This window comes from Paenibacillus pabuli NBRC 13638, assembly GCF_001514495.1.
GTDB lineage: Bacteria > Bacillota > Bacilli > Paenibacillales > Paenibacillaceae > Paenibacillus > Paenibacillus pabuli.
In genome coordinates, this window is record NZ_BCNM01000013.1 from 1 (window position 1) to 57,671 (window position 57,671).

Consider the following 57,671-nt stretch of genomic DNA (forward strand, 5'->3'; position numbering starts at 1 on the left):
GCTTCCCTGCTTTTGTGAATTTCTAAGAGCTTTTACAAGGGGAAGTGTCTCTCAATCTGCTCAATATCATCTTTTTCTAATTCCCATCCTAAGGCATTTAGATTATCAACGATGTGTTCCTGGCTCGCAGCTTTCGGGATGGTGACTAGTCCTTGCTGTCTTAAAATCCAGTTTAATGCAACTTGATATGCTGTTTTACCGTACTTGCCTCCAATAATGTTAAGTATATTTCTTTCTATTGATCCGACTTCAGGAAAACCTTTCATACCCAATGCATGGATATGAGGAGCAAATCCAAATGGTGAATATCCCATAATTGTGATCCCATTCTCTTCTGCAAAGGGTAAAATCTGATGCTCTATGCTTCTATCGTTTAAATGATACGGTACTTGATTACATACCAAAGGTACATTTCCTAAATGGAACTGAGCTTGTTTCATTAATTGAAGGCTAAAGTTGCTCACCCCAATATATTTGACTAATCCCTTATTGACTAATTCAACCATAGCCCCCATCGTCTCTGAAACATCATGTTGTTGACTAGGCCAATGCTGTAAATACATATCAATATGGCTTGTTTTTAAGCGTTCTAAACTTGCCTCTGCCGCTCTAAGGACACCTTTGTAAGAACAATTTTTTGCAGAGACTTTAGTCACTAGAAAAACATCATCTCTAATGCCATGGATGGCTTGACCAACAATTTTCTCTGCGCCACCATTCCCATATTCTTCAGCAGTGTCAATCAGAGTAAGTCCATTCCTAATACCAAAACGCAGCGCCTCTACTTCCTCTTTTTCTTTCTGCTTATCTTCACCATATTTCCAAGTCCCTTGACCTATAACAGGAATGCTTACTTCCGTGTTACCTAACTTACGATATAGCATCTACAAAACCTCCTAGCAATAATGAAAACCTATTCATATCCTAACACTTAGATCAGAGAGAAAGCATAGATCAAGGACTTCATTTTACAACATATTTTTTCGATATATTATGTACAGACTTTTATCTTGAATTTTAACTATTAAAGTTATGGGAGCTGTAAATTGATGTGTTGAGGGGGAAATGCAGTGAAAACAAAGATGTTATCCATACTAAAAATGAGATCTTTGAGAACAAAGTTAGTCACTCTATGCTTGGCTATACTAATTGTGCCCATGATCGTGATAGGGTTCACTTCGTATACGGTTTCGAAAAATGAAATGAATGAATCAGGCAAGGCAGCACTTGAAAATAGTGTGAATATGGTTATTGGTATGATTAACCTCCTTAATGAGCAAGTAGAGAGCGGAGATTTAACATTGGAGCAAGCACAGGAAAAACTCCGCGTCGAACTGCTCGGTGAAAAAAATGCAGATAATAAGCGGCCTGTAAAAAGTGAATATACTGTAGGGGAAACAGGATATCCTTGGGCAGTTGATAAGGGCGCTCATTCCGTGATGAATCCTTCAAATGAAGGTCAGGATTTGACAGATGTCGTAACGGAAGATGGCGTGTACTTGGGAAAAGAGCTTGTTAACATTGGTTCAGCCGGAGGGGGATTTATCACTTACAAGTGGACTCTACCCAATACAGGTGAAGTAGAAACGAAAGTTTCATATGCTAAAATGGATCCACATTGGGGCTGGATCATCGGTTCAGGTGCATACTTAAGTGAGTTCAACAGCGGTGCAACGCAAGTTCTTTATCTTGTAATATTGGTTACGGCAGTTGCAGTAGTTCTCGGATCCGTTATCGTTAGCATCGTCTCAGGGCGTCTAACGAAACCTATCCTTAAGATTGCAAAGCGACTGAAGTCAGTTGCGGACGGTGATCTGACTGTTGAAGAAGTCAACATGAAGTCCAAAGATGAAATAGGTGAGCTGTCTAAAGACTTTAATGAAATGATTAAGAACATGAGATATCTTATTAGACAAGTCGATCTCTCCACAAAGCAGGTGGCTTCATCCTCCAAAGAATTGAACCTTGGAGCAGAGCACACCAGTCAAGCAACTGAGAATATTACCATTTCGATCCAAGAATCCGCTGTCGGCGCACAAGAGCAACAAATGATGCTTCAAAGCACAACCAACTCACTCGAGGAAATATCAATTGGTATCCAGCGAATAGCGGAAAGCTCATCAACTATTGCTGATTCTTCTGTTGATGCGATGGAATTGGCGAATATAGGTAGTACTGCCATAGAGCACACGGCGAAGCAAATGAACCTGATTAACCATTCCGTTAATGAAACCGATGTAGTCATGAGGATGCTTGATGAACGAAGCCAGCAGATCGGTACGATGCTACATGCCATTACGGATATCGCAGAACAGACTAACCTTCTGGCTTTAAATGCTTCGATTGAGGCTGCCCGTGCAGGAGAAGAAGGCCGCGGTTTCTCCGTAGTTGCTGCTGAAGTGAGAAAACTTGCTGAACAATCGAATCAGTCATCCGGACAGATTTCCACGTTGATTCAAGATATGCGTACAGATATAGAGCAATCTCTTAAAACGTTGGAACGAGTTAAACAGGACGTCGACTCAGGTATACAGATTGCTAGTGAGACAGAACAACAGTTCAACAAAATTGTGGAGTCCACGAACTTTATCGCGCAACAAACGGAAGAACTCGCCAGTGTTACACAGCAGATAACGGCAAGTATCCAGGAAATAACTGCGGGTCAAGAGCAAGTCTCCAATCTTGCGCTTCAAGCTGCAGACAACTCCCAAAATATAGCTGCATCTTCAGAAGAACAACTGGCTTCAATGGAGCAAATTACGAGCCTAGCCACAACCTTGTCGGACATGTCACAGCAGTTAGAGCGTTTGACTATCCAATTTAAGTATTAATCTCTAAAATGCAACTGCACTTGTAGTTATGAACTAACCTAAGTTAATCGAACAAAGGCAGCCGATCACGTCGGCTGCCTCCTTGTTTTTATTGAGTTATCGTTTCCTGTTCGCTTAAAGAAATATCGCTTTCTGTTTTAATATTAATAAATGATAACTAAATCAGTTCCTGCTTCCGCTTCAAATACCCGTACAACACAATTCCAGATGCCGCACAGATCACAGCACATAAACCGATGAATCCATACCCCGCCTGAAGCCCCCGCAGTAGCCCCAGATGAGTGGTCGGACCATACGCATTCTTCACACCCTCAATCACCCAACCAATCACATAGTTACCGATGACACTACCAATCCCCATCAGGGTAACCGTGAACGTAATGGCGGTGTCACTGCCATTCGGATATCTGCGTGCGATAAATGCCATGACCGTTGGATAGATCATCGCAATACCCGCTCCTGATACGGCAAAGAAGAATGCCAGCCCCTCTCCGCCTGCAATGGCGACAAACGTACATACCGCTGAAAAAGCAGAGAACAGAATCAGCGACAATACGAATCCGATCCGGTCCGTAAGCGGCCCTAGCAGCAGCCGTCCCAACGAGAAACTGAGGAAGAACGCAGATAGCAGCCCAGATGCTTTGACCGTGTCCCAGGTATAGGCTTTCTCCAGAAAGTTAACGAGCCAACCCCCAACCGCCAGTTCCGATACCACGCCAAAAGAAAGAATGAGCACCATCAGCCAGAGGGCTGGATCACGTGTTAACGTCTTCATTGAAGTCCGATCTTCATGAGGAAGATCATCCCCCGGAAACTTGCTGCGCAGCGCCGCAATGATCGGCAGCAGACTGAGCGACAGCATCACCAGATACATTCCGCGCCAGTCCAGTTCGTGACCAAACACGTGTAACGACATCACACCTGTCGCCAGCAAAGGCGCTACCGTTGAACTCAACCCATAGAAGAAATGGGAGAGGTTCATCATCGTGCCTGTGTTCTTCACAAAGATCCGTGCACCCAGAATCGCCAAGGCAATCTCCAGCATGCCGTTTCCGATGTACATGAAGAAGTATGATGAAGCAAAAAGTGGATAGGTATGCGACACATAAATGAACACACCCGAGAGAATCATCGATGCAAACGATATGATGCTAACCGCCTTGATTCCCCATTTCCGGACCAGGATGGCGGTGAAGGAGCAGGCAATCAGGTAACCCAGTGCGTTCAGGGACAATAGCGTTCCAAGCTGTTTCTCATCCAGATTGAAGTCGAATTGAATGCGTGGGATGGCCGGTCCTTTAATATTTTCCGATAGGCCAAACACAATAAAACCAATAAAGATCGTCGCCAGTTGCATGGCATACAGTTTGTTGAACTTTTTCTTGTTTCCTTCTGTACCTGCTTGCTGATTCAAATTAAGTTCCTCCATTGTGTTCAGAAAAATGATTACACTTGCCACTCCGATGACAGAACAACCTTCCGATCACTGTTATCCCCAGATTTTTTTGATCATTTGTAAAGGTTAAATTCCGGGGATAAAGGTGCACGCTTCGCTTCTTCAGGTTATTTCTGTCCTCTCCGTTATCGTGTAAATTTTTTTGCTTAACTTCATCAAAGTTGCTACCACTGCTTCTCAATAACCTGAATGCGGTAGGTCAGGCTCTCCAGCGTAACCGCGACTAGCCCAGTCACATATTCGCGCCGAGTGTCTCGCTGGATGATTAACTCAGGCATATGCTCCTGCGGAATCATTCGATCCAGACAACCTTGTGTTAAGCCATCCCGCATCGCCGGGTCCATCGTATCCCCTGTTACCACAATCGTCGCCGGGTTAATGATCGCGATAATGGATACCAGCGTCTGTACCACCAGTTCCTGCAACCCTTCGGTCGTTTTCAACATCCGCAGCTGCTCTTCCCGTGACACGCCAAAAGGTAGAAAAGATACCTCGCCCCCAAATTCCGTGTTCCCGGTCAGGGGACGACCATCAATAATAAAGCCCGCACCCGGAAAATGGTTCTCAGGAAACGTAACCACCGCGAAGTTCTTCTCTTCTTCAAATTGCTGTTGGTTATACAGCCCGTAGACGGTCAGGTTCATATCGTTGCCAATGACTACTTCCACGTCGTCATACTGCTCTTTAAGCCTTGGCCCAACCGGTTGACCCGCCAGCTCTGATACATCACAGATGCCAATTACACCGTTGTGTGCCACCCCTGGTATCCCAATGCCAATGGCCTGCACATTGTGGTGTTGTTCGATCAGGTTTGCGATCAGATCCTCTACCACCGTTACATTGATCTCATCCAAAAAGAGTGTCTGTTCGTCCTCCATCTCTCCGTTCAGATTGGCATATGTATGTGTGATCGAGTGAATGCCGCCCTCCGTACGAATAATCAGACACAGCACACTCGCGTAGTCCGCATTGAATTGATACCGACTCGCCGGTCTCCCCCCACTCGATTCATCCGGGCCCAGATCGATAATCTCACCAGTTTGGAGTAATTCGTTAAGGATCGTGCCGCAAGTGGCAACGCTGAGTTTCGTCAGGTTTGCAATGGATGCCTTCGTGCCCACGCCCATTGATCGGAGTGTGTTCTTCACCAATTCAATGTTGATCCGCTTCACCTGTTGGGTGTTGTGTGATGTAGGTAACATGGTTAGTTGTATGCCTCCTTTCTTGCTTTTCGAACCATTCAATGAATGTTTTTAAAAGTATTTTAATAATTGAAGTTTAGGGGGATTTGTGGGGAAAGTCAATGCTTAATTCAGAGCGAAAAACGTTTGGATGGAAAGGCAAAAAGACAGTTCAAGATCATCTTGTGTGATCCTGCACTGTCCTTTAGTTGAGGTGGTTTTATGTAGACTGACTCATTTGATGGGCCAAGATGCTCTTCTCCAGTCGGACTTTAAATAGCTTTCGGTTCAGATCCTGTTCCACGGAATGAAGGTGATATGCTGCTTGTTTCACGGTATCCATCTCTAGCACACCTGCCTGCTTCGCGATGATGTCCATGGCGTCCAGGATGAGTTTGTTGCATGTGACCAGTTGGTTGACGCAATCGTCTTCCTGTTGGACAAGTTGTGCGTACTGCAAAGCGAGGTCTTCACTGTTGGTACTTGTCATGTCACCACTCCTTTCAAAGAGAGGATAACATAAAAAGAATAGGTAGTTGGTACGTGATCACGTACCAATTGTCAGTACAAAAAATCATATCCTTAGATATATTAGAAACCAGGATTTCAAAATAAAAATAATAAATCCCCTTGAAATAACCTTGATTAATATAAGTCTATGTAATCTTTGTATTTAAGCAATCATGTTTGGGCCTGTGAGATTAGGATTATCCATTTCAATATAGTTCTCTGTTCTTCTATCTAATTTTAAGTGCGAGCAGAGATATTCTAATTCCACCTCAAAAAAAGAACTCTCCAAGCTCTGAAAAAAATCATGCTTGATCTTGGTCAAGTCAAAATAGCCTTTCTTAGATAAATTTCTATCTAAAGTAGTATTTATTTCTTCCGCTAGAATGTTTCGAAGCACACCTACCTTATCATCAGAGGGATCATAAGCTAAATAAAGTCTCTTTACAGTTTCTCGAAGTTTTCTCCTATCCTCTCTAACTTTGTATAAAACATTTGCATACATTTCATTTAGATTAAACAAATTAAAATAATTGTTAACTCTCCTAACTGAATCTTCATGGTTAGCAAGTAATTTAATCTGCATAATAGTATTACACTCATTATCGATTTCGAATTCGAAATAATCGGCAGCTTGGTGAAAATAAGGATGAAACAACGGCAATAACAAATTCGCTTTCTTGATCCTGTCATTACAACCTGTACATGAAACGACGAGGTTAGAAACAAATATTGAAAGTAGGGGGAACCTCGATTTAGGAAAAAAATGATCAATGGAAGAATGAGCAGCATGTCCTATCCATTGTATATCACAGTATGGACATATTTTCCTAATAGTTCCCATCTTATCTCTCAGATAAACTTTTAGTTCTAAATTACTTTTATAATCTGGAATATATTCTTGTCTAAAAATCTTAGAATCCAATAAACTTTCATAAAAGTAATCAAAAATCTCTCGAATCAGTGTTGAGTTTTCAGGTAATAATTCAGGTGGTGTAGGAACATCACCATCTATTAGACATGAATACCTAGTTGTTAAACTATCATAATACATCTTAATAATATTTTTTTGTGAACATTTAGCAAGCGATACGATTGACTCTTTTAGATTAGTTACTGCTGCCACTCGACCAATCTTACTTTCTCTATTAGATACTTGCCTTTTCAAATTCTCACTGCTCTTGTTAGAATCAGAATTCAATACTATCTCAAAAAAATCGGTTAAGAATTCCTGAATTCCACGCTCTACCTCTATAACTTCATCAGGTATAGTCAGTCTCCACATGTTACTTCTCCTTTTCAAGTTGTTGCTTAATACGCAAAAACAAAGAAAATTTTTCGTCTGAATCCCCAAGATCATCATATAAGCTTTTCGCAAGATCGATTCTCCCATTATCAATCAGTTTATTTATTTTAGAAATTGTATTGTTTGTGAAGTCTCCAAGGTGATTATCTAATTTGAATACTTCTCTTAGTATTTCTTGTGGACTCGTACCTAGCGTTTGTTCATTAACACTAAATTGTTCCACCTTTCCTTCTTCATTTTTTCGCAACCCAATTATTGATTCATTTGGGACATCAGCGGCTATTAAGGGGGAATGTGTGGCAATAATAAAATGTGAATCATATTTACCAAAAATTGATTTTATCATGTTTAAATATTTTTGAATCCATCTAGGATGTAAGTGAGTCTCTGGCTCATCTAATAACACTATTGAGTTGTCACCTATCGCTGAAATTAATTTAAAAAATCTAAAAAACATGCTCAGTTCACCTGAACTCAACTCGTTAAGGGGTACTATATCTTCACCTTTTATAAAACTCAATGATTTTACTAAGTTTATCCCTCCATCTAAACTCGCTAGTCTTTTAACATCCGATAACCATGCACTAGGACCACCTTCATAATCCTCTAACATCTCCGGATGGAGAAAGTGTCTACCATTAGTTCTCTTGATTCCCAAAAATTCGCGATGAAAATATTGCAATTTGTCCAACAAGTAATTTATTTCCATAAGGTTCTCATCGCTTTTCATTCTTTCATAATTCTTTTTTATATAGTTTTCCGCTTGTATAAAACTAATTTGTATTAGAGGGAATTCTACATAACCAATTTCATTTAGCAATTCATTTATTCCTGATAATTTTCTGCCATCTTTATGAAAAAAAGTTTCAAGTATCGGAATACAAACTGAGGATAAGGATGCTACAGGACCAAATTGACCTTTTCCTAAAGTGCCAAGATAAATATACTCAGGTCCTAAATTATTATCGCTAGGCAAGTTATGTTTGTAAGGCTCAAATGCAGCATATGAAGAAACTATAATTTTTGAAGGTTTTTTCACACTATTAATACCTAAATGAGATATAAATTCTTCAAATTCATCAATTTCATATCGTAGATAGAAGGGGGTCTTTATATGTCTGATATATTTCTGATCTACGAAAATACGTGATAAAAATTTCATTATAGATGTCTTACCTGTTCCATTTTCTCCAACAAGAATGGACACTGTCATTTTTCCAAAATAATATTCAGAATTCGTCGGGAATTTTAATTCAAAATTTTTTAATCCACCTAATTTTTCTATCCATATTTCTTTTATCTGCATGTATAGTCAACTTCCTTCCCGCTAAATAACACTACCAACACTGGAAAATAAAACATAATTTAATTTGGAAATGATTCTACACTAACAAAATGAATGGTTATGACACATCTAAGATAATTCTCTCCTTAATCTAATTAAAATTAACTTTCCTCAAAAATCAGTTTTAAAATGTGCTCATTTTCTTCATAATCTTTACTGTTTAAAACGTGATATTTATCATTGTTCAAATTAATTATATTGTCTATCTTTACGTCTTCATACTCTCTTTCATCAAAGCCTAATGTAGATAATACCAATTGGGTATCTTTGGTTATGTCATTAAATATAAATTCAAATAGGGCTTTTTCCTTAATCTCGTCTGACTCTACATTATTAGGGCTATCTAAGATTAAAGGAAATTTTATAAAATTTTGATTTATGGAATTTTTAATTTTTAATAGATTAAAATACCAAATAATAGTTGCAATAGCTCTGTTACTACCTCTTGCCTCATAATTTTGCGTTATGTTTTTTATTTTTTCATCACCGATTTCCTCTAATCCAAATTTAATCTTTGAATCTGTCATATATTCCTGATAAAATACATTCGCCTTCTTTTTTTGATCATTGAACTCTTTAATTTTTTTATCATATATACTTTTTTCTGTCTCGTTCAATTCTATCTTACCCAGTAGAACTCCCATTTCTCGAATCATGTTTTCTTGAGTTTCGATATATCCCATATGTTTTATTGAATTAGAAATGACTGATTCGTTCATGTTTAAACTCTTCTCATATGTTTCTAATATATTTAATAAATTTCTATATTCCTCTTCTTTAATATGAAGCTTTCGATTGACTTCAATCATTAAACTGTCAAGTTCATCTTTCAAAATAAAATAATCTTCAATCTTATTACTACTTCTGATTCGAACATCAAGTTCATCAACTTCTTGTGTACATACCGGACATCTGTTGCTATGAGTTTTACTATAAATTTTAGTTTCTTCTGATTGTTTTGTAGAGAGATCAGCAATACTTCTTTCTAAGTCAAATTGATCGTTCCTCAATTTCACAATACTATTCTTAATTTTCTTTAATTTTAATACTATATCTGAATATTCTTCTTTTTTTCTTTCAAGCTCTATTTTTAGTGAATCCAATTCAATAGGAGCATCCAACCCTTCTAGATATTTTTTCACTCGAATAAGCATGTTTTCGATAATTAACTTTTCATCTTTATACTTCTTGTCCTGTTGTTTTAACTCCTCGATCTTTCTTAATAGACTATAATACTGATCATTAAAGATACCGAAATGATTATAAATTACATTTTCCTTATAATCTGCGTATTGCCCTAAATTCTTAAATGAAGAGAACTTAGTCCCGTTCATTTGATCTTGATCTACATAATTTAATAAATAACTATATACAGGAGGTGTTATCTCAAGAGTTTCTTGTTTTCTATTTGGTAGTTTCACAGAAAATCCGTATATTTCGGCTAGATATTCTGACAATTCTCGACGGTTAACTGTATTAAATAATTTTATGAGTTTTTCATTATATATTCTAAAAAGTTCTCCACTTCTATAAACCAAAAATCTCACATCATCCACATTAATATCTAAAAGATATGTTTTTTCAATAGCAGACCATTTACTATCGAATATACTGTCTGCACCTAATGTGTGATATACGCTTTTCAATATCACAGATTTACCCACATCATTTCCATTTGTCTTATCAGATGTTATGACGTTGATTCCTTTCTTAAAATCCACCCTTTTTGCTAATCTATTTCTATATTCAAATATGTATAAAGTGTTAAGATACAAACTCTTCATAAACTCCCTCCTCAAACCTTTTTAGTGTAAACAGTACCAACATTTTAAATTCTACATATTTCATTTCGAGCAATTTATAACTTTCCAACGATTCGCAAATAAACTCAACTATTTCCCAATCTTTTTTAGGTAACACAGAAATGTTCTCCTCTATGAAACAAACAATTTTCTGTTCTAAATTCCTCATACTTTGGTTAGATGATAAATCAATTACAATTTGGTTTAGAGCTTGCTTAGACTCAAACCTATCTTTGAAATTCCCACTATAGCGGGCATCAATGAATTCTTTAATCTTTAAGATTGATACATCCGTATTATCTTTGTACTTATTGAAGATCTTAGATAGTTCTGCCTTTCCAATTCCTTTCTTTTTCAAAATTTCATCGTACGTTGATAATTCAAGTTCGAATGATGCTTTTGTTGAAATTTCGGAATAGAGGATTCTATATAGAGAGTTGATTTTCTTAGGTTCAGTATTAAAAACTGATTCAAAGAAAAGAGACAACTCACCTATTAAAGTTTTTTCAGGATTAATTAAATCCATATTCGTCCTGATATAGTAAGCATTCTCAAGTCTCAATTCCTCTTCCTTTGATAATTCGTTTTTCAATGCTTCCCTAATTTTTGTTATTGCTTTTTCATCCATATTTACAAACGAAGTAGATTCACATGTGTTATGGACTTTTTTACCATCATTAATAGGTGCATTCGATACTATTGCAACAACTACATTATCAAATTCTGTTTGATCATCGGCATATTTTAAAGTGTATAATTTACCTAAAATGGAGCGTCCAACCTTATCCTTTTTGATAAGTTTATTAACAGTATTAGCTGTATGATCATTACGAGTTTTCAATTGATAAAATTCATAGTTCTCATCTAAATGAATTTCAATATCGCACTTATAATCAAAAACTACTGTAAAATCAATATGAGTTTTATACAATTCAAGTATTTTTTTCAAACCCCATAACATTTCATTCCTAAACCTATTTTTAGACATTGATCCTGATAAATCGTAAGGCTGATTCATATAGCTATACAAGGTCACGAAATTACCTCCATTCTTATAATTATCTATCTTTTTAAAATCACAAAATTAAATCTAATACTTCATTCATCACTTTTGATTAAGATGGTTACTAGTATCTTAACAGAAAGTCTTAGTTTCACTTGTCACATTGTGTCGAAACAAAGACTTGACTTTATTGTGATATAGTAATTGATACCTACAAAACTATACTATTGAGAGGTGCCAGTTTTTTTAGCTCCCCATCTCAATGTCCTAAAGACCTTCCCCTCATTGACAACCCCTTCAAAAAAGCCTATCCTAATAACGAACCAATCATTCACTATTAAGGAGTCGTTCCCGATGGTGCAAGCCAAGAAAGACGAAGTCAGGAAAGAGATTGAATACGCAGCACTCAAGGTCTTTTTTGAAAAAGGATATGTGGATGCCAAGATGAGCGATATCTCGGATGAGATCAATATTTCCGTGGGCAATATCTATACTTATTTTAAGAACAAGAAAGAACTATTCTACGCCGTCGTGCCTCCGGATCTGGTGGATTATCTTAAAAATGTACTGGTGGAGACGATTCACTTCGATAACCAAACCTTGTTCGAGGAAACGGATAGCGAGCGAAAGTCGGCGCTGTTACAGGAACAGGTGGACGTATTACGGAAATACCGGAATCAGATCGTTATTATCTTTGAAAAGAATAAAGGCACCATCTACACCAACGCCAAGAATGAGCTTGTCGAGCTGATGATCGAAACAAAAAAAGCCTATCTAAAAAATCAATATAAACGATATGAGATTGGCACCGAGGAAAATTTGATCTTGCTGAACATCCTCGCACACAACGTGATCGATATGAATCTGGATCTGTTGAAGCGGGATATGAGTGAGGACAGCCGCAAGCAAATTTTCGAAGCATTGTATGTATACAGACTGTACGGCATGAAGAGTTTGAACGAATAACGGTCTAAAGGCCCATGTCTACTGAGACCATAACGCGTCACACAGCGTGCAGATCAGATCAACTCCCCTTGATTTGCACGCAAAAAAAACTTCATCATAGATCAGCCTATTTTTTTTGATCTAAAAATGAATTAATCGTTCATTATTGAAAAAGGCATCATCGTTACCTAACCACTCACCTCACCCATATTCTAAGGAGGAACACACATGAACACCGCTTATGCTTTAAAAAACGTCAATCTGATCCACGGAGATTCGAGCCATAATCTACAAAAAAACATAACCATTCTCGTCAATGAACAAGGACTTATCCAGGATATCGGCCGAGATCACGAGTTGCATATCCCAAGTCACTACACAACGATCGACCTCTCAGGGAAATACGTAATGCCGGGACTGATCAATGCCCACGTGCACCTCTTTGCAGATGGTAAACCGTTCAGTCTCTCGGTCAGTGAAAGCATGTTGAAGTTCACATATGATCGGATATTGAACACGAAATTCGGCAGAAACGTTTTAAAAAAAAGAATGAAACGCAACGCGCTGACCGCACTTCATGCGGGTGTGACAACGATGCGCAGTGTGGGAGAATTCTTTTACACCGATGTCCAGCTGCGAGATGAGATTAATAACGGCGAATTCGTCGGCCCTTATCTGCTTGTCTCCGGGTTTTTCCTCAGTGTGACGGGCGGACATGGTGCTCCATTCCTCGCTCTGGTGGGCGATTCCCCGTGGGAAGCACGAAAAAATGTACGGATCAATGTGAAACACGGCGTGGATCTGATCAAAATCTGTGTGACGGGCGGCGTGACGGATGCGAAAATGGTGGGCGAAGCTGGCCGTTTGCAGATGACGGTGGAGGAAGTTGCAGCGATCTGCGATGAAGCGCATAAGATTGGTTTGCGGGTGGCAGCGCATGTTGAGAGCACGGAAGGCGTAAGGGTCGCGTTACAAGGTGGCGTCGATACCATCGAGCACGGTTCGGAGATGGACGACGAAATCATTCGTTTGTACAAAAATAATCCCAATGCCCTGAATGGCTACACAGCACTCATCCCCACTCTGCAAGCTGCTTATCCATCCGCTTCACTGGATACCAGCGTAACGAAGGTAAGTGCAACGGTAAAAGAGAACTCCAGACTGGTCTACGATTCCATGCTCAAAGGCGTGAAGCAAGCGATCGAAAACAACATCACCATAGGTATCGGCACTGATGCCGCTATGCCTTACGTGACTCACTATGATATGTGGAGAGAGATGGACCACTACATGAGACAGGCCAACCTGAACAACAAACAGGTCATCGACATGGTGACTCGAACCAATGCGAAGATCCTCGGTGTTGACGATGTAACAGGAACGGTGGATATCGGGAAACATGCTGATCTGATTATCATGGAGCAAAATCCGCTGGAACATATCGAGGCCTTGTCAGACATCGCTATGGTCATGGTCAAAGGAAATCTAATTCAAACACCATCTGTCACAAGAATCAAAGAAGTCGACGATGTTCTAAACTCAGTTTGGTGAATTCAGGAGTGAAATCATGCTTGGTATATTGATCAATTGTTTTTCCATTATATGCGGGAGTACCCTTGGAGCCATCTCCAAAAGGATCATGAATGACGGTTATAAGTCCATACTCAATCAAGTGATTGGAATCAGCGCGCTCATCATAGGCATTAGTACAACCATGAGCAGCATATCGACCAGCCAATATCAGATTATGTTTATCATCTTCCTCACCTTAGGCGGGATCATTGGGCAACTGATTAATTTCGAGAACATCCTGTCGAACATCATGACCAAATTCTCGTCCAATGGTTTAAATGAAGGATTAACTGTTGCCATATCACTGTTGTGCGTGGGATCGATCCCGATTCTGGGGCCACTGCAAAGTGCATTACAGGGGGATAACACCTTTTTGCAAATCAATACGATTTTCTCTGGCATTACGTCATTGATTCTGGCATCCACCTTCGGGATCGGCATCATCTTCTCAGCGTTCATTCTGTTGGTGATCGAAGTGCTGGTCTTCTTCTCGGCTGATTTCTTATCCGTCTTCATGACGTCGAACATTTATGAATGAAATCACTCTGATCGGTGGCATCCTGGCGCTTTGTACGGGGTTAAACATCTTGAAGATTACGGAAATCAAAGTATTGAATCTGTTACCCGCCCTGTTTAATCCGATCTTTTTGCTATAAAATCAGATAGAAACAATGGTGGGACGATGTGAAGTCAGACACCCGGCTAGGCAAAATGAAATGAATTAATCATTTAATCCCTTGCCATCCAGAATGGGCTGCATATATTTTTCCACTCGGGACACTCTGGTTTTGGATTGTTTCGGTTGCGAAAAATAATGGAGATAGGCCCGCTGACGACCGGGTGTCAAAGCTTCAAATGCAGTCTGAAATGCAGGGTTCTCATCGAATTGCTGCTGAAGCTCCACGGGAATGGTGTATTCCTCCGTCTTCTTTTTCTCCACTTCCAAACCGGCTTGTTCCACTTCAATGGCTTCTTGGATGTAGGCTTTCAGAATATCTTCCTGTTCTATTATTTGCTCCACATTGGTGAATCGGATCTGACGCCCTGCCTGTACATTCTCCGTTTGCTGGATCAAGATGCCATGCGTATCCTTTAACAGGGCACCTTTCATGAACAAAATGGCACAATACTCTTTGAATCCATGGATCAATACGATATTTTTACCATTCAACGTATAACACGGATGCATCCATTTAAAATCTTCGGTCAGCTCACAATCCAGAATGATCTGTCTTAGCTTCTTGGATTCTTCCTTCCACGTTTTAATTTTGCTTAAGTAGGCGTCAACTTTGGGATTCGTATTTGTATCGGTCATCAAGGAATACCTCTCTTCATCTTATGAACTCATAGGTTCAATTGTACTGGTTTTCAATGGATTGTACAGCTTGCTTACAGGAGCTTTTATTGACTTTTCCACTTCTATTTAAACCTTGAAATCAACAAAGGCCACCCCTCTCAGGATAACCTTTGCTTTAATTTCATTAAATATTGGCGATTACACGTACATCGAGGAAGGATGAGAAATTTGAAAGCAAAACATAAATGGCCCCTCATCGTGATAAGCAGCTTTGTCGTGATGCTCCTGGTTATCATCTATTTCGTTTTCTTTTCGGATGATATGAAAGGATGGTCTTCACCAGCAAAGGAACAGCAATATTACACAGGCACCATTGTTGAAATAAAAGAACAAAACAGTAAAGTAGACGGAGACAAGGTACTTTATTCCATCATACTGGATAATGGAGAATATCTGAATGTAACGAAAAATTCGAGGTTTTATGTTACTTCGAGTGACTTTTATCAAGCAGATGCAAAATTCACTAAAATGAGAATCGAGGCTGACTTCAACGAAGTTAATGTAGGTGATAAAATTGAAAGTTGGACGAGACAAATAAATAATCATTTATTTGAAATATATGAGTTAACTATAAAATAAACAATGGCCATCCCTCTCAGGATGACCTTTGCTTTAATTTCATTAAATATTGTGCATTTACACATGCAACGCCAACAGCAATTTATAGATCATTGCGGCGGCTTCCGCACGGGTCGTCATATTCCCTGCACGAACCGTATTGTCCGTATATCCGTTCACAATTTGGGCCTGAACGGCTGTATTCAATGCCTCTTGTGCCCAAGCCGGGGTTTGCGACTCGTCAGTGAAGCTTGGTTTTACAGCATCATTGCTCGTTCCCGACTGTGCATCTGCACTTAACTTCAAAGCATTCGCCATCATCACAGCCATCTCCGCACGAGTGATCGTCTCATTAGGCTTGAACGTATTATCACTGTAGCCCTTCACGATTCCGGCTTGCACGGCTGCCGCAATGTCACTCTTCGCCCAGCCTGGCAGACTGCCTTGATCTGCAAACGTCGTATCCGACTGCACGGACTTCAAAGCCATTGCCTTACTGATTAACGTAACAAACTCTGCCCGTGTAATCTTCTTGGATGGTTGGAATGTACCATCGATGTAACCCTGGATAACATCCATGCCAATCAAACGGTCTGCATAGTCGGATGCCCAGTGTCCGTTCAGATCGGACAGATTTGCTGGTGTGTAACTGGACACAACAAAGGTACCCAGATGAGTCACTTTTGCCGAAACGGTTCCTGGTGCATTCGTCTTGCCACCGATGAATACCCAGCTCTGACGGGATTCATTATAATAGTAGATCGCTGGCTGCGCTCCTTGAGACAGCTTGGACGCATCATATTGCAGGCTCAGTGCTGCCTGATCGTTCAATGTCCGTCCTCCACTGCGAGTAATCTGTACCGCTTGGCCCAGTACGTTCAGTGAAGCTGGATTCTGCAATTGGTCCTGGGACACGACAGATAGTTGCAACGTATCTTTTTGCCCAATGGCTCCTGCCGGAGCGTTGAATTGCACGATGTCTTTTAGACCCGTTTGTACAGGCTGGTTCGCTTCGACCTCTACCTTTACTTCAGTAGAAGAACCTGGTCCCGTTTCCGGATTGGTTGGTGTAGTTGGAATGGTTGGTGTGGTTGGAACGGTAGGCGTTGTTGGCACACTTGGTGTGCTTCCACCGGAATTCCCGCCAGAATTGCCTCCACCTGAACCCCCGCCATCATTGCCTGAGCGGGCTTGTACGGTAACCGTACGTGTGACTTCCTGTGCAGCATTTCCGGCAATATCTTTCACGTTATAACGAAGGGTGTAGATCCCCGCTGCTTGTGTGTTCACTGTGCCATCCATCTGCACTGAACCACGGATGCCCACATTATCGGTAGCCTGTGCTCCAGGCTCGTTATACGGATCTCCCACGGTTAATGTCATCTGGCTGCTGCCTTGCAGGGTGATGACAGGAATTTCACGGTCTATTTTGACCACCAATGGTAAAGTATACGTTTCGCTCAGATCGTCTGTCGCTCTGAATAACAGCTTATGCTCTCCAGGCTCGGTTACCTCCAAAGGCGTATTCCCTGTATATGGTTCGTACGTCTGCCCTCCATCACGAGAAAACTCAATGATTGCGGAAGTCGCTGGCGCGTATACTGCGCTGGTTACACTCACCGTTACGGACTGGTTTGTCCATGTATCCGTATGATACGGCTGGCCGTCAGCAGTGGTCATGTTGGCTTTTAACACCAATATCTGATTATTTGTTCCTTCCACAATGACGTTAAACGTCTTCGTGTCGCTCACACTGCCACGTTGTACCGTTGCCGTCAATTCCAATCGCTCATTATTCTCAGGCTGTGTAAGAAGTTTGCCCTGTTCATCCATCAATTCCGGGTTGGAGCTGGACCAGCTAATCGTTGCTCCATGTTTTCCTTCCACAGGAAGGGTAAGGTCGGAAGTGACCGCGTTCAGATTGCCCAGATCAATCGCTTGAAGCGTATCCGTTACCGCCTGTGCATCACTGTAAGGTGTCGCACTCACGAAGATCGGATTGGAGTAGAACCACAGATCGCCATAGTTCTTGTCATTGATCTCATTGAAGCGAGTCGTTGCATCAGCTGTTGTAATTTTCGGATCAAGCTGTGGTTCACCATTTACGGTTTCACCTGTAACGTTCATACCCAGATTCGTACCGCGCAGACGGAAATACTTATCCTGGTCTGTGGCTTTGATCTTGTACGTAATAACATTGTAGCCTTCGGCGTCTGTCGTCCAATCGTTGGACGTGAAGGTAGCCAGCACTTGGGTGGAATCGTTGGTGTCTTTGTTATATGCGGCTGTGCCCTTCTGGGCCTTGCCTGTCACATCTCCCGCAATGAGATCAACATGATCGACCATCGGTATTTGTCCAGCGGACGTGACGCTGTTGATTGGTTTTTCATAATTGTTGCTTGTGGTTGGACTCTTGAAACGGATTTTCAGTTCCACTTCGTCACCTTGGGTCACACCCAGGTCTCCGCCCATTTCAGCCTGAGCGCCTGCGCCGGAAGCCGTGAAGTCCAGTGCGTTGATCAGATCACCGAATACGGAAAATGATTTCCCCGAACGCAGTCCTTCCAGCACGGCTTGCATGCCTGTACCATCAACCCACGAATAGGTCTTGGCATATTCGCCCGGAAAATAACCGCTGGAATTCGTGTCAATCGTTTTGAAATGGTAATCCGAATTGCCATAGTTCCAGAAGTGACGCCCTTCTCCCAACAATGCATCCCACAGACCGCCCACCTTGGCGACCATATAGTCCACACCGCCGTATGTACGATATTTGTATCCATCGTCTGCAGTTGGATCGGCTACGTTGTATGTTGTATTATACCCGCCACGATCCGGTTCCATCTGGTTCCCAAGCATACCTTCGATACCGAATACGACTTGTGGGGCCAGATCGTTGAATTCACGGAAGTCCGCGATGGTATATTTGTTTTTGCCCCGTGAAGGGTGATTGATCATCGCATAACTCGTCGTTGGATACTTGGTTGCCAGCCAATTGATGGCAGCCAGCGCATCCTGATGAGTCGTATAGGCACGTCCACCCGTCCCGTCCCAATTCGCTACGTCAGCTACATCGAACAGGTTCGCTGCGCGATTGGTAAATCGATATTCAAATTCGTTTGCAGCTTCCAGCGCCTCGGTCGAATTCGGCTCATCCGTCAGAATTCCCACCCCAACATGTTCGTGTGTCGGCATGTCCCATTCGAAACCGGAGAAAATTGTCTTGCCTGCGTATTTGCCTGCTCCCTGAAGTGCTTTGATCTGTGGCACCTGATATTCATTCATTCCTTTGGACATCGGAATTGGTCCAGTAGAAATTACGTCTCCGTTGTGATCCCGCTTGGATAACCGCAAATGATCCGTAAGCGCGATCCAGTCCAGACCATACTTCGTCAGTCCCGCATCGAGTACATTTTCGAGCGAATTCTGCGCATCATCGGACTCAAACGTATGTACATGCAAATCTCCCGTTTGCCATGAACCTGTCGCCGAGCTGTTGGTTGGTGTGTTATCTCCCGCATCCGCATAAGTTACCGCAGCAGGGAAAGCTCCCATTACAAGGCCCGTAGCCAGTGGTATAAGCGTAAGCATAGCAAGCATTTTCTTTCCTTTATCGTTGAACAAAATCATCCCACCACCGTTCTGAGTTGTTGTGTCGGGAGTAAATATAAGAGACTTTGAGGGCAGGGTCAACGCAATGAAAGCGCCTATTAAAAATTTGACATATATCTGCATTGCTTTACATTTTGTTAACGATTTCTTTTACTTGGTATATGAAGATCATACTCAGTCTTACTCCATATTAAGGTCTTGAAATGTGCTAGAGAGAAGTTGCAAGAGGGTGAAGAAAAATTCGGATTTTGTTCACCATTCAGGGAATTTCCACCACCGCTAGTGGTCTATTAGGAATATGGCTGGCTTCCGTTCTGGCGTATTATACATACTCAATTTTTTACATATTTATCAACCGACTTTTGTAGCGTCTTTTTTTGTACAGTAATTAGTACAACAGCGAAACTACTTGTAGCTTAAGTCCCCTTATAAAAAACCGCGTGATTGGCTCGATGGAGCTTTGTCAGCATTTGAGCAACTAAAGGGATATAGAAACTCAGCGGCATTGTAGGACACAAATATCCTGGAATGCCGCTGTATGATTCAGGTGTTAGGGTGATCACCTGTTACTTTACTGCCATTAAACTATCCTGCCCGTTAGCGTAATCAAAATCGTGTATTAGTTAAACTACTTATTATCATCCACATAAGATTTGCACACTGAAAATTACCAGCATGACACTGCGTTGTTATTAGAGTCAAACCAAATAATCTCTGTGCAAAGCATGTCATGTTGTTAAAACTTATTCTCTCTGTTTCATTTTACTAAGTCGCGTTTCTAATCATAGGTTTCCATTCTAAGAAATTCTGCTAAATTAGAACTAAACGTTTCAGGTTCTTCTATAAACGGAAGGTGACCACAATCTTGTATCACTATTTTTGTCGAATTCTTTATTTCTGTATGCAGGATTTCAGCTGTCTCCCTATTGAATAAGTGATCAAGTTCGCCAATAATGATTAGAACCGATTGACGGATTTCCTCTAATCGATTGGCAGCATAAGGCTTTGAGACGCGTGAAAGATTTGGGGGGAAGCGGCAAAAGTTACTAGTGTTTCGCACGTTGTCAATTGTTTTTAGCCAAGCATTTTCTTTTTTGGAAGCAGGAAAGTAATATCGCCAAAATGGATTAGTGATAAAAGTTTCAATAGCTTTTTCGCTTCCATTCAGCTTTACCTGAAAATGCTGCTTAATTCCCTGCCATAGCATACTTGCGGGATAGTTACGGCCGCTGACTGAAGGTGCCGCCAAGATGAGACGGTGAACACGATCGGGATAGGTCAGAGTGAAGTCAATTGCGACGCTGCCCCCCATGGATGAACCAACTAAGTTTACTTTTGGCAACCTAAGTGCATCAAGTAGCAACTTCAGATCTTCCACATTAGAGAAGAAAGTCCGTGGAGTGTCAGAATATCCATAGCCTCGCAAATCATAACCTATAACGAAATTATGGGCGGAAAACATCCGCATTTGCTCTTCCCAAATCCGATGATCATTGAAGTTGCCATGAATAAACACAATCGGCTCTCCACTACCTTTGCTTTCATAAAATAGAACTCCGCCCTGAACATCTATGTAACCTTGATTGAAAATAACATCACTCCCTTTATAGCAAGTCTGCCTTATGCAAGTTGTCTTCAATAATGGATCGTAGTACCTCGGAGACAGAGTAATTGCCTTTGCCGCAACAACGGTCTATTTCATCCCAGCATTCCTCTGGCAAGGTAAGCGAGATTTTACGCGTGATGCCTATTGGCTTTCGGCCAGCACCAGGGCGAGCTCCACCTTGTTTTTTCGAATGTTTACAATTGGTCGTTAATTTATTTTCTGTCATAAGTAATCACCTGTTTTCATCATTACACATCCTAATTTGAAGGTCAATTACTGCTACCTTAATCAAATTCGGTCGGGCTTGGTGAAACTAACCTGCCCGTTAGCTTATATGGAACAGATAATATTCTAATCGAAATTGGTACCATGTTCTTAACCTTTTCAGCAATGAACTGAGTGTGGAAAATCCCCTTTATTATGTCGCCTATTGAGGCTTTGACTACATCGCTTTTTATTTAGATAGACATCTAATCGGTACAAGTTCTTGTCCTTGGCTCGGGACATGAACTTGTACCGATAAAACAAAAAAGCCGCTAAAATAGCGACTTCAATGGGACTATGTTCTTGTCCCTCGACAAAAGTTCCCTACCAAAACCCTGCCAGCAGAGCACCTCCTGTTAAATAGGCCGAACTTAATACATGAAACACCTTGGAGAATGTTGCCGTACTCAGCATTGCTTGAACGGGTCAACGAACTTGCTGTTCCTGTGACTACGCCTACTGCAACAGAGATAACGAACCCTCGTGACCACCTCTCTGCCATTAGAATATAGTAAAGATCTTTCTTACGAATACGGATAAACTCGGCGAGTGAAATCAGTAAAGGGATACCCACGCCAAGTGTCGCGAAAGTAACGTAATAAAAAAATGGAGCAGTCGCCGCCAGCGATACTGCTCCTTAATTTATTGAACTAAAGTGCTCTGTTAGTTTAGTGATTACTTCATTAAGTATGGGATAATTGAATCGATCTGTATCCCTCGTGATGCTTTTAACAAAGACAGATTGTCAAACCAAGTGCGACAGTTCCTCTGTGAAAGATTCGTGAGCGGTTCTCCAACCCAAGCATTTTCGTGGTCTGTGGTTAATTAGATCTAGTGAACCGGCGAGATCTTCATCCTCCACTTGAGTGAGATCGGTGCCTTTCGGGAAAAACTCTCGAAGCAAGCCATTCGCATTTTCATTGGAACCGCGTTGCCAAGACGAATATGGATCAGCAAAATAAACGTGCAGGTCATGGCTTGTTTCCAGATTGGCATAGCATGCAAACTCTTTTCCCCGATCAATCGTGGCTGTGAGAAAAGTACCTGTAGGATACTGTGAGATGGCTACACCAAGTGCAATTTTCATGGACAAGGCGGGGCGATCAGGCATGAGAATGGCGGTATACAGACGGATTTTGCGTTCAATGAGCGTGGCTTCGCATCCTTTACTTTTCCCGCGACCCGATACGACGGTATCCAGTTCCCAGTGCCCAAATGTTTCACGGGAACGAACCTCCTTCGGACGATGGGAAATAGACTTTCCTATGAGAAATCTACCGCGAGTTTCAGCCGGTTTCTGACGCTTTCCTTTGTGCCGAAGAACCTGTAACGTGCCTCGAACCAGACGCCCAGCGTAGAGCCAGCGATAGATGGTTTTAAAGGAGACCGGCGGCAAGCCTTGGATGCGGAAACGTTCCGTGATTTGCTCTGGAGACCACGTTGCCTGTAGTTTTTCCTCCAAGGAAATAGCGATGGCTTCGGACCATTTACCGGGTGAGATCGAAGCTTTACGACGTTCCTCATAAGCGCTCTGAGCCTGCTCTGCATGATAGGGTTACGATGAAGTAGCACGATCCAATTCACGACAAATCGTCGAAGGGTGCCTTCCCACCTCTTTTGCAATGGTTCGCGCACTTTGACCTTGCTTGTGGAGGATTTCTAGCTTGCTGCATTTGCGAAGCAAATACGTTATGACTTCTGATAACTGCGGCGGAAGGCGCCGGGTGTAAGTCGTTCGAACTTCTTGAAGATTGCTCCATAATAGCTGGCAGATTCGAAGCCGACTTGACGAGCAATATCCTCCATCCCACGCTGCACATTGTCGAGCAGCAGTTCCTTGCTCTTGTTGACCCTTACCTGATTAACATAGCTGATGGGACGAATGCCTGTCGTCTTCTTGAACAAATGACAGAAATATTCCGGTGTGACACAGATCAGTCCAGCCAGCGTTGGCAAAGTAATCTCTTCAGCATAATGCTGTTCAATATAATCCAGAACCGGTTTTAATCGCTCATACTGCTGCCCAACCGTATCGCTGCCCTCAACAGACACGCGTTGAATAATCTCTGTCAATAAGGTATAGAGGATGGCGGAGCAGGCGTAATTGCTTAATGTCTGCTCTTGTGGTGTTAAGGCAGCTTGCAGCAACTCCCGCATTCGGGATAGAAGGTATTCAGGCGATGAAAGCGTGTATACGCATGTGTCGACAATACCAACGGTTTCAAACAAGCTCGCTGACCCATTGCCATCAAAAATGATCCAGTCGACTTCCCAGCTCTCGAATAGCGCATAGTATTCGTGCTTCTGTCCAGGGAACAACAGCATGCCCATGCCTGGCTTGACGATATGTTCCGCTTCACTTAGCTTGAGTTTGCCCACTCCGCTGCGGCATTGTATCCACTGATAATCCTGAATGCCTTGGTCTCGGCATATGTGCTCCTGTTCATGATGCAGGCCGATGCCAAGCAAATAAAAAGGAAGCAGCTTATCTCGGGCAGATAATACTGGGAAATTGCGATTGGGAAGAGGCATGCGACTAACTCTCCTATTATCTTAATATTGTTATATCATATTAATTTTTTAAGATATTCACTCCAATTAATATAGCATATAATCGCAATATATTGATAAATAAAGGAGATCACAGGATGACAATTAAGATAGGAATTGATTATTATCCAGAGCAATGGACCCCGGAGTTATGGGAGAAAGATGCCCTACTTATGCAAGAGACGGGGGTTGCTGTTGTGCGAATGGCGGAGTTCGCCTGGAGCCGAATGGAACCGACCGAGGGTGATTATCAGTTTGAATGGTTGGATGCGGCTATAGAAGTATTCGCTTCGCGTGGCATGGAAATTGTGTTATGCACCCCCACCAATACCCCGCCAAACTGGATGACAACCCGTTATCCCGATGTGCTGCCCATGGATGAGCAACGTCAAATCATTCGGCCAGGTGTGCGTGGACATCGTTGCAACAACAGCTATTCCTTGAGAATGCTGGGCTCCAAATTTGTGGAAGCGATGTCACAGCGCTATGGTAAGCATCCCGCCATCATTGGCTGGCAAATCGATAACGAGATGCACTACCAGGAATGCCATTGTGATACATGTAATCGTGCATTTGTCGCTTGGCTGCAGAAGCGTTACTCCAATCTGGAAGAATTGAACCGGGAGTGGGGTACGGTCGTCTGGAGCGGCGAGTACAGCAGCTGGGCTGAGGTAACAACACCTCTCGGCACCAGCAAACCGATGAATCCTTCCTATCTTCTGGAGTACAAGCGGTTCTGTTCCGACAGCGTAGGCCACCTGCTGGGATGGCAGCTTGATATTTTACGCCGTAACTGTCCCGGTCAATTCGTGACGCATAACATGTGGCAATATCCCAATAGCTTGGACTATTATGATCTGCACAACGAATTGGACTTCGTCTCTGTCGATTATTATCCGAATGAGCTGTATCGCGATTATGGCGATCGGTTTCCGAGGAACGGAGCACTTACGCTGGACTTAGTTCGCGGCATCAAACGCCGGAATTTCTGGGTAATGGAACAACTCAGCGGAGCACAGGGCGCCTGGATGCCGATTCAACGCACCCCCTATCCTGGACTGATCCGTGCTCGTTCTTGGCAGACAATCGCTCGCGGTGCGGATATGGTCGTTCATTTCCGCTGGCGGAGTGCTACCGTTGGAGCTGAACAGTTCTGGCATGGGCTTATCGACCATAGCAATGTTCCTGGACGTAGGTTCAGGGAGTTCGCGGAGCTTACTCGCGAGGTGAACCAGTTAGGAGAACTGCTGGCCGACTCGACCATTGTTACCCAGGTTGCGATCCTGCATTCGCATGATCAGCATACGGCGCTTTCCCTTCAACCGCAGGCGGAAGGGGGAATGCACTATATAGACAATTTGTCCTCTATGCATAATGCATTGCTGAAAATGGGCGTCGGTACGGACGTTATCAACTGGACCGAGGAGCTCGACGGGTACAACCTGGTCATTGTCCCTTCTCTCTTCCTATTAAGTGAAGAAGTAGCACAGCGACTGGAGCGATTCGCAGCCAAGGGTGGTACGGTTGTTCTCACCAATCGGACTGGCGTGAAGAACATGCGGAACGTATGTGAGATGCTGCCTCTACCTGGGCTACTGGCGGAAGCGGCGGGTGTTGTCGTAAGTGAATATGATGCAATCGGCAACAGTGAGCATCGGATACGGAACGCGGAGGGCAAGACATTCGCTGCGAAGCAATGGTGTGATCTACTGGAACTGCGAGGTGCAGAGCCGATCGCCTGGTATGACAACGACTTTTACGAGGGTGTACCGGCGGTTACTGTCAATAAGCTTGGTGAAGGTGAAGTGTATTATGTCGGCACTTGGCCGGAGCCATCGTATTTCTATCAGCTGTTTGAAGACATATTGAAGGAGAAGGATTTGGCGCCCAAGATCCGGCTGCCGGAAGGTGTCGAGCTGTCGATTCGAACGAAGGGGGAGCAAAGCTTTCTGTTCCTGATCAATTTGACGAATGAGCAACGAGAGATTACACTGGACGTTCCTTATCACAGCTTGTTGACCAGCGAAAGATTGGATCAGAAGTTGACTCTTCCAGCTCTGGGAGTAGATATACTAACTGTTTAAGATCAGTAGCTTTTCATATTTAAGAAGGGATGTCTCACAAGGCTTAAGACCTTGAGGGGACATCCCTTCTCTTATTTCACTAACATTATATTACTGTCCATCCACTGTGAACCGATAACTTCCCGATTGAATTCCGATTATTGCATATGGACGACCATGCTCTTGCACATCATCATAGTCGATTGGAATTCCCCCCTCCATAACCACTGCTTGATCTAAAATAATAGGTAACTTAACCCTGCCATAGGTATTCGGAGGAATGGTCACTGTTAACTGTCACTTAACGATGATATTCCGAGCAATTCCTTATATAACCATTCCAGAATATGCCCCATCCTATCATGGTTGCGAGAACGGGAATCGTCCGTCCAAAATTCGGGCATTGCAGTTTCTCCACGCTCAACAAATCGAATATAACTTGGATGTTCTGGCTGCATCATCATATCAAAGACGATATCATTTCGTTTCAACCCTGCCAGAGCACCAAATAAAAAGCGTAGTCCAATCTCCCCTGACTTAAGTTGTCTCCCGGATGTGGCGTGTAATAGCGCAGCTTCCACATCGGATCGATACTCTTCTTCCACAAGCTTGAAGTATAGCGGAATGGCCTGTAGCTTTTACATGTTTACTTCTGTGAAGCGGGAGTTAACGGGTTGTGAAATGTGGGCATTCTCCACTTTATACTTAAACTAGAAAGATTCTCCCAATAAACCGATAATGTTGAAGATGGCATATTACGCCCAGTTCATATTACATAGAAGGAGTTGCACACTTTTGAGAAGATTTTATCCAGGTTTGGCGTTAACTATCATAGCGCTAATTACACTATCATTAAGCTCTACTCCAACAGAAGCAGCATCGAAGAAAGTAAGATTAGAACTGTCAGATGGAGCAACGTACTATGGCGAAGTTTTAGACGGGAAGCCTCATGGAAAAGGAACAGCCCGCTGGGGAGAATTTGAAGTGTATTCAGGAGATTGGGTGAATGGAAAGCGTCAAGGCGTAGGAAAGTATACATATAAATTAGTCAAAGGAGCGGGTGTACCTTTTGAAGATTATGATGAAGAGAACTTGGGAAACCGGGGAAGTTCACGATCATATTTGGGACTATAAATACACGATCAATGAAGGAACACTCAGCCAAGGAAATCTAATCCAAGGATATTACGCAACTCGTTCTTCTGATGTTGTTTCGCTAGGTTATACTGATAACAAGACGCAAATTAACATGGAAAACTATAATTTCGATGTCAAGTTAACCGGGGATGGGTACTTCTTTGATACTTATATCAATTATAAGAAGAAAATCGGTTCTTCTGAAATCCATATCGGGATTAAACCATCCGAATTCTCCAAAGGGACAATAACCAACGGTAAATTCACGGGGTCTACGCATCTAATCGACGAGATCATGTCATTAAAAGACACAACTAAGTAAGGATTGATTCCTAATTAGTGGAGGTTACACCAATGAGAAAAAGACGATGGATTGTGAGCATTGTTATCTTAGTTAGTATTTTATTACTAAGCGAATTGATCATGTACTCTGTAGGTAAAGTAGGGATCCTCAACACAACGAAAAGAGTCATTGCAGGTGCACCCCATGTCATTGTTCAAGGACAAACGTTATCTTACCAGGGAAAGATTAATTTTAACGACATCCAAAGTGTCGAGGGATATTCAACAAGCGATGAAGGGACGGCCTTATATAAAGCAATAGGGACCCCCGTCCCACCACCTTGGATTTATGTAAGAAAAGAAAACACTACCTTTTTCCGATATAAGCTTCCACAGCTTCCATGGAAACTATGATGATACCTCTCACTAACCATCCAACCCGTTAAACTGCCGAAGCATGTTGGTGAAACTCTCCAGCTCCTTATCATCCCATCTGGATATACGGTCATAAAAGGCGGACTCCTTCTCTTTGAGCGCACTCACCGTCGATTGTTGACCAAGCTCCGTCAAAGACAGCAAAATGCCGCGCCGATCTTCGGGGTCTGGCTCCTTGCTCACATACCCCGCTTGCTCAAGTTGTTTAATCAAACGGCTTACCGAACTGCGGTCCATAGCCGTCGCTTCTGCCAAAGCTGCGGCGCTTGCAGGACCGTAAGAGTACAACCACCGCACCAGATGAAAAGCAGCAGGCTGCAAGGTCGCATCAAAACGCTCGGCAGACCGAACATTAAGCGCATGTGAAGCACTAATCAGCGCATGAATCTGCTCACCAAGTGCCAGTTCCAGAGTTTCTCTATCTTTGGTTTTAACCGGATTTTCACTCATTATTGTTGTTCCCCTCTCCTCGATACATCAAAGTAGGCTTACGAATATATAGTTGACAAATATCAATTAAATTATATAGTTGATTTATGTCCATTATATAACTCGACCCTATTCGTGTCAAAAGGAGACCTATTATGAAAACAACACAACCCATTATTGTAATTACCGGAGCAACAAGTGGACTGGGGCAGCTTGCCGCCATTGAACTTGCCAAACGCGGTGCACATCTTGTACTCACAGCCAGAAGCCAGGCACGCGCCGATGCCACCAGAAACAAAATCAGGGAGATCGCGCCATCCACCAAGATCGATTTTTTCTTCGGGGACTTATCTGTACTGAACGATGTAAAACGGATTGGACTTGAAATTGCAGCTGCTTATCCGCGGATCGATGTACTTTTAAATAATGCGGGTCTTCATGCTTTTGAACAGAGAGTCACTTCCGAAGGATTTGCCGAGATGATCGCCGTGAACTATTTGGCACCTTGGCTGTTAACGCACACGTTGCACACTTCTCTAATGCAGGCTGGCCATGCCCGTGTCGTCAATGTTGCATCTGAAGCCTCGCGGAATCATGGCAAACTGGTACTGCCCTATGACTTGACGGATACCGATCCCTTTACTGCACGCGGCTCCTCCGCCATCTATGGCAAGACCAAACTGCTCAATATTATGTTTACTGGCGAACTTGCCCGTCAATGGGATGGAACTGGAATCCGAGTGAATGCTTTAAATCCAGGCTTTAATGTTACGGGTCTTGGACGAGAGTTATGGTTTGCGAGTGTGCTAGAGCGCATTCTAACGTTTTTGCATATCGGCGACCCGCGCCGGGGTGCAGACATTATGACTCGATTGGCTGTGGAGCCGAGTTTTGGAGAAGTTACGGGAGGGTATTTCAATGTTGGAAGCGGAGCATCCATAACTCCTGTGTATCCAGGCGGAAATGCTGAAATGCAAAATAAGCTGTGGAATGTTACAACACAATTACTGGAGCAGCGTGGTCTGCTGGAATAATTGAACCTTTTAATCATTAGAATTTTTATATAATCAAAAAAGCCGACATTTAGATGTTCGGCTTTTGCAGGTTCAGCTTCATTACTTTGGAGTAGTACCCTCTACATATACCGGTACAGCAGGATAATACTCCTGATTTTCATGTATAAATCCGTCATTCCCATAGAGATTCACAATAATATATCCATCTTTCAGCGGCATAGGAATAATCAAAGCACGTTTGCCATTCCAATAGTAACGGTCCTTTCTCTCGCTCTTATTGTCATCCCAATAAACAATGTTAACAAAATCCATGTCATGGATCAGAGCTTTGTCGTGAATAACGATGCAAAGGTAATCCCCCAACTTTTCTATCGAAATGCCTTCCTCATCTTCCTTCCATACATACTGATTCGGTTGCATGACAAGCTTATTCTTTGATGATTTGGTGAGCATGGATGCACTAGCGTTTTCCCCTTTTACATCAACTAAGAGTGCGGAGTGATCATTCACGATTTTGACATCTGCGTATTGCAGATGATGGGTTTTGAGATAACTATGAATTTCTCCCTTCGTGAGCGGTTCACCACTTGAACCATTCGTTAATAAAAGCATGGATAACATCAATTCAAATAAAAATTTCATTCTATGTACTCCTTGTCTGCTACAGGCTTCATTGTTAAGTGATGTACTTGATAATATCAAAAATATTGAATTCCAACAATTGGATGACAGAATAAGCCTTCCAGATAACAATCTGAAAGACTTCATCTCTTATCAATCCACCGTCACCCAAACCTGCATATTGTGTGTGACCATCACGATAGTATAACGTTCCTTCAACTCATGAGCCAATTCCTCGATTTTGAAGGTCGAGACGGGATCAAGCGATGCCTTAGCCTCATCCATCAGCAGAATGTCCGGCTCCACTGCCAATGCGCGTGCGATGCAGAGGCGCTGCTGCTGACCTCCGGACAGGCTTAATGCGGAACGCTTCAGGTTGTCTTTTACCTCGTCCCACAAGACAGCAGAGCGGAGGCTCTGTTCCACGATTTCATCCAGTTTCTTTTTGCCATGAATGCCATGTTGTCGTGGACCGAAGGCCACATTATCGTAGATGGATTTCGGAAAGGGATTTTTCCTAGATAAAAAGCTTCATCAATGTATTAAAAACTGGATTCACAATATAACCTGTCGGATGGATAGAATACCTCTTACCCGAGTTCAGACGGCTGATCTTCTCCATTTCCGCAGCGGACAGCTCAAAATCAAAGATCTCACTATTCTCTCTGATCCGCTTCGGATTGGATGACTTGGGAATCAGGATGACGCCCCGTTCCAGATGCCAACGCAAGATCACTTGAGCCACCGTCTTGCGATGATGATCAGCGATTTCCTTCAATACCGGATGCTGCAATAACACTTTATTTCCCTGCCCCAATGGACCCCATGCCTCATGCAAAATCTGATATTTGTCCATATAGGCATGCAGTTCATTCTGAGGAAATTCCGGGTGCGTCTCGATCTGGTTGATCATCGGCAAGATTTTCGCGTGCTTCCTTAATTCTTCCAGATGTTGAATCTCAAAGTTCGCGACCCCAATGACTCTGATCTTGCCTTCCTCGTATAATTCCTCCATGGCTTTCCACGTTTCGATATACTTTGGCGAGGCAAAATGGATTAAGTACATGTCAAGGTAATCGACACCCAGCTTGTTTATCGTCTTCTGGAAAGCTTTCCTGGTCGCTTCATAGCCATGATCCGTATTCCAGACTTTCGACGTGATGAAGAATTGCTGGCGCGGAATCTGACTATGCCGGATCTCTGCTCCCAGCGCTTTCTCATTCCCATAGATCCGGGCGGTATCAAAATGTCGGTACCCGACCTGAATGGCCTCACGGATCGCTGTTGTGAATTCTGCTTCTTTCGTTATTTTGTAAACCCCAAAACCCAGTTGGGGAATAGGAACTCCGTTTCTGGCTTCAACCACTTTTGTTTGCAAATTCATTTTGACTGCTCCTCTCAAAATAACGAAATATACTAAATATTTATTATATCTAGTTAAGTCCAAAAAAAGAGGCTAACCCTTTCTTTCTTCATGAAACAGATCGGTTAACCGTATGTCTTTTAAATAATTCTGCATGGCGACCTCCGCGCCTTCAAGATGATGAATGACCTTTTGTTTCACGTCGTCCACATCTTGCCCGTGGAGTGTTACATCGGTATGGATTTTAAACAAATCTTTGCCGGGTTCAACCGCCAGGAATACATCCAACATCGTAATTTCCGACAAAGGCTGGGCAAGCAATATGCCACCCTTGGCACCTTCTTTTGCGACCGTCAGTTTGGCGTTATTCAGGTTGCGAATGACTTTTACCGTCGTAGGAACCGGAATATTGAGCTGCTCCGAAATCAACTTAGTGGACAAAAAATTCGAACAGTTCTCCTCGGATAGAGCGTGAATATAGAGTAGAATAGAGATTCCCTGTGATAAGGCTGTAGAGTATGCCATTTCATTCATCCTAACTATTTCTTTTCTTAATATACTATATATCTTTTATATTTAGTTAGCAACTACACAACACCCTTTCACAGCAAGGTCAAGAAACATTCGGTTGACTATCCCCTTCCGGTGTAATAGAATGCCAATTTTAAATATATATCACGTTCATCTGCACATCATCCTGAACTTAAGAAAGGAGCTGATGGGATGGTTCGAATCGATGCATCCGGCTCTGGGCAGAGCATTCTTTCCATATTTGCCTGGAGCCTTTTCTAACAGCATTGAAGGTAAGAGCTTTGCCCCTCTATATATCCATTACGTTATATAGATAGGAGCAAAATCAGATGAAATACAAAAATGCAGACTATGTACTGCCAGCAGAACTGGTGCAGCGCATTCAACAATATATCCAGGGAACCTATTTGTATATCCCGGTCCAGGAAGAATATAAGAAACCATGGGGAGCATGTTCCGGTTCAAGAGCCATGTTACGAAAACGCAATAAGGGGATCGCTGAGGCTCATCATTCTGGAATTTCTGTTCGTCTTCTGGCACAGCAGTACTACCTGACAGAGCGCAGTATCCGCCGTATCCTTCTCCAGCATAAACACGGACAATATTAATACTGCATCATGTATGTCCTTGCTCGTTGTTAAGAGCATACGGTAATCTGTTTCTGAAGGATTCAAATCAGGAGGTGCCTTTACTTCATGTGTTTATACGTTAAACCACTTAGTATCGAATTTGAATACAACGGGATACCACAGGTTATTACACCTGCCCTAATTGGTAATCAACAGCATTCCTTTCTGGTAGATTGCGGTTACGCCGGCTTCGTTCCATATATTGAAAAAGCATTGAATAGACATGAGTTGTCGTTGTCCAATCTAACTGGCCTCATCATTACCCATCATGATCTGGATCATGTAGGCTCTCTCGCAGAGATCAAGCGAACCCATCCCGATATCCGGATTATCGCGCATGAACAGGAAGCTCCATATATTGATGGCACGAGAACCTCATTGCGGCTGGAGCAAGCGCTAGCAACGCTTAGCCTTCTACCTGAAAAAGACCAGCCAGCAGCGAAGGAATTCATCTGTACGTTGGAAATGATTGAACCAAGTCCGGTTGATCAGACGGTTCATGATCATGAGCTACTGCCATGGTGTGAAGGCATAGAGATTATACAGACACCTGGTCATACACCAGGGCACATATCCATTTACCTTCCCTCCATTCGTACCCTGATCGCTGGTGATGCTGTGGTCATTGAGAACAATGGGGAGCTCGGAATCGCCAATCCCCAGCATACACTGGACCTGAAGGAAGCGGTTCGCTCTGTACAACGTTTGCTTGGATATGAAATCGATACGTTGATTTGCTATCATGGGGGTCATTTTCAAGGGGATGTTCGAAGTGCGCTTCAACGTCTACTTCAATCCTATACACCGTGAAACACCACTAGCCCATACATATGTATGGGCTATTATTTATGGTCATCACTGCTGTCATACGGACGTATTAGCTTTACTGAGTTCACTCTATCCTCGATTTCATCGCTGCGTATTTGCTGGGAGTGATACCTACAGCGGCCTTGAAAGATCGACTGAACAGATGAATACTCGAAAAGCCAACCTCCTCGGCAATCCGGGTTAGATTATGTGTTCCTTCCATAATTCTTTTCTGGGACTGCTCTATTCTGATATGTGTCACATATTTGTGGAGAGTAATCCCCAGCTTGCTTTTGAACAAATGCGATAAATGGTTCGTCGATACACCAACATGACTACTGATGGCAGCATTATTTAATTGAGGGTCGGCGTAGCATTCATGAATATAACGAATCGACTTTTCGATGAATGCCCACCCCTTGGTCATGTTTCCCTCTTGGTCCTGATCTTCGGATTGATTTTTGAAAAACAAATGCAGCAATTCCAAACATATGGATTTCGTGATTAACGAAGACCCTCCCCGCTGCTCCTGAAACTCCTGATGCATGAGCGCAAATCTCTTTTTCCATTCAATTCGATCGGCTAGCTGCAAATGAGAGATTGGGCGTATGGAAGCCAGCTTCATTTCCCTATCCGCCGGATCGGGTCTATCACTATGCGTTGCACTCGTAGTTTTCAATACACTTCGCTCTTCCACATAATACAGATCAAAATGAAAAATATACTGAATCAATGGCTGTGTGGAGGTGGACCGAATGATATGAGACATGAATGGATGCATCAGCACGATATCGCCTTCTTTGACCAGGTATTTCACACCACTCAAGAAAAATTCCGCTTCCCCTTGTTCGATGTAGGTATACACATGATCGTGGTCTATCCATTCCCCTGCCAAAGAAAATGATTCCGTCATTCTTGCCGCTCTTACGAATGGCGAAATGCTATTCATCCATGGCTCATACACCTGCATTCCTCCCAACTGCTCTTCTCACTGATCCGGTTTATATTTTGGCAAACACGCTATCGAAGCCTGCTTTGGACTTGGCAAACAGTTCATTTGTATCAAGGGTTGGCGTCGGTGCTAGCACCTCTTGAGATACGACACCATTGTAACCAATCGCTTTTAGATTCTTTAAGAATCCCTGCAGATCGATTACGCCCTCGCCAGGGTATAAACGCTCATAATCCAACAATTCTTCAATCGGGAGATCATAGGCATCATTGATATGAACATGGACAATCTGTTCCTTCTTCAGATCCAACACTTCTTCGATCTGTAATCCATTCGTATGCCAATGATAGGAATCCACCAATAACCCTACATTCGGGGCATGAATTGTTTCGATCCAATCAAGCGTATCCTCCACACTCCAAATAAATGGATTCTTCCATTGGGTTCGCAGATGATGGCAGCCGACAAACTCCAGGCCTAGTCTTATTCCATATGCGTCCAGAATATCTGCACACAATCTCAATCGTTTGGTAGCTGCCGCCATAAATGATGCTGCTGGCTGATCCGTGGAAGGTAAAATATAGGTGCAACAGCTGTAACAGTTCAACGAAGCGGAGGCTTCTGCCATTTGAACCAGGGATTGAAGTCCTTCACGAAACTGTTCATCTGTGGTTCTCCAGTCCACGGTCAGGTCGGATGAACCGATGATCACCTGATTGCTTTCCAACAGATGTTTGGCCTGTTCCTTCCCAACCTCTTCAATAAATGAGAGCGGATTCAAATCTACAGACTGAAATCCGTATTTTGCAGCATTCGTAATATATTGTTCACTCGACTCGATGTTCCCCAAGCCTGCTCTTGTTAACCCTCTAATCATTCCAATCTCCTCCTAGGACCAGTCAAACAGTACACCGTTATACTGGTCTTTATTTGTTCTCAAACCCTCGTAGGCTTCTTGCGCTTGTTCCGGTTTCATCACATGACTGATCAATGGTTCGATATGCAGCTTGTTCCTTAACATCAGTTCAAATACAATGTTCGAATTTCTCACCAGTGAATGCTTGACGAATTCGTTCGGCTCAACCGGGAAGCGCCATTCATGTGCCCCCTTAAACGTAATGCAGCCTCGTCCATACAGGTGGCAGTAGTTCAATATATCGGTGACATCCGTGTGATATTCGCCTCGTGGACTGCCCAGGAAAATAATCTCTCCCAGCTTCCCGATCCACTCCAGACTTTGAACACCTACACGGGGTACACCCGTCGCCTCAATATGAGTGGATACACCTGCTCCATTCGTTATGGCGTGAATCTTTTCTTTTACTTTATCTTCTCCGCCATGAAGCGTATAGTCAACCCCACATGTCTGGGCAGTTCGAATTCGTTCTGGTGACAGGTCCACGCCAATCACAGTTGCACCTTGAAGGCGTGCCAATTGAGCAGCCAAATTCCCTACCAATCCAAGCCCCGTCACGCCCACAACATCCCCAAGTTCAATACTGGATACACGAACGGAGGTGAATGCCACGGTTGCCATGCGGGTGAAGGGAACCCACTTCAGATCCAGGTGCTCAGGTACCTTGATGAAAACATGATCTGTGGATACTACTTGATATTCAGCATGTTGACCATAATGAAACACAGCATCCCCGGGCTGAACATGGTGTACCCCCTGTCCCACCTCGATCACTTCACTTACACTCGCATACCCCGGACATACGGGAAGCTTGGCCCACTCTTCTTTTCCCGATAACATGGCCAACTCCGTTCCCGGACTGATGAGGGAATAGATCAGTTTAACCAATACTTCCTTCTCACCTAGGACTGGTAAAATAAAGTCCTCTTCTACCGTCTCCACTTGCAGCGGACGAGCAAACATGATCTTTCTATTCTTCATTGTTTCACTCCCTTCTTATCTTTTTAACTACAATATAAAACTTTTCATTAGCATTGTCTTTGATTGCAAAACCGATTTTTTATCTAAAACAACGATTTTTAAACCTTTGTAAGCAAATCCAGATAGACGTAAAAAGACTCACAAGATCGAGTGATCTGTGAGCCTCAAAATCAGGCCTATTCAGCCATGGTCTGATGCAGTGCGGTATACCCATTACAAAATCGGCTAATTCAGGGATAGCCAGCCGTCATTGAAACCGGATTGGCCGCATGGTTCCTTTTTTGCTAATTTCACAGCTACACTGGTTCCTTCTCAACCGCAAACTACGGCTGCAACCCACGAACCTCAAACTCATAGATTCGGGCTGCTGTATCGCCGCCCTGCGTCGGTTTCAGCACATTCAGTTTCACATAGCGGGCCGTGACCAGAGCAATCGCGTCCGATGTTTCGGCTGCGGCGTTTCCTTGCACGTTGACCACATCGGCCCAGGTCACACCGTCAGAACTGACTTGGATGGAATAGTCACTCGTATTAAAGCCGGACCACTCCCCACCACTCTCCGCATGTTTGATGACAAAACTACTAATCTGATGTTCTTCGCCAAGATCGACTTGTAGCCAATGCGCCTGATTACCCAGCGCGCACCACTTGCTGTTGCCCGTCACTTTACCGTCAATGGCCTTTTCTGCACCTTCCGCTGATCCACAGGCATGGTCAGCTGTCGCCTTTTTGCCCAGAGCGACATTTTGGATTCCAGAAGCAGCATTGCTGACGGTGATCAAAGCTTGCTTCGTTACCGTATCCTCTCCCGAGCTGTTGGTAGCTGTCAGCGTCACACTGTACGTGCCTTCCTTGTCATACGTTACCACTGGATTCTGCTCCGTACTGACAGCCGGACTGCCCTTCTCAAAAGTCCACGACCAGCCTTCCGTCACCTCGGAAGAGAGATCAGTGAAATGCACCTGCTGACCCGGTGCGATCAGCGTTGCATCAGCCTTGAACCCGGCTTCCGGCTTCGGATACGCGGGCCACTGGATGGTCACACTGGCAGCCTGGCCGCGCTCATAGTTTGTATTCACTGCCACGACTTTTAGTACAGTCGCCTGTTCTGCGTTGATTCTCTTCATCTCAGGCACATAGAACACGTTATTGGCGGTCGCACCCACCCAAGTCTCTTTACCGTCGGGCAGCACACGGTAAATCTCATACTGCTGAACTTCCTCATCCAGTGCTTTCCACTGTAATCTGGCATCACCGTAAATGCCCCCGCGGAAATCGGATTGGATGACATTCAATGCTTGAACTGCTTCAAGTGGCTTCACTGGATTAGCATTGTTCTGAATGGATATCTGACCAATATGGATGTCATAATCCGATATGATTTCCTTGCTGTCAAAATACAAAGACAATGCCACAATCCGCTTTCCTTTGTAAGGCGTCAGATTCAAGGTGTCCGTCGTCCAATCCTTTGCCTTTTTGTCTTTTACATCCAGAAAGACGAACTGGTCCGGATGATCTGCAAAAGCCAGGCCAACCTTCATGCTCGGCTTGTTCTGCGTTTTGTACGTGATCGACAGCTTGGTAGCTGGCTCAATCTTCAGATCGGTTTGATACAGCTTCAGATGGGTGGCATTTGCCGAACTTAGCGTACCCGCTACCTTGAGGGAACTGCCGCCATAGTAGGCATCCGACCAGTCGAGAGAAGGCTTCAGCGCCGTGCCCTTACTTTCTGCTAGCCAGCGCCATGTCGGAAGCACATCCTGTAAACTGCGGTTATTCCATCCGCTATCCCGTACCTGCTGGCCATGGACATAGAATTTCTCGCCACTGCCCGTATTGAAGCTGGTCGTGAACGGAAGCTGGTCCACCGGTGAAGATTCAACCACATGGTTCGCAATTCCTTTCCACGCCTTACTTGTCGCCGTATTGGCCGGGTTACCGTTCTGCCCTACCCAGAATTGATTCTCACGGGCAAAGAAATCGGACATGCTGTCGGCACTGTTGAACGACCAATCTGGCCGGTATATGCCCAGCGAGGTCACAGCAGGTTTGCCCTCAGGAAACAGCTGGTTCCATTTCAGACTGGTATCGTATCCGTTGGCTTCAACATCAATCCCTGCAAACAGTTCGAATGGCGATCTGCCCAGGCTCTTGGCCTTGGCCGCAGAACTGCCCAGATCATTCCACCAGAAGTTCAGGAACATGCTGTCTGATATCTTGCTGCCATTATCCTGCAGGAACATGGCATTCCGGTCCGTCAGGGCATTTTGCCAGGAAATATGGCCTTCCCTGGTCATGGAATCATACCAGATGATCTCCATACCCGCGGGCTTATGGTCCTGAAGATAACGGAGGAATGCTTTCAACAACTGTGCGTCTGCAGCTGTTCCACCCTCGGTTTCCTGATTGATAAACCAGCCGTCAAAACCATAATACTCGGCCACCTCAATCAGCTTATCGGCTGCCGGAAAGGAGCCATCGCTGTTCTGCTGAAGCATTTGCTTCACCCACTCATATTTGCCACCGTATACGGATGGCGGGAAGAACACTGTGCCCATGATTGGCACTCCATTCCGGTGTGCCGCATCAATCGTGTCGGCACTTGGCGGCACAATAATGCCTTCTCCCGCCGAGCCACCCCAATACACGAGCTTGTCAACATACTGCCAGTAAGAGAACGTATTTGCGGAAAATGTATCCGAGCCCTGCGACGGAACGCCGCTGGTTCCCTGATTCAGCGCAGACAAAGCCATGACTTTGGGATCTTTCGTTGCATTCGGATTAACTCCCTCTCCCGTGAAACGACTTTGGAGCGGAATGGTGCTCCGGTTGAAGGCCGCATCCGGGTCGGAAGCTGGATTCCATTGAAGCAATTGTTCAGGCAGCCAATAGGATGAATAAGGTTGCTTCGCCAAGGCCGCTGAGGAAAGAGCAGCGCATACCACGATTACAAATATAAGACTGGCACCAAGCTTTTTCATGCCATACCCTCCAATCCAGTTTTGGCAATTCAATCAGGTAAAAAGAAACGCCCATCAAAACCGGACAGACGTTTCCATGTCTTCTTTATTTTCAGGTTTATTTTGGATTGGCAGCTTTCCATTCATCGTATTGCTTTTGCGCTTCTGCAATCACTTTATCCAGACCTGCCGCTTTTAACTTCTCGATCGCTTTTGGCAGATGCTCATCCGGGTCTACTGCACCCGTCATAATGGATGGGTAGAATTCCTTCACGATGGCGGAGATGGAAGCCACTTCCGTCTTCACCGGGTCAGGATTGAAGTTGAAGCCAAAGCTCGGAGCAACCTTCGCGGAATTGTTGAATTCTTTGAATGCTTCCCACTTATCGGCTGGATCTTCCTTATGCATGTAGGTCAGGAACAGGTTACCCAGGGCAAAGCCAGGCATCTGGAATCCGTCCTTCATCGCTGGCAGATCCTCAATGACATTATCCGAAATCTTTTTGTAATGTGTACCTTCAATGCCATAGTTGATCAGGTTACGCAGATACGGATCGGTATTCAGCAAGTTCAGGAACATCATGGCCCGTTCCGGGTTCTTGGAGTTCGCCGAAATGGCATGCATAGCACCTGTTGCCGAGCCGGTGAAAATAACCGGATCCTGCATCGGTGTCGTCACGATATCATAGCCTGCGCTTCTAGACCATCCCAGTTCGGCGTAAGGCTGTGTCTGTTCACGATCAACGAACCATTTCCCCGTCTTGATGTTGTCGATGCCTTCCAATGTCGCTACATCCTTGCGCAGATAACCAGCCTGATAGTATTTGCGGATGGTTTTCAAGGAGCTCTTCAGCTCTTCGGATTCCAGCACATTAACGTATTTACCGGTGTCACCATTCATGTTGATACCAACCGGGAATTCGTCACCCAGCAGGAAGTCGAATGCCAGATAAGGCTTAAAGCCCTTCGGAACAGCCAGCGGAGTGATGTCCGCCGGTTCATTGTCCTTGATTTGCTTCAGGTAAGGCTCCAGATCCTCTAATGTACGAATCTTGGTGATGTCCATGTTGTATTTATCCACGTACTGCTTGTTGAAGCGCCATACCCATTGCGAAGCCAACTCTTTGTTGACTGGCACGGCATAGTTTTGACCACCGATCTGCGATCCTGTAAGGAATCGTGGATCAAGCTGTTCTTTAATGCCCTGACCGTACTTATCCAACAGGTCATTGATTGGCAGGAATGCACCTCTAGTAGCATTTGGCAGATAGTCATAAGCCCACGAAGAGGTGAAAGCGATATCATAATTTTCGCCCGAAGCGGTAATAACCGGCATCCGCTTGGAATAGTCGCCCCAGTCAATCATCGTGATGTCGACGGTTGTATTTATTTTCTCCATTAAGTATTTGTTCATTTCCTCCTGCACCATTGGCAGATCGCGCTGTGGACCACCAATCAGATATACCTTGAGCTCCACCGGGTCTTTATCGCCGGACTCTCCCCCGGATGCCGCATTCCCGCTAGTATCATTGGTATTACCGCCCCCGCAGCCTGCTAGCATCGTAGCAAAAGCAAGCATTAAGGCAGCCATGAGCAGTGCGATTTTTCTTGTCTTCATGTGTATCCCCCTTATTAATGTTATTGTTACTGCCTTTATGGGGCAGGCACAACCAGACTTATTCTTTGACCGAACCAATGGTCAGGCCCTGTATAAAATACTTTTGGAAAAACGGATACGCCAGCGCAACCGGCAGTGTAGCCAGAACAACCATCGCCATGCGGACGGTCTCCGTTGGCAATGTCGAGGCAATATCGTAGGATACGACCCGGCTGCTGTTTTGCACAACAAAATCCATATTGTTCTGTATTCGAATCAGTAATGTCTGGAGCGGAATCAAATTCGCATTGTCGATATAGAGCAGTGCATTGAACCAGTCATTCCAGAATCCTAATGTACTGAACAATCCGATGGTTGCTATACCTGGCAACGAGATCGGCAGTACGATGCGTGTATAAATACCGAATTCAGTAGCCCCGTCAATCTTGGCTGATTCAATGACAGCATCCGGCACGGTGGTCGTGAAAAATGTACGCATAACGATAATGTAAAAAGCATTCATGATTGACGGAAGAATCAGCGCCCATATCGAATCCCGCAAGTGCAGCACCTGCGTAACCACAATGTAACTGGGAACGAGACCGCCAGAGAACAGCATCGTGAAGAAAGCCAAAAAGCTGAAGAACCGACGCTGTGCAAAATTTTTACGCGAGATGGCATACGCATACGTGGTGACCAAATACAATGTCAGCGCGGTTCCAACAACCGTCACCGTTAAGGTAACCCCAAACGATTGGGCCATCTGCTGCCCGGATTCCATAAGGAATCGGTAGGCATCCAGCGTCCAGACTTCAGGGAATAACTTAAATCCATTGATCGCCAGCGTCTTCTCATCGGTAAATGAGATGATGATGATGAACAGAAATGGAAAGATACAAGATAAGGCAAACAGACCGATCGCTATATTAAAAATCACATTGGATAACGGCGAAATGGCATTCAGATCTCTTGGTTTCTTTCTGCTCCTCTTCGCAGGGGCAGATGCCCGCTTTATCGGTTCGCTTAAGTTACTCATGGATAGCACCCCCCTTGCCGCAGCCTAGAATACGGCATAATCCTTTTCAATTTTACGCACAGCATAGTTCGCCAGCAGGACCAGAATCAAACCAACGACCGATTGATACAATCCTGTCGCCGTACTCATCCCTGTATCGCCCATAATGGTCAAGCCGCGGTATACAAACGTGTCGATGACATTGGTGACCGGATACAGTGCACCGGAATCCCGCGGAACCTGATAGAACAGTCCAAAGTCGGAACGGAAGATGCCGCCGATCGCCAGAATGGTCAGAATGATCATCAGCGGTCGGAGCAGCGGCAGCGTAATGTACCGGATCTGTTTCCACTTGGTGGCGCCGTCGATCATCGCTGCCTCATAATAAGAGCGGTCGATACCTGCGATTGCTGCCAGATAGACTACGCTGCCATAACCTGCACCTTTCCACAGGCCGAGCAGAATGAGAAAATACGGCCAATATCCTGTCTCACTGTACCAACTAACCGGATCTCCACCGAAATACATGATGATCTGGTTGAACACACCCTTTTCCACACTCAGAAACGAGAAGACGAAATAACTGATAATAACCCATGACAGGAAATAAGGCATGAACATTGCGGTCTGGTAAATCTTCGCCAGCCGTTTATTCAACAGCTCGTTCATGATGATCGCAAGCGTCACCGCGAGCACCAACCCGAGAAAAATCAGACCCAGGTTATACAGAATGGTATTACGTGTGATGATATAGGCGTCACTCGTTGAGAATAGAAACTCAAAGTTCTTGAACCCGACCCAATCACTTTTTAGAACGCTTTCAAGAAATCCGCCCGGATGGATCCGGAAGTCCTTAAAAGCAATAATGGTTCCGAACATTGGCAAATAGGCAAAAATGATAAACCACGCTGCTCCCGGCAGTACCAGCAGAAGAAACGCCTTGTTCTTCATCAGACTTTTGAAGATGCCCAGCACGGCTGTCCCTCCTTATAATCGCATTCATTATCACTTAGCTGCACCCAGTATTAATCCCCTATAACCAACACTGGCAGACCTAAGCCCTTTTGGTGCTTTGGATTCCTCGTTCACTCCTTCCTCCATTATGCAAGCGCTACCAATTTGGGGATAGTTGAAAAACCCAATAAATAGATGGATTAATTAAAGATCGTGCATAAATTCCATAGCAAAAAAAACACACCCGCACGGGGTGTGTCTTCATTCAGCCGGTAAACCCGGCTTATTTTTTCATGTAGATGGAGCGCAGCTCTGTGGGAGAAACACCAGCATATTTCTTGAACTGTCTGTAAAAATAAGTAGAGTCCCAATAGCCTACCTCGCCCGCTATTTCTGCTGTCTTTTTGTCCGAATATAACAGCAAATGAGTGGCGCGCTCAATTCGGTACTGGTTTACATAGTCAGAAAAAGTGGTGCCGACCTCTTGCTGAAATAATTGGCCGAGGTAGTTCGGATGGAGCTCCAGCCGCTGACTAAGCGTTTTTAGTGAAAGCTCATCTTGGTAGTGATTCTTCACCACCTCCAACACAGCCATGATATGCGGGCTGTACGTTTTCTCGGCGGTGTGATATGTATTCAGCGTACGATGAACCGTTTTTCTCACAAGCTGCTTCAGTTTGCTGAGCGTATGAATTCTGGACAGTGGTCCAAAGATTTCCCCATAGTCAGGTGTTTTCTCCAATTCCTTGGCAGCCAGCATAAGCTGGATGGCAGAATTAAAGAACGGTGTTCTCGGGAAGCAGCGTTCCTTACCCTCAACCATGAAGAATTCGTCGATGAACCGGTCCACTTCTGTACCTTCCCCATCCCGCAGCAGCTTGTGGAACTGCTCCATCGCTGGCCCAGGCTTCTCTTGATGTGGATTGGCGTCTTCTTCGCTCTCCACTTGCATGATAAAGGTTTCACAATCCATAAACAAATGGTTCTGAAGCCACAGCTTTACGGACTTGCAGCTCTTCGGAAAACCCAGATAGGTCGACTCGGATTGGCCGATGATCCCCCATACACGTGCACCCGTGTCCTCGGCAACCGCTTGCTTCATTCTGCTGAGTGCCTGAAGCTGCCATTCATCATGATTTTCCATACTGGCTGAAATGAACAGCAGCATGATGTCTCCTTCCTGATCGGGAAAGCAGATTACCCCGCAGCCATCCGGGAGGCCTTGGTTTCCGAGCAGCTCGCACTTCTCAGCGATTCCTGCAAGGTGTATCTGCGGATCATTCCCTTCGTCATCCCCTACAATCCGCAGAGAGGCTGCACAATAACTGGACTTGTTCATGGGAATCTCCAGCAGTTGTGCACGCTCCCGAAATTCTTTGGCGTCAATGGTCTCGTTCGCCCACCGCTGCAAAATATTGTTGCGCAGAATCCTCCAGCTCTGATCCATCTGAATCTGGCGCATTTCCTCCTGCTCCCAGTCGCGCTGCATATGCTTGATGGTTGCTTCCAATTCGTCCATATTGACTGGCTTGAGCAGGTAATTCTCTACCCCCAGCGAGATGCCTTCCCGCACATATTTAAATTCTTCGTATCCGCTCAAAATAATGAATTTGGTGTATGGACTGCGCTCTTTAATCTCCCGGATCAGCTCAAGTCCGGTCATTTGCGGCATCATGATATCCGTAATAATCAGATCGACAGGTCCCTCGTCCATCATTGCTAGCGCTTCCAACCCATTGCAAGCCGTACCCGCAATCTGCATATTATTCTGATCCCAATCAATGATGGCTTGCATTCCTTTTACAATCAGCGGCTCATCATCGACCAACATTACACTTCTCATCCCGCTTCCTCCCTTGTGAATGGAATACTGATCGTCACCTCACATCCTTCTCCCTCCACACTGTTCAGGTGCAGACCATAATCGCTGCCATAATTCAGACGTATGCGGTCGTGGACATTCTTAAGACCCAAAGATTGATCGGATGTCTCAGTAGTTTCATCGCCCGTGTGCAACGCGTTTTGCAGTTCAAGTAACCTCTCCGCGGAGATCCCCTTTCCGTTATCCTTTACACGAATACGGATTACACCATCTACTTCTGCGGCTGTGACGGAAATCCGGTTATCATCATCATTCGTGCGAAAACCATGCACAATGTAATTTTCAATGATTGGCTGGATCAACAACTTGACGATCATGCTCCCCGCCGCTGCATTCTCGATATGAGTCTCCACTTCCAACTTGTCCTCATACCTATACTGAACCAAAGCCAGATACATGCCGCACAGCTCTATTTCTTCCGCCAAGGTTACATGCGTCTGCTTTTTGATCAAATGCCGGAACATCGTAGCGAGAATATAGATCATTTGTCCAACATCCCTGGCTCCCAAGCTGATGGCTTTCATACGGATGCTTTCCAACGTATTGTACAGAAAATGGGGATTGATCTGGGCTTGCAAAGCCACGAGCTGCGCGTTCTTTTGCTTGATCTCCGACACATATACCGTCTCTATGTAAGACTCCAGCCGATCACACATATGGTTAAATCTCTGCGAAATCTGCTGCAATTCATCTTCACCCTCCATCTCGATTCGCTTACTCAGGTCCCCCTCCTGCCAGCGCCGCATGTAAAGGACGAGCCTGTGAATTTTTTTGGAATATCGGCGAATGATGGTGAACGTTATCGCAAAGCTAACAATGATGCACAGGATGACAATGCCGATAAGACTGAGACGAATGGCCTGAAGACTCTGTTTGATGTGTGACTCTGGAATAATGGCAGCCACGACCATGCCTGTATTCCCGATATTCAGCAGCTGCACCTTGGAGCGTTCCTCCAGATTCACCCAATCTTCCGGTAAATTCATCTGCCCCCAATAAGGGTAAACGGTATTATCATACTTGCCCTTCGAATCGAAAATCACCTGACCTTCCCCGGTCATCAGCATGATCCTGCTGTCTTTGCCGTCGAGCCTGTCGCGCAGCAGACCTTTGATGCGATCTGTATTTAGCTCAAACATAATTGCACCGTACTGTTTCAATGTCACGGAATCCTTGAGCACATTGGCGTAGCTGTACGGGGTAGGAGCATCATCCATTTTCCCTTCGAAAAGCGGCTCGCTGCCCATGTACTGCCACGGTGCACTGTGCAGCCGCTGGAACCAGTCTTTATGGCCTGCTGACAGCTTGGGTTGATAGTAAAAGTGCTGGGTCTCCCGATTGAGAACATAGAAGAAATCGTGATCCGTGCTGTATAACACGACATTTGCAATCGAGGCTTCATCCTTTAGCAGCAGACGCAATTGATAATCGAAATTTCCGCGCTCGGTACGGTAGCTGTATGCGTATTGATTCAAGCGCCAATTAAGAAAATCCTCGTATTCATGAGTCAGAAAATATTTCAGATCGTCGCCGATCATGGCGTCTGTATAAATCTGCTGCACGGCGTTATACAGCCGTTCATACTGCTGATTCAAGTTGATACTGACGATATCCAGTTCCTGTAGACTGGCATCCATCTGTTCCTGTACGACCCGTTGCTCATAGTAGCGGTAGGCCAAAACGGAGACGCTGATGAACAACAGAACCATAACCATGGAATAAAACAACAGAATTTTGTTGAACATTTTTTTCTTCAGGTAATTCCTATACATGGTTCGTATCCTGGACATTCGTGCCTGAACACCTCCTTTCAGACCCATTTCCAACCCAGTGTATCACCGTTTGGTTCGATTCGACAATCCACCTCAAAACACAGAATTTCGCCCTTTCTCCATTTATCCGATCCATTGAATGGTCCTCTTGAGGTATAGTATACAGTACAAGTTTCAAGCGGCTAGGCTCGTTCATAGGCCAAAAAAAACAATAAACGGTGAAAGAAGCTGATGGATTTGTTTATCTTCAATAAGTTTTTCAATGCACGTTAGGTATCCCTTTATCCTTGATGGGTAGCCACACCACACCGTCGTTCTCCTCGTAGTTGAGCATAGGTTTGTGTGGTTGAGGCTTTTTCATGCCCTAACATGCCTTGGATAAAATCTAATCCTACTCATCTCTAGTCACGAACTCCGATGGCTACGGTGGGCTTTAACGTAATGAATCCATCCATTGCGTTTAAGATACCCTACCAGATTTCGATGGTAATGTTCGGTTGCCTCAAGGATAACAACGGGCATTGTTACACGATAGGGGCTCGAAAACCCTTTGTATTACGCGGGCTTTCCGCTCTCGTTTTGAGAAAGATAAGGGCTTTACTGCGTGACACAGCATAGTAAAAACGGGGTACGGTTGGTCATGAATGACCACCGCGCCCCGTTCTTGATATTATTACACTGTTTTCTTTTTCGGACTAATTGCGTGTATATATTTAATTGTAAGTTTCCATAACACTTTCCCGAGCCAATACATCAACACACCAATCACAATAGAAATTGGCAAGAACTGCATTGGGCTTGGTGTAAATGCTCCCATTTCGATTGTTATTCCGGCAATATCATATCCCATAAGATACCCGGCAAATTTAACAATTCCGCCTATCAGCGTAATAATTCCACCAATCATGAAAGCAATGGAAAGCGTACTGATGAACGGCAAAAGTAACATACCGCTGACACCAGCAAAGCTGCTACAAAATGCAAATATTGCGCCGAATTTACGCCAACTAAATTTACTGTTCTTTGAAATGGCTTCACCTAAGTATGCTTTCGCTAGTTCTTTTGGGTTTCCTAACCGTTCGATGATTTGCTCAGCAGCTACTCCGTTATTTTGCAATTCAAGCATTAAACTTTTGATCTCTTTTACAATGTCAATACGCTCGGAATCTGGCATAGATTTCAAATACTTTTCAATTTTTTCAAGATAATCATTCATAATTTTATCCATAATCTAACTCTCCTTTAATTTCTGATATAGCTTTTAATAAATTATCCCATTCTAAGGACATCGCGTTTAAGTATTCGTCTCCTTTTTCTGTAAGGGTATAATATTTTCTCGGTGGCAAGCCCTCTGTACCTTCTTGCCAAGATGAAGAAATATATTCTTCTTTCAGTAATCTTCTAAGCAGTGGATAAATTGTATTTTCTTTTGCAGCAACAATAGGATATTGCTCTAACATACCTATGATTTCATACCCGTAATATGGCCGCTGCTTTATTAACAATAAAATACAAAAATCGAGTGTTCCTCGCTTAATTTGTGATTTCCAATCTTCTATATTCATATATTGTGCCTCCTGAATATATATCGTACAACACAGTACTATATTCATCAATAGTAAATTCACTGCCAACAACCGCCGTACGCAAGCGGAAACAGCGGGCAATGTTGCGCAATAGGAGCACAAAAGCCCCTTGTATTACAGGGGTTTTCCGGCAGCGTTTTGAGAGGAGCAAGGTTTAAAAAGTCGCCACCGTAATTCTAAAAAGCCCCAAATTTATTTTTAAAAGTAAGTTGGGGCTTATGAACCCTATAAAAACTATGACAAAATTTATCCGTATTTTCCGTTTTTCCTACTTGCTAAATTCAGCAAGTAAAATATTTTTAAAAGGATTAGGACTGTTATCTCTACCCAAACTGTTCAAACTGACAACCAACGTATGCTTGCCTCCAAGTGTACCTCCTGCAAAAGTAGAAAACCCTAGAATGCCACCTGTGTGCCCCCATACCGGGACACCGTTTGGAAGCTTAAATTCAGAGATTCCAAGACCATATCCATCGATTCCAGCTCTTCCTACAGGAACTGTAGTAAGCATTTGTTTTAGTTGCGGTTCCTTCAGTAATTTGCCACCGAGCAAGGAAGAGAAAAACTTATTTAAGTCGTCAGCAGTAGAAATCATATCTCCAGCCGAGCTACCTGCGCTTGGATTATAATAAGTAACGTCTTTTATCTCACTTGCTTCGTTTGGTTGGGAATATCCCCGAGCATGCTTGGTGCCTGGAATGACGCTTGAATTGCCAGGTAGGAATGTATCCGACAATTCAAGTGGTTCAATAATCCGATTTTCAATCTCTTCCGCATAACTGTTTCCCGTTACTTTTTCAATAAGAATACCCAGTAATACGTATCCCGTGTTTGAATAAGACCAACCCTTTCCTGGGACAAAGTCTGGGGGCAGAGAAATCCCCATCTTCACTAATTCATCAGCCGTATACGATTTTTTTGTATCCATAAAATCAGCGTCTTTAAACCTTGAGTATTCAGCAATACCACTTGTATGGTTCAATATCTGCCGGATGGTAATCTGTTTACCATTATATCCGTTTCCTTGAATGACACCAGGCAACCATTTTTCGATGGAGTCGTCTAGATTCAAGCGATTCTCTCCAGCTAATTGAAGTACAACCGTTGCGGTGAATGTCTTCGTCACGCTGCCAATGCGAAATCGAAAATTGGTTTCCATTGGTTTCTTGGTGCTCAGATTCGCTACCCCAGCGGCATAACCCCACGTTTTTCCACCCTCAGAAGTTTTAGCGAGTATCCCCGGGAATCCAAGTTGTAATGTATCCCGCATTGCTTGCTTGACGGAATTATGATCTTGTTGAGTGTTTCTGTGTAACGAACTGGATACATTTTGAGTAGGCTCTGCTTTTACAATTGAGGTTGGCGATGTGTATAGCAGGAAACTTCCAGTTATTAAAAAGGCCAGACTTGCAGATGTAATTTGACAACGTATTTTCATAAGTTATTCCTCTTCTCTAGTAATATTGTAAGTTTGTAATCATCTTCATAATTGTTGTTTTACAACGTCATTCTGTCCTAACAAGCGGTAATTCCTCTTTTTTTCGCATCCCAGAAATTAATTCTTTTCCTTAAAATACTCTGTTAACTGGTTTGTTTTTCATAAATTCGTAATATCTCTTCCGCCATTCACCCTTACCTCCTGCATATACATCGTACAACACAGTACCTCCACTATCAATAGTATATTATTTTTTTTTTACCAATGAGAGATATTTTGAACTAAATTCAGTATCAACGACCAACGAGCGTAAAGCAGAAACAGCGGGATGTTACGTAATAGGGGCGTATATTCCCTTATATAGTGCTGGTTTCCAGGTGCGTTATGAGAGGAGCATGCTTATATACCTTTCCCCTCAAAATCATCGTCCTGCTGCGTGACACATCCATAGTAAAAACGGGGTGCGATTGGTCTATGAATGACCGCCGCGCCCCGTTCTTTTTTTGTGCTTATCGTTCAGTTTCCCATAGTCGGTACACATTTTATCCTCTTGAAGCTTTTCGTATTCCGTTTGCAGGGCGTTGATGTACGGGAGCCTGCCACCGATCTGCGCCGTCTTTAAACTTTGATGGCTGCTTCATACAAAAAAATACTGCTTTCGTGCCCTGCACGGTAGCTGTCCTTATACTTTGCTCTGCAGTAGCCGATCACGTTGGTCGCCTGCCTCCTTGGGTTTTATTGAGCTATCGTATCCAGTTACTTCAACAAACTGTATTAAGAATTGTGATCAATAGTTCCTCTGAGTACATATGGTGCTAATGATTTACCAATTATTAATTCCTTTAACTCACTTGGTACATGTATGTATTCTTCTGCTCTTTGAGGTTCCATCCAAGCAACTTCCTCAATTTCTTCGAAAATGAGATAATTATTTCTCCACCAATTAGTTGAACAAAAGCCGCCCATCATGTGAAATGCTGCCTTCTTGTTTTGTATGAAAAATGGAGCAGCTGCCGCCTGCAAACTACTCCATGATGCGTTGAACTATCATTCCTCGACAAGAAAAGGCTTCAAATAGCCCCCGTCCTATCCAAGTCCCTCTGAAACAACGTCCTCAAAGACCAAGGATTCCCATTCTCTTTAGATTATTCCTGACAAGTCACGACGTAAATTTAGGATCAGCCGTATACCGAAGTAGAACCAAGTTCTTGTCCTCCAGCATTGGACAAGAAGCCATCCCTTCAAACCTTGTTTCTTCCTTCCCTTTATAATAAATGGCCGTTCGAATATTTTCCTCGGCGGCTTGACAAATAGCTTCATTCACTTCTTGGATCCACGACATTATCGCGCTCTCCCAGTATAAAATGTTGGATGCAATCTGCTAGTGGTTTCGCATGAGTTAGGACAAGCATATGATCGGCCCCTTGGATTTCGGCAAACTGAATCGCTGGGACACGCTTGAAGTGCTCGGCGATATTATACATGTCCGGCCATTCTATTGTTCCTTGTATGAATAAAGTACTTGCTGCAATTTTCTCTAACCGTTCAATCGCAGGCGGCTCTGGCCACAGGACCTCAAAGCATCTCCACTCGGTAAATACCCTTGCCATGTATTGAGCATGCATTTCACTCAGAAAACTCCCATGGGGGCCAGCCATCGTAGCCCGATAGATCGGCCCGGCTAAGGACAACTCCACAAGTTTAGAAATATCGGGAGCCGCCGCATTCACCGATGTCATATAATTGGTAAATTCCTGCGAATATACAAATCCCGTTAATGAGGGGGCAATCACCACAAGTTGATCAACCATGGAAGGATATGATAACGTAAAATCAGTCGCGACCTGCCCACCCATGGAATGGCCGACAAGTGTGACACGATCTAGCCCGAGGTGTTCGAGAAGATTGCGCAAATCCTCCACAAGCGAAGTCGGCTCTTGCATAACAGGCGAGCGACCGGTTCCCCGACCATCGAAGGTAATGATCTTGAAGGATTGCGCTAGTTCTGGCACCATATACCTCCACACCCTTGAGTCAACACCTCCAGAGTGGATCATGACTATTGGGGAACCATCCCCTTCAATTTCGTAAAAAAGTTCCACTTCTCATCCTCCTCAATATGGTAATAATATCCTGTATATCATTCTAATTATGATTGAACATACTGTCGATAATAAAAAAATATTCACTTGTTACCTATATGTCGCGACACAAAAACTATATCTGTGCGACGTTAATAGAAAAGACTCCGCATCACGAATCATAAGAGCATCACCGCAAGCCATATATGTTGCATTTCTGGACCCACAAGCTATGATAAAATGGCTTCCGCCGGAAGGGATGATAGGCCATATGGATGAATTCAATGGCGGGAAGGGGAGGCCTTCCGAATGATACTTACCTATCTCGATACCAATCATTCAACTGGAAAAACATCAGAAGACACGGACATCTTACAAGTACCCTTGTTTTATTTACTACCCATTTAACCATTCTGATTCTGCACTACATTTAAGCAAAGATTGGTATGTTATATTAGCAATATTTATATATTAACGCACAGGCAAGACAAACAGGAGTTTAGTGGAGGGGGTATAATGGAAACGTCGACTAGTGAAGGTTTGACCGAACAGTTAATAGACCATTTAAATGGGTTGGATTTTATAACCCGAATAGATGTAATTGGAAGTCGTGTTGAACAAACCTCAGACGCATACTCGGATGTAGATTTATTGCTAACAATTAAAGATATTACTCCGCATATCGCATTGTACGAAGTGACCGAAAGTGTAAAAGCGAAGTTCCAACCGGCGTGGTGTGATTTTGCAAACAGCCTGATGCCTGATAAATTTTTAGTATCTACATTTATTGGAGGAGACAATCCTTTTACATTTTATGATATCGGTATCCTAAACAGTGAAAAGAATTTGGTCTATGACAAAACAATGTTTGAAAATGATCAATGGAGTCATCTGATGAAGCTATGGGTGATGTGATGGACAAAGCGAACCTTTCCTACCATTCCGATTATAGAAAAGGTTTTTATCAATTATTATTAAAGCTGAAAGATAAGAAGACTATTAGGAGGAGTTATTTAAATATGCTTGAGGAGGTATTAGGAAACAGCTGATAACATTCAATCGAGCGGAGTTTCCGGCGGTGTGCAACTCAGCGTTTCCCCTCTTCGAGTGCGATTTCAATTAACCTGCCCGTTAGCTGAACAAAACAGCCGATCACAGTGATCGGCTACCTTATTGTTGTTATTGAGCTATCGTTCCCGTTAGCTTTATGGCTGAACAACATTTTTGTTATGGTCATAACAATTCATAGAGAGCACCCGCGAATTTCATTGGATCAGTGCGCTATGAACTCGCTTGCACTCTGTTGTAATATCATTTATTTCGCTGTCTCCAACGTATATCGATTGTGTGGAATCTCCAATCCCAGATTGCCCCGCAGTGTCTCATGCTCATACTCCGTACGGAACAGCCCACGTTCCTGCAAGACCGGCACAACCAGATCAACGAAGTCTGCGAGCCCGTTCGGCACAACTGTACGAATGTTGAAACCGTCCGCAGCTTCGCCTTCAAACCATTCCTGAATCTGATCAGCGATCTGATCCGGCGTACCGATGAATGATGTGCGAGGCGTCGATGCACGAAGTGCGACTTGACGAAGGCTCAGCCCCTGTTCTCGTGCCTGCTCCTTAATCTTGTCCGTTGTACTGCGAAAACTGTTGCTGCCCAGATCACCGATCTCAGGAAAAGGTTCATCCAGCGGGAACTGGGAAAAATCATAATGATCGAAGTAACGGCCCAAATAATTCAGTGCCTGGTCAATATCGACCAACCCCGCGATCTCTTGATATTTTTGCTCCGCTTCTTCCTCTGTTCTGCCCACAATGGGTCCAATGCCCGGGAAGATTAGAATATCTTCCGCTTTGCGCCCATACGCCACGGCTCTTGCCTTAACATCTCTGTAAAACTCTCTGGCTTCTTCCAACGTTTCATGTCCCGTGTATACGGCATCTGCCGATCTGGCTGCCAAATCCTTGCCCGATTCAGAAGAACCGGCTTGGAAGATGACCGGGTGTCCCTGCTTGGAACGTGCCACATTCAGCGGTCCCTGTACCGAGAAATGATTTCCTTTGTGATTCAGCGTATGTAGTTTGGATGGATCAAAGAAAACGCCCTTTTCTTTATCCCCGATAAACGCATCGTCCTCCCAGGAATCCCACAGGCCTTTGACCACATTCAGATGTTCTTCTGCAATTTCGTAGCGCAGCGCGTGGTTCGGATGTTCACCTTTGCCAAAATTCAGCGCCGAGCCTTCCAGTGGCGAAGTGACTACATTCCATCCCGCTCGTCCTCCACTAATATGGTCCAGGGAAGCAAATTGTCTCGCCACGGTGAACGGCTCACTATATGAGGTGGACAACGTCGCAACCAGCCCGATGTGTGAGGTTGCACCCGCGAGAACGGAGAGCAGGGTTAACGGTTCAAAACGATTCAGGAAATGCGGATTGGATTTCTCGTTAATAAAGAGGCCGTCCGCAATAAAGAGCAGATCAAACTTCCCTTCCTCCGCCTTAATCGCCTGCTTCTTGTAGAAATCCAGATTAACGCTGGCATTAATCGGAATATCCGGGTGTCGCCAAAAAGAGATGCTATTTCCCACTCCATTCAAGTTTGCTCCCAATCTCAATCGTCGTTGTGACATATTCATTCCTCCCTATGTTGTGGTGCTGACCCATCTCAGTCCGAGTATCCTATGTTATCTGAGAAATCATTTCATCATTTCTTTATGCTGTTTCCGCCTGCCTCTGCCGGTGCCATGCCCAAACCCGGTTTACTTGCCTGGTTCCTGTCGCTTACCCTGACTGTCCAGGCTGCTCCCAGAAGGACAATGCCTGTCAAGAGAAAAACAAAAGGAATCCCCGTCCATCCGCCCAAAAAACCGCCGAGTAACGGGCCAAGTACAATACCGAATTGATTCGCAGTCTGACTCAGACTGACAGCCCTCCCCCGAAAATCACGGTCAGTATATTTGATGATTAATGCATTCAAGGCCGGGTACACCGCAGCGAAGAACAGGCCATAGACAAATCGCAGACTTCCAAAATAAATGAGATTATACGCTGTCAGTTGCAGTAAACTGCCAATGCCGCCGCCCACCAGACCAATAAACAGCGTTTTCTCGTATCCGATCTTCCCGCCAATCCGTCCCCAGCGCGGCCCCATGATTACCGTTGCCACGCCAATGGCCGAGAAGACGACTCCTGCACTAAGTGCTGCACTACTGACGTCTCCACCAATCTGGACAACATACAGCGTCAGCACAGGTTCGATAATAAGTACGGAAGTCGAAACGAGCAAAATCAAACCATAGATCCGCATTAATCCCGGAGTAGAGGCTGCTTTTTTCAGATCACCCAGAATACTTGTGCGAACCACAGTGCGGGGAGCACGGGATTCTTTTACCCATATCACCATCACGGCCGAGAGCAGCGTAATCATTCCCGAGGCGATAAAACATCCGCGCAGCCCGATCCAATGGCTTAGTACACCACCCACAAGCGGTCCCAGAATTCCCCCGGCAGCCGTGGATGTGGAGATGACACCAAGCGCATAACCTACATGCTTCTCCGGTGTATTGGCGCCGACCAACGTAATGGATGCAGGATTGAACCCGGCCATGAGTCCCTGAAATATCCGCACAGCAATAAACGTGTAAGGATCATAAACGAAATAGTTAGCCAGGTGAGCAATAGCGAGCCCAACGCCCGAACGAACCAGCATCAGTTTGCTGCCGTATCTGTCAGCCAGCGATCCCCAGAAGGGCGCACAGAGTCCGCTAATCAGAAAGCTGATCGAGATCGAGACGCCGGACCAGACTTCCAGTCCGCTCTGAATACCGAGGTCATTTTGCAGAAACAGCGGAAAGAACGGAACAGACAAGGTGTAAGCCATATGATTGAAAAACAGACCCAACCACAGAATATACAGATTTCGCTTCCAATGCGGCATCTTGGCATTCTCCATACTATATAATTCCTATATAAAAAGTAGGTTATCATCCATATTAGGATACCGTCACTGGAAAGTATAATAGAAAAGTTCAATAGACCCATTCAAGAATTAAATGAATGGATCTGTTGGATGCTCTATTTTGACAGTAACGATTACTGCATTTGAACGGACATGAACACATCCACCTCATCTTCACGGTCCAAAACAAACCCAAATCGTTCATACAAACGCCGAGCCGGACTGCCCTGCAATACATTTAAAATGACACGCTTTCCCTGAACCTCATCCCGTTTCAGCAGCATGTCTAGCACCTGGGTGCCTATTTGTCGACCCTGATAATCGGGATGGATATAGAAATGTTCCAGGAGAATCTCCTCCGACTTGGGCTTCAACGCTACACACCCCACCAATACACCCTTGACCTCAATAATCCACGTATACTCAGGGTCAAATGTATTACGGAAACGTTCACGAACCTTCACCTCATCGTACCTTCCCAGCCTGTCTAGATCATCATACAGAACCAGAGCTCGCAACTCAGCGAGATGCTCCTGATCTGCCTGCTTGGATTGACGCATGGTTATTTGGATCATTGGAAAGACTCCTTTTCCAGATTAGTGTAATTGGATTTGAGCTGCCTACGTTGCATCGTCCGCATCCTCTTCTTCTATACACCTCTGAATAAATTCAAACAACCCCGCTGCTTCAACCGATCGATGTCCCCAATCATGCCAAAAGTACAACACCTGTCCCACGGTTCCAGAACTTGATGGGTCTGTGTCCAGACATAGATAATCTCCGCCACCATTGGCAGCAATCGGAATCCATTTGCAGTTCCACAGCACAGGCTTAATGGCATCATCTTCAATCTCGGGCTCGATCTCGTCCGGGTCGAATTCTTCCTGCAAAAATGCCCAGTTCTCCTTCACCTGATCCAGAGGAGACAATGTCAGGTTACGAACAAAGGAATGTACGCCAATATTCCAGGCCTGTCCGTTATGGACACGATACAGAGCCTTCATCTCTTCAGGCAATGTCACGCCAAGTTCGTTTTCTAGGGACCGGAAATCTTCATCGTTCGCACCAGGTTGAAGATTGAGCGCTACCTCAACATCGGCATTTGCGCCCATCCCTTTTGCAATAATACGCTGCCACAGCAGCGCTGCTTGCTCGATCATTCTACATCCTCCTTCTTGTGTGCTTTATTGGTTCTTCAACAGTACGATAACCGGCCTGAAAAATACAAGGGAGCTTGTGCTTATCTTCCTATACAGCTTGTTCAGCAAAGCAAAAAGCACTGCCCAACAGAAATCTTCCGTTATGGACAATGCCTGATACACGAGTGCTTTGTAAGGAGAGACCCTCTCGATCCGCGATACGGATTACATCTCTTTCAGAATACCTTTAACCAGTCCGATGAAGGTTGTTTTCACTTTTGCCGCAACTTCAATCACTTCATCATGACTTAACGGCTGGTCTAGAATACCACAGGCCATATTGGTCAGACAGGAAATGCCCAGTACCTTCATACCGCCATGAATGGCTACAATCGCCTCAGGTACCGTCGACATGCCCACTGCATCCGCGCCCATCGTACGAATCATGCGAATCTCTGCTGGAGTCTCATACGCCGGACCGCTCCACCAAGCATATACACCTTCCTGCAAACTAACATTCTGCTCCTCCGCAACCTGCCTAGCGATACTGCGCAACTCACGGTTGTATACCTGTGACACATCCGGGAAACGCACGCCCAGCTCGGCATTATTCGGCCCCATTAGCGGATTATTGCCTACCAGATTGATATGATCGGTAATCAGCATAAGCTGTCCGGGTTCGAAGCTGGTATTGATCGCTCCACAGGCATTGGTAATGATTAACTGCTCTACGCCCAGTGCTTTCATAATCCGTACCGGGAAAGTAACTTCATCCAGAGTAAATCCTTCATAATAATGAAGGCGTCCTTTCATGGCTACGACTGTCTTGCCCATCAGCTCTCCGATGACCAATTCGTTGGCATGACCAATAGCCTCGGATTGAGCAAAATAGGGAATGTCCGTATATGGAATGATGGTAGCATTCTCGATCTCGTCCGCGAGTGCTCCCAGCCCTGATCCCAGAATCATGCCCACGACAGGCTTTGCGTTAATCCGGTTTAATATGTAATCTCTGGCTTCCTGAATATGTGCGGACTGATGCATGAATATATTCCTCCTGATAAACTGAATTTGGATTTTATGTAGTTACTCTATACCAAGTGTAATGAACATTAGTGATCATGTAAATGGAAGCCTGACAAAGATGGGTTTTGCCTCTCTACCGAAGCCGGTTAAGGTTTGAGCCCGCACTGTAACACCTCGAAATATTCTCTCAATAATTCA

51 protein-coding genes and 3 pseudogenes are annotated in these 57,671 nt (G+C 44.2%); 14 read left to right on the top strand and 40 right to left on the bottom strand.

What is annotated here, in order from left to right; all coding sequences use genetic code 11:
• Window positions 1–32: 32 nt before the first annotated feature.
• Window positions 33–884 (bottom strand): aldo/keto reductase, encoded by an 852-nt coding sequence (locus PPA03S_RS17795; protein WP_062324741.1) that lies wholly within the window; start codon window positions 882–884, stop codon window positions 33–35.
• 186 nt (window positions 885–1,070) lie between these two features.
• Between PPA03S_RS17795 and PPA03S_RS17800 the strand changes: the two genes are divergently transcribed.
• The gene (locus PPA03S_RS17800) at window positions 1,071–2,831 is read left to right on the top strand and encodes a methyl-accepting chemotaxis protein (RefSeq protein WP_082704207.1); all 1,761 of its coding nucleotides are present in this window, start codon (window positions 1,071–1,073) and stop codon (window positions 2,829–2,831) included.
• Window positions 2,832–2,988: 157 nt separating this feature from the next.
• On the opposite strand, the gene PPA03S_RS17805 is transcribed toward PPA03S_RS17800, so the two are convergent.
• The 7 genes from PPA03S_RS17805 to PPA03S_RS17835 form a co-directional block, all read right to left on the bottom strand.
• Window positions 2,989–4,188 carry an MFS transporter gene (locus PPA03S_RS17805; RefSeq protein WP_157284251.1) on the bottom strand — a complete coding sequence of 400 codons (1,200 nt, stop codon included), beginning with the start codon at window positions 4,186–4,188 and terminating at the stop codon, window positions 2,989–2,991.
• Window positions 4,189–4,451: 263 nt separating this feature from the next.
• On the bottom strand, window positions 4,452–5,489 hold the full coding sequence (locus PPA03S_RS17810; RefSeq protein ID WP_062324743.1) for an ROK family protein: 1,038 nt from the start codon (window positions 5,487–5,489) through the stop codon (window positions 4,452–4,454).
• A gap of 199 nt (window positions 5,490–5,688) precedes the next feature.
• Window positions 5,689–5,958, bottom strand: a complete 270-nt coding sequence (locus PPA03S_RS17815) for a hypothetical protein (RefSeq protein WP_062324745.1) — start codon at window positions 5,956–5,958, stop codon at window positions 5,689–5,691.
• Window positions 5,959–6,141: 183 nt separating this feature from the next.
• Complete coding sequence (locus PPA03S_RS17820) at window positions 6,142–7,260, bottom strand: HNH endonuclease (RefSeq protein WP_062324748.1); 1,119 nt, start codon at window positions 7,258–7,260, stop codon at window positions 6,142–6,144.
• A gap of 1 nt (window position 7,261) precedes the next feature.
• Window positions 7,262–8,587 carry an AAA family ATPase gene (locus PPA03S_RS17825; protein WP_062324749.1) on the bottom strand — a complete coding sequence of 442 codons (1,326 nt, stop codon included), beginning with the start codon at window positions 8,585–8,587 and terminating at the stop codon, window positions 7,262–7,264.
• 140 nt (window positions 8,588–8,727) lie between these two features.
• A complete protein-coding gene (locus tag PPA03S_RS17830) occupies window positions 8,728–10,410 on the bottom strand; it encodes a hypothetical protein (RefSeq protein WP_062324751.1) in 1,683 nt (560 codons plus the stop codon).
• Entirely contained in the window at window positions 10,391–11,446 is a 1,056-nt protein-coding gene (locus tag PPA03S_RS17835; RefSeq protein WP_068964163.1) for a dsDNA nuclease domain-containing protein, read from the bottom strand. Before PPA03S_RS17835 ends, PPA03S_RS17830 begins: the two co-directional genes overlap by 20 nt.
• Before the next feature lie 339 nt (window positions 11,447–11,785).
• Here PPA03S_RS17835 and PPA03S_RS17840 point away from each other — a divergent pair, with 339 nt between their 5' ends.
• The 4 genes from PPA03S_RS17840 to PPA03S_RS34275 all read left to right on the top strand — a co-directional run bounded on the left by PPA03S_RS17840 (window position 11,786) and on the right by PPA03S_RS34275 (window position 14,604).
• Window positions 11,786–12,397, top strand: coding sequence for a TetR/AcrR family transcriptional regulator (locus PPA03S_RS17840; protein WP_062324755.1), 612 nt, complete (start codon window positions 11,786–11,788; stop codon window positions 12,395–12,397).
• A 207-nt stretch (window positions 12,398–12,604) separates the two neighbouring features.
• The gene (locus tag PPA03S_RS17845) at window positions 12,605–13,927 is read left to right on the top strand and encodes an amidohydrolase family protein (RefSeq protein ID WP_062324757.1); all 1,323 of its coding nucleotides are present in this window, start codon (window positions 12,605–12,607) and stop codon (window positions 13,925–13,927) included.
• Window positions 13,928–13,943: 16 nt separating this feature from the next.
• Entirely contained in the window at window positions 13,944–14,486 is a 543-nt protein-coding gene (locus PPA03S_RS17850; RefSeq protein ID WP_062324758.1) for a DUF554 family protein, read from the top strand.
• The gene (locus PPA03S_RS34275; protein WP_082704208.1) at window positions 14,479–14,604 is read left to right on the top strand and encodes a DUF554 family protein; all 126 of its coding nucleotides are present in this window, start codon (window positions 14,479–14,481) and stop codon (window positions 14,602–14,604) included. Before PPA03S_RS17850 ends, PPA03S_RS34275 begins: the two co-directional genes overlap by 8 nt.
• Before the next feature lie 65 nt (window positions 14,605–14,669).
• Here the strand turns inward: PPA03S_RS34275 and PPA03S_RS17855 are convergent, their stop codons facing one another.
• Window positions 14,670–15,263: a YdeI/OmpD-associated family protein gene (locus PPA03S_RS17855; protein WP_062324760.1), complete on the bottom strand. Its 594-nt coding sequence runs from the start codon at window positions 15,261–15,263 to the stop codon at window positions 14,670–14,672.
• 210 nt (window positions 15,264–15,473) lie between these two features.
• Here PPA03S_RS17855 and PPA03S_RS17860 point away from each other — a divergent pair, with 210 nt between their 5' ends.
• Window positions 15,474–15,884: a hypothetical protein gene (locus PPA03S_RS17860; RefSeq protein ID WP_062324762.1), complete on the top strand. Its 411-nt coding sequence runs from the start codon at window positions 15,474–15,476 to the stop codon at window positions 15,882–15,884.
• 57 nt (window positions 15,885–15,941) lie between these two features.
• On the opposite strand, the gene PPA03S_RS17865 is transcribed toward PPA03S_RS17860, so the two are convergent.
• From PPA03S_RS17865 to PPA03S_RS17880, 5 genes and pseudogenes are all read right to left on the bottom strand, one after another.
• On the bottom strand, window positions 15,942–19,487 hold the full coding sequence (locus tag PPA03S_RS17865; RefSeq protein WP_157284233.1) for an S-layer homology domain-containing protein: 3,546 nt from the start codon (window positions 19,485–19,487) through the stop codon (window positions 15,942–15,944).
• Between the two features lie 766 nt (window positions 19,488–20,253).
• Entirely contained in the window at window positions 20,254–20,991 is a 738-nt protein-coding gene (locus tag PPA03S_RS17870; protein ID WP_062324766.1) for an alpha/beta fold hydrolase, read from the bottom strand.
• 781 nt (window positions 20,992–21,772) lie between these two features.
• A pseudogene (locus tag PPA03S_RS32380) lies at window positions 21,773–21,970 on the bottom strand (cytochrome ubiquinol oxidase subunit I); the annotation flags it as partial.
• A 120-nt stretch (window positions 21,971–22,090) separates the two neighbouring features.
• Window positions 22,091–23,038 (bottom strand): annotated as a pseudogene (locus PPA03S_RS17875) (IS30 family transposase).
• Window positions 23,035–23,877, bottom strand: coding sequence for a helix-turn-helix domain-containing protein (locus PPA03S_RS17880; RefSeq protein WP_062324768.1), 843 nt, complete (start codon window positions 23,875–23,877; stop codon window positions 23,035–23,037). The pseudogene PPA03S_RS17875 and the gene PPA03S_RS17880 overlap by 4 nt, the downstream one beginning before the upstream one ends.
• Before the next feature lie 116 nt (window positions 23,878–23,993).
• On the opposite strand from PPA03S_RS17880, the gene PPA03S_RS17885 reads away from it, so the two are divergent.
• Entirely contained in the window at window positions 23,994–25,979 is a 1,986-nt protein-coding gene (locus tag PPA03S_RS17885) for a beta-galactosidase (RefSeq protein ID WP_082704211.1), read from the top strand.
• Window positions 25,980–26,248: 269 nt separating this feature from the next.
• Here the strand turns inward: PPA03S_RS17885 and PPA03S_RS17890 are convergent, their stop codons facing one another.
• On the bottom strand, window positions 26,249–26,584 hold the full coding sequence (locus tag PPA03S_RS17890; protein WP_082704212.1) for an alpha-L-rhamnosidase-related protein: 336 nt from the start codon (window positions 26,582–26,584) through the stop codon (window positions 26,249–26,251).
• Window positions 26,585–26,753: 169 nt separating this feature from the next.
• On the opposite strand from PPA03S_RS17890, the gene PPA03S_RS32385 reads away from it, so the two are divergent.
• From PPA03S_RS32385 to PPA03S_RS17900, 3 genes are read left to right on the top strand one after another with little or no spacing between them, the layout of a single operon-like run.
• A complete protein-coding gene (locus tag PPA03S_RS32385; RefSeq protein WP_245683654.1) occupies window positions 26,754–27,092 on the top strand; it encodes a hypothetical protein in 339 nt (112 codons plus the stop codon).
• Window positions 27,037–27,417 (top strand): hypothetical protein, encoded by a 381-nt coding sequence (locus PPA03S_RS33715; protein WP_217998952.1) that lies wholly within the window; start codon window positions 27,037–27,039, stop codon window positions 27,415–27,417. Before PPA03S_RS32385 ends, PPA03S_RS33715 begins: the two co-directional genes overlap by 56 nt.
• A 32-nt stretch (window positions 27,418–27,449) precedes the next feature.
• Window positions 27,450–27,791, top strand: a complete 342-nt coding sequence (locus PPA03S_RS17900; protein WP_062324773.1) for a hypothetical protein — start codon at window positions 27,450–27,452, stop codon at window positions 27,789–27,791.
• 12 nt (window positions 27,792–27,803) lie between these two features.
• Here the strand turns inward: PPA03S_RS17900 and PPA03S_RS17905 are convergent, their stop codons facing one another.
• Window positions 27,804–28,262, bottom strand: a complete 459-nt coding sequence (locus PPA03S_RS17905) for a MarR family winged helix-turn-helix transcriptional regulator (RefSeq protein ID WP_062324775.1) — start codon at window positions 28,260–28,262, stop codon at window positions 27,804–27,806.
• A gap of 134 nt (window positions 28,263–28,396) precedes the next feature.
• Here PPA03S_RS17905 and PPA03S_RS17910 point away from each other — a divergent pair, with 134 nt between their 5' ends.
• On the top strand, window positions 28,397–29,275 hold the full coding sequence (locus PPA03S_RS17910; RefSeq protein ID WP_062324777.1) for an SDR family NAD(P)-dependent oxidoreductase: 879 nt from the start codon (window positions 28,397–28,399) through the stop codon (window positions 29,273–29,275).
• Between the two features lie 81 nt (window positions 29,276–29,356).
• On the opposite strand, the gene PPA03S_RS17915 is transcribed toward PPA03S_RS17910, so the two are convergent.
• The 4 genes and pseudogenes from PPA03S_RS17915 to PPA03S_RS17930 form a co-directional block, all read right to left on the bottom strand.
• A complete protein-coding gene (locus PPA03S_RS17915; protein ID WP_062324779.1) occupies window positions 29,357–29,899 on the bottom strand; it encodes a hypothetical protein in 543 nt (180 codons plus the stop codon).
• A 156-nt stretch (window positions 29,900–30,055) separates the two neighbouring features.
• Window positions 30,056–30,391 (bottom strand): annotated as a pseudogene (locus tag PPA03S_RS17920) (phosphate ABC transporter ATP-binding protein); the annotation flags it as partial.
• A gap of 4 nt (window positions 30,392–30,395) precedes the next feature.
• On the bottom strand, window positions 30,396–31,262 hold the full coding sequence (locus PPA03S_RS17925) for an aldo/keto reductase (protein ID WP_062324781.1): 867 nt from the start codon (window positions 31,260–31,262) through the stop codon (window positions 30,396–30,398).
• Window positions 31,263–31,334: 72 nt separating this feature from the next.
• The gene (locus PPA03S_RS17930) at window positions 31,335–31,775 is read right to left on the bottom strand and encodes an RrF2 family transcriptional regulator (protein WP_082704215.1); all 441 of its coding nucleotides are present in this window, start codon (window positions 31,773–31,775) and stop codon (window positions 31,335–31,337) included.
• A 326-nt stretch (window positions 31,776–32,101) separates the two neighbouring features.
• Here PPA03S_RS17930 and PPA03S_RS17935 point away from each other — a divergent pair, with 326 nt between their 5' ends.
• Window positions 32,102–32,380 (top strand): CD3324 family protein, encoded by a 279-nt coding sequence (locus PPA03S_RS17935; RefSeq protein WP_062324785.1) that lies wholly within the window; start codon window positions 32,102–32,104, stop codon window positions 32,378–32,380.
• Between the two features lie 87 nt (window positions 32,381–32,467).
• Entirely contained in the window at window positions 32,468–33,211 is a 744-nt protein-coding gene (locus PPA03S_RS17940) for an MBL fold metallo-hydrolase (RefSeq protein WP_062324786.1), read from the top strand.
• Window positions 33,212–33,293: 82 nt separating this feature from the next.
• Here the strand turns inward: PPA03S_RS17940 and PPA03S_RS17945 are convergent, their stop codons facing one another.
• From PPA03S_RS17945 to PPA03S_RS18015, 15 genes are all read right to left on the bottom strand, one after another.
• Window positions 33,294–34,121: an AraC family transcriptional regulator gene (locus PPA03S_RS17945; RefSeq protein ID WP_217998951.1), complete on the bottom strand. Its 828-nt coding sequence runs from the start codon at window positions 34,119–34,121 to the stop codon at window positions 33,294–33,296.
• Window positions 34,122–34,209: 88 nt separating this feature from the next.
• On the bottom strand, window positions 34,210–35,037 hold the full coding sequence (locus tag PPA03S_RS17950) for a sugar phosphate isomerase/epimerase family protein (RefSeq protein WP_062324788.1): 828 nt from the start codon (window positions 35,035–35,037) through the stop codon (window positions 34,210–34,212).
• A gap of 12 nt (window positions 35,038–35,049) precedes the next feature.
• Window positions 35,050–36,057 carry a zinc-dependent alcohol dehydrogenase gene (locus tag PPA03S_RS17955; RefSeq protein ID WP_062324789.1) on the bottom strand — a complete coding sequence of 336 codons (1,008 nt, stop codon included), beginning with the start codon at window positions 36,055–36,057 and terminating at the stop codon, window positions 35,050–35,052.
• Between the two features lie 323 nt (window positions 36,058–36,380).
• Window positions 36,381–39,038 (bottom strand): endo-beta-N-acetylglucosaminidase, encoded by a 2,658-nt coding sequence (locus tag PPA03S_RS17960; RefSeq protein ID WP_062324791.1) that lies wholly within the window; start codon window positions 39,036–39,038, stop codon window positions 36,381–36,383.
• 97 nt (window positions 39,039–39,135) lie between these two features.
• The gene (locus tag PPA03S_RS17965; RefSeq protein WP_062324793.1) at window positions 39,136–40,635 is read right to left on the bottom strand and encodes an ABC transporter substrate-binding protein; all 1,500 of its coding nucleotides are present in this window, start codon (window positions 40,633–40,635) and stop codon (window positions 39,136–39,138) included.
• Window positions 40,636–40,693: 58 nt separating this feature from the next.
• Window positions 40,694–41,650 (bottom strand): carbohydrate ABC transporter permease, encoded by a 957-nt coding sequence (locus PPA03S_RS17970; RefSeq protein WP_062324794.1) that lies wholly within the window; start codon window positions 41,648–41,650, stop codon window positions 40,694–40,696.
• A gap of 24 nt (window positions 41,651–41,674) precedes the next feature.
• Window positions 41,675–42,580, bottom strand: a complete 906-nt coding sequence (locus tag PPA03S_RS17975) for an ABC transporter permease (RefSeq protein ID WP_411835307.1) — start codon at window positions 42,578–42,580, stop codon at window positions 41,675–41,677.
• Between the two features lie 286 nt (window positions 42,581–42,866).
• A complete protein-coding gene (locus PPA03S_RS17980; protein WP_062324798.1) occupies window positions 42,867–44,426 on the bottom strand; it encodes a response regulator transcription factor in 1,560 nt (519 codons plus the stop codon).
• A complete protein-coding gene (locus PPA03S_RS17985; RefSeq protein WP_245683655.1) occupies window positions 44,423–46,210 on the bottom strand; it encodes a cache domain-containing sensor histidine kinase in 1,788 nt (595 codons plus the stop codon). The genes PPA03S_RS17980 and PPA03S_RS17985 overlap by 4 nt, the downstream gene beginning before the upstream one ends.
• Window positions 46,211–46,910: 700 nt before the next feature.
• A complete protein-coding gene (locus PPA03S_RS17990) occupies window positions 46,911–47,465 on the bottom strand; it encodes a DUF1700 domain-containing protein (RefSeq protein WP_062324802.1) in 555 nt (184 codons plus the stop codon).
• On the bottom strand, window positions 47,458–47,802 hold the full coding sequence (locus PPA03S_RS17995) for a PadR family transcriptional regulator (RefSeq protein WP_062324804.1): 345 nt from the start codon (window positions 47,800–47,802) through the stop codon (window positions 47,458–47,460). Before PPA03S_RS17995 ends, PPA03S_RS17990 begins: the two co-directional genes overlap by 8 nt.
• A gap of 289 nt (window positions 47,803–48,091) precedes the next feature.
• Window positions 48,092–49,261 carry a serine hydrolase domain-containing protein gene (locus PPA03S_RS18000; RefSeq protein WP_062324805.1) on the bottom strand — a complete coding sequence of 390 codons (1,170 nt, stop codon included), beginning with the start codon at window positions 49,259–49,261 and terminating at the stop codon, window positions 48,092–48,094.
• 774 nt (window positions 49,262–50,035) lie between these two features.
• Entirely contained in the window at window positions 50,036–50,230 is a 195-nt protein-coding gene (locus PPA03S_RS18005) for a hypothetical protein (RefSeq protein WP_157284237.1), read from the bottom strand.
• Window positions 50,231–50,420: 190 nt separating this feature from the next.
• Window positions 50,421–50,603 (bottom strand): hypothetical protein, encoded by a 183-nt coding sequence (locus tag PPA03S_RS18010; RefSeq protein ID WP_062324809.1) that lies wholly within the window; start codon window positions 50,601–50,603, stop codon window positions 50,421–50,423.
• Entirely contained in the window at window positions 50,578–51,363 is a 786-nt protein-coding gene (locus tag PPA03S_RS18015; protein ID WP_062324811.1) for an alpha/beta fold hydrolase, read from the bottom strand. The genes PPA03S_RS18010 and PPA03S_RS18015 overlap by 26 nt, the downstream gene beginning before the upstream one ends.
• A 495-nt stretch (window positions 51,364–51,858) precedes the next feature.
• Here PPA03S_RS18015 and PPA03S_RS18020 point away from each other — a divergent pair, with 495 nt between their 5' ends.
• Window positions 51,859–52,257, top strand: a complete 399-nt coding sequence (locus PPA03S_RS18020; protein ID WP_062324813.1) for a hypothetical protein — start codon at window positions 51,859–51,861, stop codon at window positions 52,255–52,257.
• Between the two features lie 400 nt (window positions 52,258–52,657).
• On the opposite strand, the gene PPA03S_RS18025 is transcribed toward PPA03S_RS18020, so the two are convergent.
• The 5 genes from PPA03S_RS18025 to PPA03S_RS18045 all read right to left on the bottom strand — a co-directional run bounded on the left by PPA03S_RS18025 (window position 52,658) and on the right by PPA03S_RS18045 (window position 57,491).
• The gene (locus PPA03S_RS18025) at window positions 52,658–53,980 is read right to left on the bottom strand and encodes an LLM class flavin-dependent oxidoreductase (protein ID WP_082704216.1); all 1,323 of its coding nucleotides are present in this window, start codon (window positions 53,978–53,980) and stop codon (window positions 52,658–52,660) included.
• Between the two features lie 74 nt (window positions 53,981–54,054).
• Window positions 54,055–55,302, bottom strand: coding sequence for an MFS transporter (locus PPA03S_RS18030; protein WP_062324817.1), 1,248 nt, complete (start codon window positions 55,300–55,302; stop codon window positions 54,055–54,057).
• A gap of 140 nt (window positions 55,303–55,442) precedes the next feature.
• Complete coding sequence (locus PPA03S_RS18035; RefSeq protein ID WP_062324819.1) at window positions 55,443–55,883, bottom strand: GNAT family N-acetyltransferase; 441 nt, start codon at window positions 55,881–55,883, stop codon at window positions 55,443–55,445.
• A gap of 45 nt (window positions 55,884–55,928) precedes the next feature.
• Entirely contained in the window at window positions 55,929–56,468 is a 540-nt protein-coding gene (locus PPA03S_RS18040; protein WP_062324820.1) for an SMI1/KNR4 family protein, read from the bottom strand.
• 204 nt (window positions 56,469–56,672) lie between these two features.
• Complete coding sequence (locus PPA03S_RS18045; RefSeq protein WP_062324822.1) at window positions 56,673–57,491, bottom strand: purine-nucleoside phosphorylase; 819 nt, start codon at window positions 57,489–57,491, stop codon at window positions 56,673–56,675.
• Window positions 57,492–57,671 lie beyond the last annotated feature (180 nt).

What these genes read in the sequence shown, in the direction of transcription:
- PPA03S_RS17795 (WP_062324741.1), bottom strand. Translation starts at nt 884, where the DNA reads ATGCTATATCGTAAGTTAGGTAACACGGAAGTAAGCATTCCTGTTATA.
- PPA03S_RS18040 (WP_062324820.1), bottom strand. Translation starts at nt 56,468, where the DNA reads ATGATCGAGCAAGCAGCGCTGCTGTGGCAGCGTATTATTGCAAAAGGG.
- PPA03S_RS33715 (WP_217998952.1), top strand. Translation starts at nt 27,037, where the DNA reads ATGATGAAGAGAACTTGGGAAACCGGGGAAGTTCACGATCATATTTGG.
- PPA03S_RS18045 (WP_062324822.1), bottom strand. Translation starts at nt 57,491, where the DNA reads ATGCATCAGTCCGCACATATTCAGGAAGCCAGAGATTACATATTAAAC.
- PPA03S_RS17980 (WP_062324798.1), bottom strand. Translation starts at nt 44,426, where the DNA reads ATGAGAAGTGTAATGTTGGTCGATGATGAGCCGCTGATTGTAAAAGGA.
- PPA03S_RS17950 (WP_062324788.1), bottom strand. Translation starts at nt 35,037, where the DNA reads ATGATTAGAGGGTTAACAAGAGCAGGCTTGGGGAACATCGAGTCGAGT.
- PPA03S_RS17955 (WP_062324789.1), bottom strand. Translation starts at nt 36,057, where the DNA reads ATGAAGAATAGAAAGATCATGTTTGCTCGTCCGCTGCAAGTGGAGACG.
- PPA03S_RS17990 (WP_062324802.1), bottom strand. Translation starts at nt 47,465, where the DNA reads ATGGATAAAATTATGAATGATTATCTTGAAAAAATTGAAAAGTATTTG.
- PPA03S_RS17835 (WP_068964163.1), bottom strand. Translation starts at nt 11,446, where the DNA reads ATGAATCAGCCTTACGATTTATCAGGATCAATGTCTAAAAATAGGTTT.
- PPA03S_RS18005 (WP_157284237.1), bottom strand. Translation starts at nt 50,230, where the DNA reads ATGATGGGCGGCTTTTGTTCAACTAATTGGTGGAGAAATAATTATCTC.
- PPA03S_RS17810 (WP_062324743.1), bottom strand. Translation starts at nt 5,489, where the DNA reads ATGTTACCTACATCACACAACACCCAACAGGTGAAGCGGATCAACATT.
- PPA03S_RS17825 (WP_062324749.1), bottom strand. Translation starts at nt 8,587, where the DNA reads ATGCAGATAAAAGAAATATGGATAGAAAAATTAGGTGGATTAAAAAAT.
- PPA03S_RS17830 (WP_062324751.1), bottom strand. Translation starts at nt 10,410, where the DNA reads ATGAAGAGTTTGTATCTTAACACTTTATACATATTTGAATATAGAAAT.
- PPA03S_RS17820 (WP_062324748.1), bottom strand. Translation starts at nt 7,260, where the DNA reads ATGTGGAGACTGACTATACCTGATGAAGTTATAGAGGTAGAGCGTGGA.
- PPA03S_RS18010 (WP_062324809.1), bottom strand. Translation starts at nt 50,603, where the DNA reads ATGTCGTGGATCCAAGAAGTGAATGAAGCTATTTGTCAAGCCGCCGAG.
- PPA03S_RS17970 (WP_062324794.1), bottom strand. Translation starts at nt 41,650, where the DNA reads ATGAGTAACTTAAGCGAACCGATAAAGCGGGCATCTGCCCCTGCGAAG.
- PPA03S_RS18030 (WP_062324817.1), bottom strand. Translation starts at nt 55,302, where the DNA reads ATGGAGAATGCCAAGATGCCGCATTGGAAGCGAAATCTGTATATTCTG.
- PPA03S_RS18000 (WP_062324805.1), bottom strand. Translation starts at nt 49,261, where the DNA reads ATGAAAATACGTTGTCAAATTACATCTGCAAGTCTGGCCTTTTTAATA.
- PPA03S_RS17880 (WP_062324768.1), bottom strand. Translation starts at nt 23,877, where the DNA reads ATGCCTCTTCCCAATCGCAATTTCCCAGTATTATCTGCCCGAGATAAG.
- PPA03S_RS17960 (WP_062324791.1), bottom strand. Translation starts at nt 39,038, where the DNA reads ATGAAAAAGCTTGGTGCCAGTCTTATATTTGTAATCGTGGTATGCGCT.
- PPA03S_RS17965 (WP_062324793.1), bottom strand. Translation starts at nt 40,635, where the DNA reads ATGAAGACAAGAAAAATCGCACTGCTCATGGCTGCCTTAATGCTTGCT.
- PPA03S_RS18025 (WP_082704216.1), bottom strand. Translation starts at nt 53,980, where the DNA reads ATGTCACAACGACGATTGAGATTGGGAGCAAACTTGAATGGAGTGGGA.
- PPA03S_RS17845 (WP_062324757.1), top strand. Translation starts at nt 12,605, where the DNA reads ATGAACACCGCTTATGCTTTAAAAAACGTCAATCTGATCCACGGAGAT.
- PPA03S_RS17940 (WP_062324786.1), top strand. Translation starts at nt 32,468, where the DNA reads ATGTGTTTATACGTTAAACCACTTAGTATCGAATTTGAATACAACGGG.
- PPA03S_RS18020 (WP_062324813.1), top strand. Translation starts at nt 51,859, where the DNA reads ATGGAAACGTCGACTAGTGAAGGTTTGACCGAACAGTTAATAGACCAT.
- PPA03S_RS18035 (WP_062324819.1), bottom strand. Translation starts at nt 55,883, where the DNA reads ATGATCCAAATAACCATGCGTCAATCCAAGCAGGCAGATCAGGAGCAT.
- PPA03S_RS17855 (WP_062324760.1), bottom strand. Translation starts at nt 15,263, where the DNA reads ATGACCGATACAAATACGAATCCCAAAGTTGACGCCTACTTAAGCAAA.
- PPA03S_RS17900 (WP_062324773.1), top strand. Translation starts at nt 27,450, where the DNA reads ATGAGAAAAAGACGATGGATTGTGAGCATTGTTATCTTAGTTAGTATT.
- PPA03S_RS17840 (WP_062324755.1), top strand. Translation starts at nt 11,786, where the DNA reads ATGGTGCAAGCCAAGAAAGACGAAGTCAGGAAAGAGATTGAATACGCA.
- PPA03S_RS17910 (WP_062324777.1), top strand. Translation starts at nt 28,397, where the DNA reads ATGAAAACAACACAACCCATTATTGTAATTACCGGAGCAACAAGTGGA.
- PPA03S_RS17815 (WP_062324745.1), bottom strand. Translation starts at nt 5,958, where the DNA reads ATGACAAGTACCAACAGTGAAGACCTCGCTTTGCAGTACGCACAACTT.
- PPA03S_RS17805 (WP_157284251.1), bottom strand. Translation starts at nt 4,188, where the DNA reads ATGCAACTGGCGACGATCTTTATTGGTTTTATTGTGTTTGGCCTATCG.
- PPA03S_RS17985 (WP_245683655.1), bottom strand. Translation starts at nt 46,210, where the DNA reads ATGTTCAACAAAATTCTGTTGTTTTATTCCATGGTTATGGTTCTGTTG.
- PPA03S_RS17945 (WP_217998951.1), bottom strand. Translation starts at nt 34,121, where the DNA reads ATGACGGAATCATTTTCTTTGGCAGGGGAATGGATAGACCACGATCAT.
- PPA03S_RS17850 (WP_062324758.1), top strand. Translation starts at nt 13,944, where the DNA reads ATGCTTGGTATATTGATCAATTGTTTTTCCATTATATGCGGGAGTACC.
- PPA03S_RS17935 (WP_062324785.1), top strand. Translation starts at nt 32,102, where the DNA reads ATGAAATACAAAAATGCAGACTATGTACTGCCAGCAGAACTGGTGCAG.
- PPA03S_RS17905 (WP_062324775.1), bottom strand. Translation starts at nt 28,262, where the DNA reads ATGAGTGAAAATCCGGTTAAAACCAAAGATAGAGAAACTCTGGAACTG.
- PPA03S_RS17995 (WP_062324804.1), bottom strand. Translation starts at nt 47,802, where the DNA reads ATGAATATAGAAGATTGGAAATCACAAATTAAGCGAGGAACACTCGAT.
- PPA03S_RS17925 (WP_062324781.1), bottom strand. Translation starts at nt 31,262, where the DNA reads ATGAATTTGCAAACAAAAGTGGTTGAAGCCAGAAACGGAGTTCCTATT.
- PPA03S_RS34275 (WP_082704208.1), top strand. Translation starts at nt 14,479, where the DNA reads ATGAATGAAATCACTCTGATCGGTGGCATCCTGGCGCTTTGTACGGGG.
- PPA03S_RS17930 (WP_082704215.1), bottom strand. Translation starts at nt 31,775, where the DNA reads ATGAATGAAATGGCATACTCTACAGCCTTATCACAGGGAATCTCTATT.
- PPA03S_RS17975 (WP_411835307.1), bottom strand. Translation starts at nt 42,580, where the DNA reads ATGAAGAACAAGGCGTTTCTTCTGCTGGTACTGCCGGGAGCAGCGTGG.
- PPA03S_RS17885 (WP_082704211.1), top strand. Translation starts at nt 23,994, where the DNA reads ATGACAATTAAGATAGGAATTGATTATTATCCAGAGCAATGGACCCCG.
- PPA03S_RS17915 (WP_062324779.1), bottom strand. Translation starts at nt 29,899, where the DNA reads ATGAAATTTTTATTTGAATTGATGTTATCCATGCTTTTATTAACGAAT.